Raw genomic sequence first — 55,680 nt, 5'->3', positions numbered from 1 at the left:
ATGTTTTCCAGATCCGCCATACGCACCGCCTCCTCGGCGTTGCGAAGCTCGCTGGGATTCCTTATTTCGTATTCGATCGCGCTCATCGTTCCGTTCCGCCTCAGAAGCCGCTGTTGCTGTCGGCAACATCTTCGATCGTCGATGTCGTCGTCCGGTATTCCTGGATCGCATTGTTGCGCCGCTGCGCGTCGATCGGAGTCATGCCACGGGGCGCCACCAAATCCTCCGGATTGGCTATCTGGGCGGCCAGGTTGTTCTGCGAGGCGCAGCCGAAATTATAGTAATTCTGGTTGGTCAAATCGTTCGAGATGTCCTTCGGCCACTGACCGCATTGCGTGGTGATCGCGGTGGTGCCGGTAAAACTCAGCCGGATCGGCGCCGCATCGCCCGCGCCGGCGGCGGCATAGGAAGTGTTGACGATCTTCGAGCTTGCGATCCCTCGCGACGCCAGCTCGGCACGGACCTGATTGCGCAGCTGATAGGCTGCTGCCGCATTGGGCGAACCTTGCGGCGACAGCACGTAAACCGGGCCTGAGGCGCGCGAGATGTAGTTTGCGGCAAAGCCGCGGATGAGATCGCGCTGGGCGATGGTCAGGCGGCGATCGGTCGAGGCGACGGGTATATCCACCGTCTGCTCCGCCTCCGTAACGATGATCGGGTGGCGGGCGCGGTAGTCATCCGGAATGCCGCCGGTCGTCAGTTGGTCGTGCGGGCCGGCGCATCCGGAAAGGACGGCCACCGAAATGGCGGCTGCGGCCAAAAGCGCCTTCGAGATTCCGAGGTGGGGTGTCGTCGAATTCATATGGGCCATCGCCTGATCTCTGTTTTCTGCCAATGCTGCCGATCGTGCCCCGCTCATTTGTAGATGAACCCGATCGAGCCGTGGAACTGCGCGTCGGCGACGGGCGCCTCGCTGCGGCCATAGACCTTGTTGACACGGTTGAGGAAGAAGGTTGCGCCATCGTTTTCGGGGCTGAAATTGTCGTCCGGCCGGTTGAGCTGATTGCGCGCCACCGGACGTACCAGATAGGGCGTTGCGATGATGACGAGCTCGGTTTCCTGACGCTCGAAACCTTTCTGGCGGAAGAGCGTCCCGAGCAGTGGGATCTTCGAGACGCCTGGTGTGCCGCCCATCGTCTGAGAAACGTTGTCGCGGATAAGACCGGCGAGCGCGATCGAACCGCCCGAGGGCAGCTCCACCGAAGTCTCCGCCGAACGGCGCTGATAGGTGGCGTTGCCGCTGCCGGCCACCGGTTCGGAGACATTGGTCTTGATCTGCAGGCTGATGCGTCCCGATGACAGCACGACCGGTTTGAAGGCGAGGTTGATACCGTAGTTAAACGGCGTGACGGTGACGTTGCCGTTGCTGTCGGTCGTCGAATAAAGTTGCTGACCGCCGGAATTGAAGGTCGCGGCCTGGCCCGATATCGCCGTCAGCGTCGGCTCGGCGAGCGTCTTGACGACCTTGGCCTGCTCCAGCGCGTTGAGGTAGGTCGAAATATCGTATTTGCCGATCGAGCTCTTGAAGAGCGCCGCCAGACCGCCGCCAACCGTCGATGTGGCACTGTCGGTGCCGGGACTGCCGAGTTGGGCGACCGTCATGCCGGAGGAATTGGAAACCAGATTGTCGAAGCCGAGTTGCTTCAGCACCTCGCGGCGGACCTCGGCGATCGTCACCTTGAGGGTGACCTGGTCCTCGCCCTCAATCTGCAGGAGGTTGACGACCTGCGAAGTCTGGCGGCCTTCGGCAAATAGCGCCACCGAACTGTCGCCGCCGGTGCCGGATGCCGTCTCAGTTCTGGTCGTCGCCTCCCCACCCTTCAGGAAGACCTGCGCCAGATCGGCCGCCTGCGTGGCATCCTGCGGCGTGCGCACCGTGCCGGTCAGCACGATGTTGTCGGAGACGATTTCGACATTGATGTTGGAGTCGGGAATGAAGCGGCGGAGATTGACCTCGAGGCCGGAGACGTCGCGCTCGATCTCGATATCGAGATTGACGATCTCCTGTCCGCCGGCTCCGAAGACGAAGATATTGGTCTGGCCGACCTTCTTGCCGAACAGGTAGATGCGCCGCGAGGTGCGGGTCACAGCATCGGCCATGGTCGGATCGGAGACGAGGATATCATGCGCGTCCTCCGGCAGATCGACGACGACGGCCTTGTTGAGGCCGAGCTTCAGCCGGCGATGGGCATTGGAGCCGGTCTGCGAGATCCGGACCAGGCTATCGGAATCGGCGCGCGCCTCGCCTGCGCCGAGAACCGGAACGAAAGAGGCGGGCACTATACCGGAGACTCCGATTGCCAGCGAAAGGCAACCTGTCAGGAGAGGTCCGGCGCGCCGCGTTGAATTGCCCATTTGCACGTCCTTTTACTCCGCCTTCGATGCTGCGCTGGCATCCGTGACGATGGCGCCCGACTTGATGACCTGAATGATCGCACTGCCGTTGTCGCCGCTCAGGAGATAGTCGGCTGCACTTGTATCCTGCTCCTGCGCATCGGCGACTGAGCGCAGCGCGAGCGACAGCCGGTCCGCCATCTGCTGGGCGACAGCCAGAACCTTCGTTTGATCAGGGGTGAGCTCGAGTGTTGCGGTCGTGCCGACCACCGATTTCGAGCCATCGTCCTTTTCCTGGATCTGCTGGTCGATGGCGAGAACGCGGACATTGCTCAGCACGGTTTCGGTAATGAGCTTGTCGGCTTCGGTACCCTTGCGGACCATGATGACGTCGACGCGGTCGTTCGGCAGGATGAAACCACCGGCGCCGGTTGCCACCGATATCTCGGTCGCCACGGCGCGCTTGCCGGCCGGCAATAGCGAGGAAAGGATGCGGCTGCTGGAATCGGCGACCTTTTCCGGCCGGATCGGTTCGCCTTCGAAGATCGGAAGACGCACGACGGCGCCCTGCAGATCCTTGATCGCATCCGGCTTGTCGGCTTCGGTGATGAGGCCCGGGACGACGCCGCCCTGCGGCCAGGCCATCCAGTGCACCAACTTGTCGTCCAGCCTTGCGCCGACCGGCAGATTGGCGCTCGAGACGAGGATGTTGACGGTAGGCTCCTTCTCGACGACCGAGCGGACCTGGGTGACGACACCGCCACTGCCCGCCATGCGCATTGCCAGGAGGCCGGCGAGGCCGGCTGCCACCACGGCGACAGCTAGGATTATAAGGCGAGCCGGTTTCATCGATCATTCCTCAGGGCACGATATGTTCGCCCTGTAGAATGCTCAGCAATTGGTATAATTATGGTTAATGGAACGCTTACATTTTAAGTTAACGGGCATTTAAAATGCCGTTATTTCAGGCTTTCCAGCGCGGCGAGGAACAGCGGCGAGGAAGGAAAGGCCATGAAGCCGCCGATCGCGATCGCGATGCCGTAGGGGATCTTCTTGGCGTGGAGGACCGAGTTCGGCAGGGGTAGGCCGATTGCGAGGATGCTGTCTGATTGTGCTCGCACCAGCAGGATCAACAAGGTGACGAGGCCACCGATCATGGCAACGTCGGTCATCAGGAACGCAAGGGATTGATTGAGACCGAACCAGAGCGCGGTGGCGCTCAACAGCTTGGCGTCGCCGCCGCCCATCACATTGAAGGCAAATAGGGCGAAACAGGCGCTAAAGACAATGGCGGCAGCGGCAACATGCATGCCGATCGCCTCCAGGCCCAGGCCTGAGAGCGGCGCGAGTACGAGGAAAGAGGCGGTCAGGATCAGGGAAATACGGTTCGGGATCGTCATGGTGAACAGATCCGAGAAAGCCGCCATAGCGAGGCAGAGTGGCAGTATCACGAAGACAGCGTCTGCGATCATGCGTATACCCGATCATAACGAGATGCAAAAAGGCTCACGGCCGTTCAGCCTGTGAGCCCGCTCGGATAGTTCGGCCGGAGCAAATCCGGCCGGCATTGTGCGGATGCCGCTAGGCGGTCGCTGGCTCAGCCGCCACTCGCGGTGACGGAGCTGTCCATCTTGGTGCTCAGGCCGTTAAACGTATTGCCGATCTTGCCGCCGAGGCTCGTTGCGCCGGTGATGAGCGCTACGGAAATGAGGGCGGCAATCAGGCCGTATTCGATTGCGGTCGCGCCGGATTCGTCCTTCAGAAAACGGCTAAAAAGCTTGGTCATGGTAACTCCTAACTCCAGTTGATGTTCAGCACGTCCGCCAACTGTTTGCCGTTGATCGGATGACTTCAACCTAGCGAATGGCCGTTTCCATCGGCTTAAGGAAAAGAGTTAACGACATGTGAACGAGACAACAGGCCTTTGTAGAGTCAGTATTTTCTTACGCGCTTACCTCAATATTTAACAATATTCCGGGAATAATCGCTGCATTCATCCGGAAATAGCACAAATTCCGTCTCCAACCGAAGCGTGCGTCGCCCGGAGACCGTGCCAGATCGGAGCGTTACGCTTCATCCTGGAACAGAGCGGCAGACTTAAGGCTTCGTTCACCATTTTTTTCCATTCTATGTGCATATTGCGCTGTGATCGTGAAAGAGGACCAAATGTCATCGAGCGGCAAAACCATTTTCTTTGCCGGCATGATCGCCGTTTTCGGTATTTCGGGAGTTTCCGCGGCCGCAGACGATGACATGCTGCGCGTCTATATGGATCACGCGCGCGTATTGAAGCTCGACCGCCCCGTCAGCAAGGTGATCGTCGGCAATGCCAAGGTCGCCGATGCGACCGTCGCCGACGCCAAGACCATCGTGCTGACAGGACGCAGCTTCGGCACCACCAATCTGGTCCTTCTCGATGCCGACGGCAATGCGATCCTCGACGAGCGCATCCTGGTGTCGATCGACGAGGGCAATACGGTGCGCGTCTACCGACAGACCGAGCGCTCCGTGCTGTCCTGCACGCCGAACTGCGAGCAGCATGCGCAGCAAGCGGCCACCACGACCGCCTCACCCTGAGTACTATCTGGGAGCTTCCTCGACCATTCGTTAAAATCGTCGTGTCAGGTTGAAACGGAAAATCAACGAACAGACCGTAGTCTGACGAGTGGAAAATATCGCTCGGGTCCAGGCAATGACGGCAATTGATCAGCAGACGGATAAGCGGCGCGCCTTCGCCCCGTTCCGTTTCTCACGGTTTCGCGCTCTCGCCCGTTCGCGCGACGGCGCAGCGGCGATCGAATTCGCGCTGCTCGCCATTCCCTATTTCCTGGTGATTTTCGCAATCCTCGAAACTTTCGTCGCCTTCGCCGCCGAAGAACTCGTCTCCAACGGCGTTGATACGATGAGCCGCCGGATGCGAACCGGGCAGATCACCTATAATCTCGGCCGCACGACAGATATGAACCAGGCGCAATTCCGCCAGGCTTTCTGCGATGAGATCTCGATCCTGGTCCGCTGCTCGGCGAGCGAAGTCGCCACACCGAGCAAGCTCTACCTGGACGTACAGACGTTCAGTACCTTCTCGGCCATTCCGACGACGATCCCCAAGCTTTCCACCGACAAATATGCCGATATCAACACGGCGGCCTTCAAATATGCGCCGGGCGGCGCCGGCACGATCAACATGATGCGCGCCTATTACCGCTGGGAAATCATCACGGACCTGGTCCGGCCCTATATCACCACGATACGCCCCTCCGACGGTTCGATGCCGAGCCAATATCTGATCGTCGCAACCGCGGCCTTCCAGAACGAGCAGTATCCATAATGGCGTTGCGCAACCCGTTCACCAGATTGGTCCTGACGGCGCGGCGACTGGCCCGAGACCGCAAGGGCGCCGGAGCGATCGAATTCGCGATCCTCTTTCCCGTATTGATCATGCTCTATATCGGCGCTTTCGAGATTACGATCGGCCTCAGCGTCAGCAAGCGCGCGACACGCGCCGCAGGAACGGTGGCCGATCTCGTCACCCAGCAGCAATCCGTCACGAAGAGCGCGCTCGCGCAGATGCCATCGGTCGCAACGGCGATCTTCGTACCCTACAACTCGACGTCGCTAACGCTGAAGATCACCGGCATTACCATCGATGCCAGCGCCAATGCGAAGGTGCTCTGGTCCTGGGCGCAGGACGGGACGGTGCCCTATGCCAAGAACGCCACGGTGAGCAACGTGCCGTCTGATATGAAGACGGCGAACAGTTTCCTGGTCCGGACCGAGCTCAGCATCCCCTATACGATGTTCCTGTTCGCGCCGAACTTCATGCCGGACGGCATGCGCACGATCACCATCAGCCGCAGTTATTTCTACCGCCAGCGGCAAGGCGACTCGATCCCCTGCGGCGACTGCTGACGGCCCTTCCCACTTCTCGAATTTGCCAAGCCGGCCGCAGCATTATATGGCTGGATTTCAGCCGCCTCCGACATTCCAGAGGCCGGCGATCGGCTCTCTCGGGTGTAAAATGGCGCGTGCCTTTCTTTTCGTTCTGGATTCCTTCGGCGTTGGCGGAGCGCCGGATGCGTCGGCCTATGGCGACGAGGGCGCCGATACGCTCGGCCATATCGCCGAGTTCTGCGCAGCCGGAGCCGGGGACCGCGCCGGATTGCGCGAAGGGCCGCTTTCCCTGCCCAACATGTCGGAACTCGGGCTGATGCACATTGCGCGATCGGCGTCAGGCCGGTTCCCGGCCGGCATGCAGGTCCCAGAAAAGGTCTACGGCATTTATGGCGCCGCCACCGAAATCTCACGCGGCAAGGACACGCCATCAGGCCATTGGGAGATCGCGGGAACACCTGTCAGTTTCGATTGGGGTTATTTCCCGATCGAGGGCGACGCCTTTCCTCAAGAATTCATCGACGCATTGTGCAGGGAGGCTGGCGTGTCCGGCATTCTCGGCAACTGCCATGCCTCGGGAACAGAGATCATCGCCCGGCTGGGCGAGGAACATGTCCGCACCGGCAAGCCGATCTGCTATACTTCCTCGGATTCGGTCTTCCAGGTCGCTGCGCACGAGGTGCATTTCGGCCTCGATCGTCTGCTCGCCTTCTGCCGTTTGGCCAGGGGGCTGCTCGATCCCTACAATATCGGCCGCGTCATCGCCCGGCCCTTCATCGGCCAGTCTGCCGCTACCTTCCAGCGCACCGGAAACCGGCGCGACTTTTCCGTGCTGCCGCCGGAGCCGACGCTGCTCGACCGGCTTATCGAGCACGGACGACACGTGCACGCGGTGGGAAAGATCGGCGATATCTTCGCTCATCAGGGTATCTCGCGGGTCATCAAGGCGAACGGCAACGAGGCGCTGATGGATGCGTCGCTTTCGGCGATTGACGAGGCTGAGGACGGCGATCTCGTCTTCACCAATTTCGTCGATTTCGACATGATCTACGGCCATCGCCGCGACGTGCCGGGTTATGCCGCCGCCCTCGAGGCCTTCGATGCGCGCTTGCCCGAGGTCCACAAAAAATTGAAGCCCGGCGATCTCGTCGTGCTCACCGCCGATCATGGCTGCGATCCGACCTGGCGCGGCACGGACCATACGCGCGAGCGCGTGCCTGTCATCGCCTATGGTCCCGGCATCCGGTCGCGTTCGATCGGCGTGCGCCGCAGCTATGCCGATATCGGCGAGAGCATCGCTCGGCATCTCGGCATCCCGACCGGGCCGCACGGAAGGAGTTTTCTGTGACATCGCATTTGAAGAAGGTCGAACTGCACTGCCATTTGGAGGGTGCGGCCCCTCCAGCTCTGACCGCGGCGCAGGCGCAGAAATATGGCGTCGACATTAGCGCTGAACTTCGCGACGGAGCCTATGTCTGGCATGATTTCGCAAGCTTCCTCGAATGTTACGACAAGGTTTCCGAGGTCTACAGGACCGAGGAGGACTATGCGCTTCTGACCGAAACCTATCTCGACGAACTCGCCGGCATCCATACGATCTACAGCGAACTCATCGTCTCGCCCGATCACGGCAAGCGCATCGGCCTGGGGGCCGACGCCTATATTGCGGGTATCTGCGAAGGCATCCGGCGAGCCAGGGAAAAGAGCGGCATCGAGGCCCGGCTGATCGTCACCGGCGAGCGGCATTTCGGTCCGGAGAGCGTGATTGGTGCTGCCGAATATGCGGCAAAGGCCGCCAATCCTTTGATTACCGGCTTCAACCTTGCCGGCGAGGAGCGCATGGGGCGCGTCGCCGATTATGCCCGCGCCTTCGATATCGCCCGCGATGCCGGCCTCGGACTGACCATCCATGCCGGCGAGGTCTGCGGCGCCTTCAGCGTCGCCGACGCGCTCGATGCGGTGCGCCCCTCGCGCATCGGTCATGGGGTGCGCGCCATCGAGGATCTCGATCTGGTGAAGCGGCTTGCCGATCTCGGCACCGTGCTCGAGATCTGCCCGGGCTCCAATATCGCGCTCGGGGTCTTTCCCGATTTTGCTTCCCATCCGCTGCGCCGGCTGAAGGAAGCAGGCGTGGGGGTGACGATCAGCTCGGACGATCCGCCTTTCTTCCATACCTCGCTTAAGCAGGAATACGAATTTGCCGCAGGGGTTTTCGGTTTCAGCGACGCCGAGATCGACGCGATGACACGCACTGCGATCGAGGCGGCCTTCGTCGACGAGCAGACGCGCAAGGTCTTGCTTGCCCGGCTTTGAGGGTAGAGGTTGGGGAAGATCGGCGCAAATTGACCACCACTCTTGCGGTCGGGCCGATTTCCGTGAAAGAAACATTCGATAGAAAGAATGAAAGGCTTCCCCATGGACGGCGTCACGGTCATCGATCATCCGCTTGTGCAGCACAAGCTCACCATCATGCGGCGCAAGGAGACATCGACGGGAAGTTTCCGGCGTTTGCTGCGCGAAATCTCGACACTGCTCTGCTACGAGGTGACCCGCGATCTCGAACTGACAATGGAAACGATCGAGACACCGCTGCAGACGATGGAGTCGCCGATCCTCGAAGGCAAGAAGCTGGTCTTCGCCTCGATCCTGCGCGCCGGCAACGGATTGCTCGAAGGCATGCTCGATCTCGTGCCATCCGCGCGCGTCTCGCATATCGGCGTCTATCGCGACCACGAGACGCTGCAGCCGGTCGAATATTACTTCAAGGCGCCGGAGGACGTGGCCGAGCGACTGATCATCGTCGTCGACCCGATGCTTGCAACCGGCAATTCCTCGATCGCGGCGATCGACAAGCTCAAGGAGCGCGGCGCCCACAATATCCGCTTCCTCTGCCTGCTTGCCGCGCCGGAAGGCATCCGCAACTTCCGTGCGGCGCATCCCGATGTTCCGGTTTTCACCGCATCGATCGACAGTCATCTCAACGAGAAGGGCTATATCGTGCCCGGTCTCGGCGATGCCGGCGACCGCATGTACGGCACCAAGTAATTTCAGCTTTCCTTTACCAAATCGAAAGACTTTACGGCCCGGTGGTTCGCTCCGGGCCTTTCGGCGTCGATATTAGCAACTTATCAGCACTTGAGGTTTAGGAGGTCTGAAGCATGAGGCCCCGCATGAAGCGGGGTTTATACAGGAAGGATTTCTGTTTCATGCTCGTGCGTACCGTCCTATTCGCCAGCATCGCCGCGGTGCTCGCCACACAGGTGCCTTCCTTCTTCGGAGGCACCAGCCAGCAGCCTGCTGACGCTCTCTCCGCCAATTATGTATCGACCGAAACCGACCAACCGGCCGCACCGGAGCCCGTCTACGGCAGCAATGCGATCCGCCTGCAGGCCGATGCACAGGGCCACTATACCGGCAGCTTCAAGATCAACGGCAAGCCGGTGCAAGGTCTGATCGATACCGGCGCCACCTATGTGGCGCTCAACGAGACGCTCGCCCGCCGACTGGGCTTCACCGCCAACCAGCTCGATTTCCGCTACGGGGTGAACACTGCGAACGGCCAGACGAAGGCCGCGCATGTGACACTCGACCGGGTCGAAATCGGCGGCATTCGCGTCCGCGATGTCGAAGCCTTCGTCCTGAGGGACGATGCGCTGACGACGACGCTGGTCGGCATGAGTTTCCTGCAGAAGCTCGCCTCCTATTCCGTCGCCGACGGTTCGCTCAGCCTCAAGCAGTAAACTGCGTCAAACAAGGCCTGCAATCACCGGCGTCGTCTCCGGCTTGTCGTCAGTAATGCGGTAGTGCATGGCAAGCGCCGCAGCCGCCCTCTCCGCCGCGGCTTCGTCAGCGGCATGAACGAGAGCGATCGGTTCGCCCGCGGTCACACGGGTGCCAAGCGGCAGGAGTTCGGAAAAGCCGACGCGATGGTCGATCCGATCCGACGGATGGCGTCTTCCGCCGCCGAGATCGATGACGCTAACGCCGATACCGCGCGCATCGCAGGCGGCAAGCCAGCCGGACCGGGCGGCCGGAACGGGTTTTTCCACAGGCGCCCTGGCCAGGTGTCGGTCGGGATTTTCGATGAGGTCGGACGGGCCGCCGAGCATCGATACCATACGCGCGAAGACTTCAGCCGCCTTTCCCGATGACAAGGCCTGACGCGCCATCCCCTCGGCTTCGTCAGGCGAAGCGGCGATGCCTGATTTCACCAGCATCTCGGCGGCGAAGGCGAGAACGACGATATCAAGCCGCGTGTCTCTTTTCCTGCCTGCCAGGAAATCCAGGCAGTTGCGCATCTCGACGGCATTGCCGGCACTATCGGCAAGCGGCTGGTTCATGTCGGTGATCAGGGCCGAGGTTTTCACGCCTGCGCCATTGGCCACCTCGACCAGCGATTGCGCCAGGATCTCCGCCTGGCCGCGGTCAGCCATGAAAGCGCCGTTGCCAACCTTGACGTCAAGCACCAGCGTCTCGAGCCCGGCCGCAATTTTCTTCGAGAGGATAGAGGCGGTGATGAGGGGAATGGAATCGACGGTGGCGGTCACATCGCGCACGGCATAGAGCCTGCCGTCGGCGGGCGCCAAGGTGCCGGTCTGGCCGATGATAGCGCATCCCGCCTCCTTCACGACCTTGTGGAACAGGTCGGCGTCCGGAGTGATCCTATAGCCGGGAATGGATTCAAGCTTATCCAGCGTGCCGCCGGTGTGGCCGAGACCGCGTCCGGAGATCATCGGAACGGCGAGGCCGCAGGCGGCGGCGATCGGCGCCAGCATCAGCGAAACATTGTCGCCGACGCCGCCGGTCGAATGTTTGTCGGCGATCGGACGGTCGATATCGGCCCATTGCAGCCTGTCCCCGGAATCGGCCATCGCCAGCGTCAAGGCCACGATTTCGGCCCGCGACATGCCCTTGAACCAGACGGCCATGGCGAATGCGCCGATCTGGCCTTCCGACAATCGACCGGCAGCGAGTGCCGCGATGAAGGACCTGATATCGGCGGCGTCAAGTTCGTCGCCATCGCGCTTACGCCGAATGATCTCCTGCGGAATCATTTCAGTAGCTCGACGCCGCAGCTGATGCTGACTGTGTTCCGCTTAGAACCGCCAGGATATCGTCAAGCAGGTCGGAAGCGCCGAAGCGGAACGTCGACGGCATCGGCCAGTCCGGTGTCATGATGGTTTCGGCAAGGCTCAGATAGAGTGCGGCATCGGCCACCGAGCCGATACCGCCTGCCGGCTTGAAGCCGACCTTGCGGCCGCTTTCGCGGATAGCGCGGATCATGATGTCGGCGGCTTCGAGCGTCGCGTTGACGGCGACCTTGCCGGTGGAGGTCTTGATGAAATCGGCGCCGGCTTCAATGGCGAGTTCGGAGGCACGGCGGATCAATGCCGCATCCTTCAGCTCGCCAGTCTCGATGATGACCTTCAGAAGAACGGGGCCGGCGCATTCGGCGCGCACGGCCTTGACCATGTCGGTCACCGCCTTCTCGTTCCCGGCGAGCAGCTTGCGGTAGGGAATGACCAGATCGATCTCATCGGCTCCATCGGCAATCGCCTCGCGTGCTTCAGCAGCGACATCGGCCACTTCCATATCGCCAGAGGGGAGGTTGACGACGGTCGCGATACGCACGGCATGGCCGGTGCCAAGGATATTGCGGGCCTGAGCGACGAACCGCGGCCAGATGCAGATCGCAGCACTGTTGCCGTAGGGCGTCTGCGCGCGGGTGCAGAGCGCGTCGATCTGCGCCTCGGTGCAATCATCCTTCAAATTGGTGAGGTCGAGAAGAGAAAGGGCGACAGCCGCCGTTTCCCGGTTGGAATAGCTATTCATCTTCGCTTCCTCTAGAGCATGATGCCGAAAAGTGTGCGCGGTTTTCGGACGACATCATGCTCTAACTATATAATTTAGAACAGGATTCAGATTTTAGGCCGACCCGGCCTAAAATCATCCTGTTCTAGCCGCAATCATGTCTTTCAGTATCGCGGCGAGACGGGCGCCGCCGATGGGCGCCATGTCCTTGGTTTCTTCATGGCTAAGCTCATTGCCGGTCATGCCTGCCCCATAGTTGGTGATAACGGAGGCGGCGGCAACCCTCAGGCCCAGCATTCTTGCGATGATCACCTCGGGCACCGTCGACATGCCGACGGCATCGGCGCCAAGGATGCGCGCCATGCGGATTTCCGCCGGAGTTTCAAAGCTTGGACCGGAGAACCACATATAGACACCCTGCGCCAGCTCGATTTTAAGCTTTGCCGCTGCCCTCTGCATCGCCGCGGCAAGTCCGGCGTCATAGGCATTGGTCATGCCGACGAAACGATGATCGCTTTCCTCACCGATCAGCGGGTTCATGCCGGAATAGTTGATATGGTCGGTGATCTGCATCACCGAACCGGGCGGCATGTCGTCACGCAGCGATCCGGCCGAATTGGTCAGGATCAGCACTTCGACGCCGAGCGCCTTCAGCACCTCGATCGGCAGGCGCATGGCGTTGGCATCGCCCTTCTCGTAATAATGCACGCGGCCGGAGAGCATGACGACAGGCACGCCGCCGAGGCGGCCGGCGACGACTTCGCCTGCATGGCCGGAGACAGCGCTGACGGGAAAGCCCGGCAGGTCGCGATAGGGAACACGGACGGCGCCGTCCAGCTCACCGACGAGGGAGCCGAGACCCGAGCCGAGCACGATGCCGTGGCGCGGCTTGATGCCGCCGAGCAGTGCGGCGAGCAGGCTGACCGTCGCCTTCATCCGAGTTCAGTCTCGAAGCTGAAGGGAAGAAGCTCTTCCATAGTCATGGTCTTCTTCACGCCTGCTTCATCGCAGAGGTAGATCTTCGTCTCCTTGGAGGCGAATTCGGAGATCTTCTGGCGGCAGCCGCCGCAGGGCGGGCAGAGCGGCAGCTTCTCGGCAATGACAGCCATTTCGACGATCTTCTTCGCGCCGCCCATGATCATGGCGCTGATCGCCGTCGGCTCGGCGCACCATCCTTGCGGAAAGGAGAGGTTTTCGATGTTGGCGCCGGTATAGACCTTGCCGTCCTCGGCGCGGATCGCCGCGCCGACCGGAAATTTCGAATAGGGCGCATGGGCAAAGGCCATGGCGCCGCGGGCGGCTTCGAACAGATCGTGAGACATATCAACGCTCCTTCGTATAAGGTACGCCACCGGCTTTTGGCGGAGTCGCGACGCCGATGAAGCCAGCAAGCAGGACGCAGGTCAGGACATAGGGCAGCGCCTGGAAAACCTGAACCGGCACTTCGCCGATCAGCGGCACCTGCTTTCCCTGCATGAAATTTGCCAGCGCATCGAGGAAGCCGAAGAGCAAGCAGGCAAACATGACGGGTACAGGCTTCCACTTGGCGAAGACGAGAGCTGCGAGCGCGATGTAGCCCTTGCCGGCCGACATGTCCTTGATGAAGGCGGCGGACTGGGCGATTGCCAGATAGGTGCCGGCGAAGCCGCAGAGAATGCCCGCACACATGACGGCGCGGTAACGCAGCCAGGCGACCGAGATGCCGGCCGTATCGACCGCACCCGGGTTTTCGCCGACGGCGCGCAGCCGCAGGCCGAAACGTGTGCGGTAAAGCACCCACCAGGAAAACGGCACGGCGAGGAAGGCGAGATAGGTGAGGACATTGTTGCCAGATATGACGTTGGCATAGATCGGGCCGATGATCGGTATGTCGCGAGCAGTATCGGCGCCCGGCAGGATGATCGGTGCGAAGCGCGACTCCGGCGACAGCTGCGGCGTGCGCCCGCCCTGGCCAAACCAGGCCTGCCCAAGCACGATGGTGATGCCGGCGATGAAGAAGTTGATCGCGACACCCGAGACGATCTGGTTGCCACGGTTGGTGATCGAGGCGAAGCCATGCACCAGGCTCAGCGCCACCGAACAGAGGATGCCGGCACCGAGCCCGAGCCAGGCCGAATCGGTGAGATAGGCAACGCAGGCCGCGGCAAAGGCCGAGCCCAGCATCTTGCCCTCAAGGCCGATATCGAAGATGCCGGCGCGCTCCGAAAACAGACCGGCAAGGGCAGTGAAGATCAGCGGGATCGACAGGCGGATGGTCGAGCTCAGAACGCTGATGAAGATGTCATAATAATCCATCGCCCGCTCCTTAACCGCGCTTGAACTGTTGGTAGAGGCGCACCATTGCCGGCCGGAACATGTATTCCAGCGCGCCGGCAAAGAGGATCACCAGACCCTGGATGACGAGGATCATCTCGCGGGTGATGTTCGGCATTTCGAAGGAAATCCAGTCACCGCCCTGGTAGAGAATGCCGAAGAGAATCGCTGCCATGATGATGCCGAGCGGATGGTTGCGTCCCATCAGCGAGACGGCAATGCCGACGAAGCCGGCACCACCGACGAATTCCACCTGCAGGCGGGCCGACGAACCCATGACGGGGTTCAGCGCCATCATGCCGGCAAGCGCTCCGGAGAGCAGCATGGCGATGATCACGGTGCGGGCATAGGGGATGCCGGCATAGGCCGCCGCCGTCGGGCTGACGCCCAGCGTGCGCATCTCGAAACCGAGCTTGGTGCGCCAGACGAGCAACCAGACGAGGTAGCTGACAACGAGCGCAATGATGAAGGAGACGTTGAACGGGGCAGCCCCCAGCTTGGCGCCGAACAGCTGCATGACCCAACCGAGCTTCGGCAATTGGCCGCCTTCGAGGAAGGTGCGGGTTTCCGGCGCCATCTTGCCGGGCACGATCAGCACATGCACCAGGAGATACACCATCAGTGTCGCGCCGATATAATTGAACATGATCGTCGTAATGACGATGTGGCTGCCGCGTTTTGCCTGCAGGAAGGCCGGGATGAAGGCCCAGGCCGCACCAAACAGGCCGGCGCCAACGACGGCGATCGGCATCGTCACATACCATGGCACGTAACGATCGAGCGCCAGCGCCACCAGCGCGCAGCCGAGGCCGCCGACATAGGCCTGGCCTTCGGAGCCGATGTTGAAGAGGCCGGAATGGATCGCCACCGCGACGGAGAGGCCGGTGAAGATGAAGCTCGTCGCGTAATACAGCGTGAAGCCGATGCCTTCGCCATTGCCGAGCGCGCCCTGGATCAGCAGCGACAGCGCATCGAGCGGGCTTTCCCCGATTATCCAGACGACGAAGCCGGAGATCAGGAAGGCGACGACGAGGTTCAAAATCGGGATGAGGCCGTAATTGATCCAGTTTGGTAGTGGAACGGAAGCAGTGCTCATAAAGGCCTCACGCGGCAATGCCGGCCATCATCAGGCCGAGGGTCTGTTCACCGGCATCGGGCGTCTTCTCGCCGACGATATGGCCGGCAAACATGACAAGGATACGGTCTGAAAGGGAGCGGATTTCATCGAGTTCGACGGAGACGAGCAGGATCGCCTTGCCCGCGTCACGCATTTCGATAATCCGGCGGTGGATGAATTCGATGGCGCCGATATCGACGCCGCGTGTCGGCTGGCCAATGATCAGCATCTTCGGATCGCGTTCGATCTCACGGGCAACGACGATCTTCTGCTGGTTGCCGCCGGAGAAATTCGCCGTCTTCAGCCGCGGGTTCGGCGGGCGGATATCGTATTTTTCGATCTTTTCCATTGCATCCTTGCGGATCGCATCGAGATCGAGCAGCGGGCCTTTGCTGTAAGCCGGGCGGCGATGGTAGCCGAGCACGGAATTTTCATATTCCTCGAATTTCAGCACCAGGCCCATATGGTGGCGATCCTCGGGAATATGAGCGAGGCCGAGATCACGCAGGCGGGCGGGATCGGCCTTGTCGATCGTCTGACCGTCGAGAAGAATTTCACCGGAGGTCGGCTTGCGGATGCCGGCAATCGCCTCCAGCAATTCGGACTGGCCATTACCGGCGACACCGGCGATGCCGACGATCTCACCGGCGCGCACGTCGAAGGAGACGTTGTCGACCATGGTGACGCCGCGATTATCCTTGACCGTGAGGTTGCGGACGGACAGCACGGCGGCTTGCGGGTTCGCCTCGCCCTTCCGCACGCGCAGCAGCACGCGGCGGCCGACCATCAGCTCGGCGAGTTCCTCCACCGTCGTCTCCGACGTCTTGCGGGTCGCGACCATTTCGCCGCGGCGCATGACCGAGACCGTATCGGTGATTGCCATGATCTCGCGCAGCTTGTGGGTGATGAGGATGATGGTCTTGCCCTGATCGCGCAGCACCTTGAGGATGCGGAAAAGGTGATCGGCCTCGGCCGGGGTCAACACGCCTGTGGGCTCGTCGAGGATCAGGATCTCGGCGCCGCGATACATGGCTTTCAGGATCTCGACACGCTGCTGCAGGCCGACCGGGAGTTCCTCGATCAGCGTGTCGGGATCGACCTCCAGGCCATATTCCGTTTCCAGTCGCTTGAGCTCGGCGCGGGCCGAGGCAACACCCTTGGCCAGCAACATGCCGCCTTCGGCGCCAAGCATGATGTTCTCGAGCACCGTGAAATTGTCGACCAGCATGAAATGCTGGTGCACCATGCCGATGCCGGTGGCGATCGCCGCCTGGCTGTCACGGATGGTGACGGGATTGCCGTTGACGCGGATCTCGCCGCTGTCGGCATGGTAGAAACCATAGATGATCGACATCAAGGTCGATTTGCCGGCGCCGTTTTCGCCGATGATGCCGTGGATCGTCCCCTTGGCAACGGTGAGGTTGATGTCCTTGTTGGCGTGGACGGCACCGAATTTCTTGTCGATGCCGACAAGCTCGATAGCGGGCTTATCTGTCACTGCAGACTCCAAATAAGAAAAGGGCGTATGGCGAAAGTCCCCTCCGCCATACGCCCGATCTCAATCGTCGATCACATTCGGGCGAGGATCACTTCGGGCAAGCGTTGTCCGAGGTGTAATCGTGAACCTTGATGGTTCCCGCGATGATGTCGGCCTTGGCCTTGTCGACGGCAGCCTGCATTTCCGGCGTGATCAGAGACTTGTTGTGCTCATCGATCGCCGCGCCAACACCGTCTTCCTTGACGCCGAGCGCCTGGACGCCACCGGTGAACTTGTCGTTCTTGGTGTCGTTATAAGCATTGTAGACGGCGAGGTCGACGCGCTTGACCATCGAGGTCAGGACCGAGCCCGGATGCAGGTAGTTCTGGTTGGAGTCGACGCCGATCGACAGCTTCTTGTTGTCGGCGGCCGTCTGCAGAACGCCGAGACCGGTGGCACCAGCTGCCGCGTAAACGACGTCAGCGCCCTGGTCGATCTGGTTCTTGGTGAGCTCACCGCCGCGGACCGGGTCGTTCCAGGCAGCGCCCGTGGTGCCGGTCATGTTCTGGAAGACTTCGATATCGGCCTTGACGGAGCGTGCGCCCTGCTCGTAGCCGCATTCGAACTTGCGGATCAGCGGAATGTCCATGCCGCCGACGAAGCCTACCTTGCCTGACTTCGACGCCATGCCGGCGAGAACGCCGACGAGGTAGGAGCCTTCTTCTTCCTTGTAGACAACCGAGCGGACGTTCGGCTTGTCGACGACGGAGTCAACGATGATGAACTTGGTATCCGGGAATTCGGCTGCAACCTTCTCGATGGCCGAAGTCCAGGCGAAGGAAACAGCAACCACCGGATTGAAACCGCGGCTTGCGAAATTGCGGATGGCCTGTTCGCCCTGGGTGTCGCCCGTCGGCTCGAAGTCGCGATAGGCAATGCCCGTCTCGGCCTTGAACTTCTCGGCACCGTTATAGGCCGCCTCGTTAAAGGACTTATCGAACTTCCCGCCGGTGCCGTAAACCAGCGCCGGCTTGACATCGGCGGCAAGCGCCGTCGTCGACACGGCAGCCACGGCAAAGAGAGTGAGAAGGGATTTTTTCATTGTGCAGCCCTGTTGTTGCTATTCGTTAGGGGTCCTCCCGCAAGCCCTTTCCGGGCATGTCTGCGGAACCACCGACCTCCCCCCGGAGGCCTGGCTGCGCGCATCCTTGCATGGCTCACGGAAAAATTCACCAGAAATTTTTCAGCTGGTAAAGATTTGCAGCGATTGCCGAAAATCAGCTCTTCGGGGCTGATTTTTGGACATTCCTTGCATCAGAATGCGGATTTTCTAGCCAATCCGACGGCAGATACCGAGGTCGAAGAGCTGGCGATGCCCAACGGGATTTCCCGCCGGATCGTGCCGGTAAAACCACCTTGCTATGCGGTGAAGCGACCGGCCACCGGCGGCTTCTTGTAGCCGATCATCCACAGAAGCAGCGCGATCACCAGGAAAACGGCAAAGGCCGGCTGGAGCATCAGCCACTGGAAGATCAAGGTGTAGAAACGCGGGTGGATATAATAGGAAAGGGAGGATTGCAGCGACGTAAGGGTTGTCGGACTCACATCCTGCCAGGCATCGGAGATCGGCGTCATCACCACGGAGGACGCCGCAACCGACTGGATCGAATCGATGGTCCCGGCAATAACCGCCGCCGCAAGCGCGACAAGACTCGCCAGACGCAACAGGAAACGCATCAATTCCTCCGACGCTCGATATGCCGGACAATTCCGGCCGGCCGCGCCATTCTCCACCTTAGAGAATTACACACGTCGATGAGGTGAAGCACAATGGAGTGGCCGAGGCGAGTTTTATCGGAAGAAGTCAAAAAACTGTTAGATTTCGGTTGATCGACAAAAATTCATCGGTATATATCGCGCCGTTCCGACGATTTGCTCCTATCCGGGCGCGAACGCCAAAAAAGGACAGGTGGCCGAGTGGTTTAAGGCGCACGCCTGGAACGCGTGTGTACGTGAAAGCGTACCGTGGGTTCGAATCCCACCCTGTCCGCCATATCCCTCATTTTCAATATTGATTCAAACCGTATCGAGAGCGGGACGCGGAAGCGTTGTGGCGGCACGCTTCGCTGGAACAAGCCGGTCGTCCGCATATTCTCAAGGGCGCTGAAGCAAGGCGCGTCCAATCGGCTTCGGATTCTCGCTGCGCAACACGAGAGATGTCGTCACGGCCCCAAAACGCGCGATCGTGTCAACGATCGTTTCCAGCTCTCCCGGCGACGGAACCAGCACCTTCAAAAGGAAACAGTCCTCTCCGGTGAGGCGCAATACTTCCATGACCTGCGGCATCTCCGCGAACTGTTTCAGGCAGGCTTTGATATGCTCATGCGTCGTGCGCAGGCGAAGCACAGCCGTCATTCCAATTCCCAAAGCGGTGGGGTCGATACGGGCGGAGTAACCGACAATGATGCCGCGGTCTTCCAGCCGCTTGACCCGTTCCGATGCTGCCGGCTGAGAGAGCCCGACCCTTCGACCGAGTTCGGAAATCGCAATGCGGCCATTTTCCTGCATCGCTTCGATAATGGCGATATCGGTTGGATCGAGCAGTACCCGATTGTTTTCCTGAAAAGCCATGGGATCACCTTGAAATCATCGGAGAGAGACGCGGTTTTCCGATGATCATTCATTCCGAAGCAAATGAAAATGTATCATTTTCACCTGCACGGACGATCAGAGGAAAAGACATGAAGGACATCATCATATTGCCGGGGATTGGCGGTTCGGGCGAGGCTCATTGGCAAACACGCTGGGAAAAGTCGAACCCGGAAATGCGACGTTTTCAACCAGCCGATTGGGAAAAACCCGATCTGGCGGACTGGATTTCAGCCCTGGAGCGCGCCGTCGGCGCATCGGCAACCCCTCCCCTGCTGGTCGCCCACAGCCTTGCCTGTCTGCTGGTCGCTCATTGGCAGCAGGCTTCTTCGCTTGCCGTTGCCGGAGCATTTCTTGTGGCGGTCCCGGATCCGCAGTCCGCGTCATTCCCTGAGGAGGCGGCCGGATTCGCCGATCCGCCGCCGCAAAAGATACGCTTCCCCACTCTGATCATCGCAAGCGCCGATGATCCTTTCGGCACGCTCGACCATGCCCATGCGCGAGCGGATCTGTGGGGCAGCGGTCTTGTCGCGATCGGTCCTTTTGGCCATATCAACGGGCAAAGCGGCCTTGAGGACTGGGGCCAGGGAAAGGCCTTGCTGACGGCGTTTTCCGCCGGATTGGCAAAATCTGATCGGCCTTGATCTTGTTTTCGAGTTCACGATCAAATGGCCCAAACAGGCCTTGCCTGTGCTGGACGTGTCGGGACGGAGCAACGAAATGCCCCGCTCGCAAGCGTGCGTTCGTCTCATCGAACCCGTCGCTCCGGCGGCGCGGCGAGGTTCAAAGCGCCGAAAGATTCCTGATTTTTTACCATGCGGCTTCACCGCGTCTTTGCACGTTTGGGTTTACCGTCTGACAAAATCAAAAACAGAGGTAAAACAGGTGGAAGAACTTTCGGTAAAGTCGAAGATCATCAAATCCGTCTATTTCAGCCAGGACGACGGGCGGCTCAGGATTTGTTTCAAGAATGGCGAGGAGCGTCTGTTCGAAGGCGTTCCCTCCTCGGAAGCGCATGCGATGACGGTGGCGCCGTCTCCCGGCCATTATTATCTCGACCGGATCAGAACCCGGTTTCGCAGACTGGCAGCCTGAAAATTCGAGCGGTAGCGCCCGGTACGCATTGCGGGGCTGCGCGAGATCGGGACGAGGCCGGTGGATATTAACCGGTTGTTAGCCCTCGATATCATCTGGGTTGGATCGCCCTTGCCGGAAAGCGCCAACGTGTCGGCGCTGCCGGCCTGTTCAAGGTCGGCCAGCCGGGAGGCTCGGCGGCGGACCCCAGCCAGGAAGTCGAGCCTCCCCGTCACGGGTGCTCGTTGTGTGCGTGATGACGAAGCGCATGAGCGGCTCGCGGACGCCGCCATGCTCTGCTTGTCTGATTGAAATGACCCCGGGCCGGTTGCGACCTAATCGTCCCCCGAACTAACGAATTGGGGCTAATCCTGTGAAAAACCCGAATTGTCGCATCCGGACTCGACAATGCTTTATTAGCATGATTGCATAAATCGGGATAAAGACGGGGGTAATGATGTTCGAGAATCTGCTTGAGATGCAGGAGCGTGGCGCACGGGACCGTGCGCGTGGCCGCAGTCTGGCCGACAATCCGATGTCGAAGCCGGATATCCTGCCGATCACCGATTTTCAGGAATGGTACTCGATGTTCGACGCCTGGCGCTTCGGTTGGTCGATCGAGGATGCGATGGCGGGGCACATCAATATGCCCCGGGATGGCGGCACATTGGCCCAGACCTACACCAGAACGGTCTGATCGATCCTGTCCTCGGCGCCGAAGAATTTCAGGTAGCGCTCGACCTCGGCCGGTTCGCCGGTCGCCTTCTGTGGATTGTCGGAGAGCTTCACCGCCGGCCGGCCGTTGGCGTCGCTGACCTTGCAAACGACGGAGATCGGGTTGAGGCCGGAGATCTCGATCGGCGCGCAGCCGGAAAAATCGTTCGTCAGGTTGGTGCCCCAGCCGAAGCTCATGCGCACGCGGCCTTCAAAATGCCGGTAGGTATCGATGATGGCGTCGACATCGAGGCCGTCAGAGAAGATCAGCAGCTTCTGGCGCGGATCGCGGCCCATCTTCTTCCACCAGTCGATAATCTTCTCGCCGCCTTCGATCGGCGGGGCACTGTCCGGGCGGAAACCGGTCCAGTCGGCGACCCATTCCGGCGCATCGCGCAGGAAGGCGGCGGTGCCAAAGGCATCGGGCAGCACGATCAGAAGGTTGCCGCCATAGAGCTTGTTCCAGTCGCGCAGGATCTTGTAGGGCGCGTTGCGCAACTGCTCGTCGGTTTCGGCAAGGGCGGCGGCCACCATCGGCAGCTCGTGAGCATTGGTGCCGACCGCCTCGAGATCGGAATCCATAGCCAGCAATACGTTGCTGGTACCGGCAAAAGCAGGCCCGATGCCTTCCTTCAGTGCCTCGACGCACCAGCGCTGCCAGAGGAAACTGTGACGGCGGCGGGTGCCGAAATCGGAGATCCGTAAGCCCGGCAATTCCTTCAGCCGCTCGACCTTCGACCACATCTTCGCCTTGGCCCTGGCATAGAGCACATCGAGGGTGAAGGGACCGAGCGCCTTCATCGCCGAGCGCGACCGCAGCTCGTTGACGATGGCGAGCGCGGGGATTTCCCACATGGTGGTTTCCTTCCACGATCCGTGGAAATCCAGCACATATTGGCCGTCCTTCTTCGACAGCTCGTATTCGGGCAACTGGAAATTGGAAAGCCAGGCGAGGAATTCCGGTTCGAAAATCTGGGCGCGACCATAGAAGCTGTTACCCGCAAGCCAGATCATCTCCTTCTTGGAGAGTCTCAGCGTGCGGGCATGATCGAGCTGCTCGCGCAATTCGCCTTCATCGAGCTCCTCGGCGAGACGCACCCGTTTGGTGCGGTTAATCAGGGTGAAGGACGCGTTCACGTCAGGATAGAGCTTCCAGATCATCTGCAGCATCAGGAGCTTATAGAAGTCGGTATCGATCAGGCTGCGGATGATCGGATCGAGTTTCCAGGCGTGATTGTAGACGCGTCTTGCGATATCAGTCCTGGCCATGAAATTCCTGCCCCTGTCCACTCCGGTCAGGTGCTGCCAAATTCCCGGGTATTGCCAAGTTCCGGGCCAGCGCACGAAACCGGCTCGTGTGCCTTCTTATCGAAAAATCGGCGGCTAAAGTCCAGACAAAACAATAAACGTCCCGCCGCAGTGTCACGGCGGGACGTGAACATGGTTTTGCTCACGATTATCGGGCCGGCGTTGCGGGCGCCACATTCGGAGCGGCCGGCGTGGTGTTCGGCGTTTCGGTTGGAACGGCAGTGCCGTTCTGTAGCGCCGGCGCGGCGGGCGGAGCAGGCTGCTGCGACTGAAGCTGCTGGCCTGGCTGCTGCGGCGCCACCTCGTTCGCTTCGCGCTTTCCCCAAATCTCGACCGGTATCCAAACAACGAAGGCAAGCACCAGCGCGACGATCAATACGGTCAGAATGCGATAACCCGTGCGTCCCTGCCTTGCCTTCACCGGCGGGATCAGCTCTTCCTTGTGAAGCTTGCCATCGGACTTTTCCCAGCGTGTTTCCGTCTGATGCGCCATCATCGTCTCCTTCCGCTGTCTTAACCGGCCTTGCCGGCCGCAAGAATTTCCGCAAAGGAAACGGGTGGCTGTCTGGAAGGTTCCGAAAGCTCAATAGCCGGCGGCGCGGTCGACCACGAATTGCAGCGGCTCGCCGCGCTCGAAACGGGCAATCTGCGTCTCGACATGACGGAACAGCGCATTTTCTTCGGACACCGCCGCGTCGTGCGGCGTGAGGAAGACGTTCTGCAAGTCCCACAATGGGCTGTCTGATGCAAGCGGCTCCGCCTCGAAGACATCGAGGGATGCGCCGCCGAGGGTGCCGTCACGGATGGCGGAAACGATATCGGCCTCGACCTGGCTCTTGCCGCGGCCGGCATTGATGAAGACCGCTTGCCCAAGCGCGCCGTTGCGGCGCAGCTTCGCAAACAGCCCGGCGTCATAGAAGCCTGACGTTTCAGGCGTCAGCGGCAGCAGGCCGACGAGGATGTCGGTCCTTGCGAGGAAGTTGTCCAACTCGCTGGCATCGAAAGTTTCGACGCCGTCGATCTGTTTGCGGCTGCGCGACCAGCCGATAACGTTAAAACCCATCACCCTCAGCTTGGCGACCGCGTCCTGCCCGAGAATGCCGAGGCCCATGACGCCGACCGTCACCTCAGCCGCCTCCGGCGCGATCAGCTTGGCCCATTCACGTTGCCGCTGGTGGTTGTCATGGGCGTATTGCCCGCGCAGATGCATCAGGCATTGCATGACAACCCATTCACTCATGCGGGTCGTCAGGCTGCGATCGACGAAGCGAACGATCGGGATCTCGGGCAGGCCGGCCATGCCGATGATGTGGTCGACGCCGGCGCCTCCCGAAAAGATTACCTTGAGGTTCGGCGCCCGCGCGAAAAGGTCGGCATCCGGTTTCCAGAGAAGCGCGTATTCGACCGCGCGGAGATCGCGGGCCTGATGGCCCGGATCGGCGAGATTGATGCTGCCCCGGTCGGCAAACGCCGTCTTCAGCACGCGGGCGACGCCTTCGGGATTGAACTTGATATCGACGAGAACGGGAGGACGGGCGGACATGATCTTCTTTACTGCTGCACGGCGAGCGTCGGCACCGCCTCGATGTTGAAAGCGGCCGCCATCAGCGCCCTGGTGTAATCATTCTTCGGCGCGCGGAAGATTTCCGAGGATGGTCCCTGCTCCACCACCTTGCCGAACCGCATGACGATGACGTCGTTGGCGAGCGCCTTCACCACCTTCAGATCGTGGCTGATGAAGAGATAGGCGAGGTCGTGCTTCTTCTGCAGATCGCGAAGGAGATCGACCACCTGAGCCTGGACGCTCATGTCGAGCGCGGAGGTCGGCTCGTCGAGCATGACGAAGCGCGGTTTCAGCACCATGGCCCGGGCGATGGCGATGCGCTGGCGCTGGCCGCCGGAGAATTCGTGCGGATAACGCCAGCGGGTCAGGGGATCCAGACCCACCTCCTCCAGCGCCCAGCAGACGCGCTGGTCGCGTTCTTCTGATGTCAGGGAGCGCTCATGCACCTTCAGCCCTTCGGCGACGATATCGCCGACCGACATGCGCGGGCTGAGCGATCCGTAGGGATCCTGGAAGACGACCTGCAGCTGGTTGCGCAGCGGCCGCATCTCACTGAACGAATAGCCGGCTATATCCTTGCCGACGAAGGCGATCCGTCCTTCTGAGGAAATCAGCCGGGTGAGCGCCAGGCCGAGCGTGGTCTTGCCGGAGCCGGACTCGCCGACGACGCCGAGCGTCTGGCCGGCGCGCAGCGAAAGGTCGATACCGTCGACCGCCTTGACGTGATCGACGACGCGGCGCATCAGCCCTGATTTGATCGGGAACCAGACACGGATATCCGACCCTTCCATCACCATCGGTTTCGAGGGATCGGCCAGCGGTGGTTCGCCCCGCGGCTCGGAGGCGAGAAGGTGCCGGGTATATTCATGCTTCGGATTGGCGAAGACGTCCTCGACCGTGCCGGTTTCGACGATCTTGCCCTTGGTCATGACGCAGACGCGATCGGCGAATTTGCGCACGATGCCGAGATCATGGGTGATGAACAGCATCGACATGCCGTGGACGGCCTTCAACTGCCGGAGCAATTCGAGGATCTGCGCCTGCACGGTGACGTCGAGGGCGGTGGTCGGCTCGTCGGCGATCAGCAATTCCGGCCGGTTGGCGAGCGCCATGGCGATCATGACGCGCTGGCGCTGGCCGCCTGACAGTTCGTGCGGATAGGCCTTCAATCGCTTCTCCGGCTCGCGGATACCGACCTGGTTCAGCAATTCCAGAACGCGCTGGCGCGCCGGCTGGCCGGTGAGGCCCTGGTGCAAGGCCAGGATCTCGGCGATCTGCTTCTCGATCGTATGAAGCGGATTGAGCGAGGTCATCGGCTCCTGGAAGATCATGGTGATGTCGTTGCCGCGCACTTCCCGCAGTGCCCGCTCCGACTCCTTCAGGAGGTCCTTGCCCTTGAAGAGGATTTCGCCCGAGGGATGGCTTGCGGACGGATAAGGCAAAAGCCGCAGAATCGAGTTGGCCGAGACCGACTTGCCGGAGCCGGACTCGCCGACGAGCGCCACGACTTCGCCTTTAGCGATATCGAAGGAGATATGATCGACGGCGAGCGAGGTCTCGCCGCCCTGATGAAAGGCAACCGAGAGATCGCGGACGGAAAGCAGCGGTTCTGGCATATCACTCATTGAAACGTCTTCCTCGGATCGAAGGCATCGCGCACGGCTTCGCCGATGAAGATCAGCAGGGAAAGCATGATCGACATGGCAAAGAAGGCCGTCAGCCCGAGCCATGGCGCCTGCAAATTGGTCTTGCCCTGCGCGATCATCTCGCCGAGCGAGGGGGAGCCCGGCGGCATGCCGAAGCCGAGGAAATCGAGCGACGTCAGCGTGGTGATCGAGCCAGAGAGGATGAAGGGCAAGAAGGTCAGCGTCGCGACCATGGCGTTCGGCAGCAGATGGCGCCACATGATGGTGCGATTGTTGACGCCAAGCGCGCGGGCGGCGCGGACATATTCGAAATTGCGGGCGCGCAGGAATTCGGCGCGCACGATGCCGACGAAGCCGACCCAGGAGAAGAGCAGCATGATGCCGAGCAGCACGAAGAAACCGGGCGGCAGGAGTGCGGCGATGATCAGCAGGATGTAGAGCACCGGCATCGACGACCAGATCTCGATAAAGCGCTGTAACAGCAGATCGGTCCAGCCGCCAAAATAACCCTGCACAGCACCTGCCGTCACGCCGATGATCGCCGAGCAAATGGTCAGCACCAGGCCGAAGAGCACCGATATGCGGAAGCCGTAGATGACGCGCGCCAGCACGTCGCGCGCCTGGTCGTCAGTGCCGAGCCAGTTGAGATTGCCGAGGGTGCAATCCGGATCGTTCACCCCTTGCGGGTAGCCGGCACAGCGCTCCTCCTTCGTCATCAGCCAGAAGGGGGCCGTGGGCGCCGAATGCGGAATGTTGGAATTGACCGAGCGGTAGGAATAGCGGATCGGCGGCCAGATCATCCAGCCATTGGCATTGATCTCGTCGGCAATGACCGAGGAACGATAGTCGGTTTCGGCCAGGAAGCCGCCGAATTTCTCCTCGGGATAGTCGATGAGGACCGGAAACAGGACCTCGCCCTTGTAGGAGGCGATGATCGGCCGGTCGTTGGCGATGAACTCGGCAAACAGGCTGAGGACGAACAGCAGCATGAACAACCACAGCGACCAGTAACCGCGGCCGTTCGCCCGGAAATTATGCCAGCGGCGGATATTGGTCGGCGAGAGCAGGCCCTTGCGCGGCGGCTTGACGGGTGTTGCGACGGCAGGATTTGCGGCGGCGTCCATCAGACATCCCTCCGCTCGAAATCGATGCGCGGATCGATCCAGGTGTAGATCAGGTCGGAAACCAGGCTGACGACGAGGCCGAGCAGCGAGAAGATGTAGAGCGTGGCGAAGACGATCGGGTAATCCCGGTTGATGACCGAGAGATAGCCGAGACGGCCGAGGCCATCCAGCGAGAAGATGTTTTCGATCAGCAGCGAGCCGGTGAAGAAAGCGGAAATAAAGGCGCCGGGAAAACCGGCAATGATGATCAGCATGGCGTTGCGAAAGACATGGCCATAGAGCACCTGCCGCTGGTTCAGGCCCTTGGCGCGGGCGGTGACGACATATTGCTTCTTGATCTCCTCGATGAAGGAATTCTTGGTCAAAAGCGTCGTCGTCGCAAAGGCCGACAGGGAAAGCGAGATCAGCGGCAAGGTGAGGTGCCAGAAATAGTCGAGCGGCTTCTGCCACCAGGCCAGCTGGTCGAAATTGTCGGAGACCAGGCCGCGCAGCGGAAACCAGTCGTAGAAGGAGCCGCCAGCAAACAGCACGATCAGGAGAATGCCGAAGAGGAAGCTCGGGACAGCATAGCCGACGACGATGACGCCCGACGTCCAGACATCGAAGGTCGATCCATCCTTGATCGCTTTGCGGATGCCGAGCGGGATGGAGATGGCATAGGAGAAGATCAGGATCCAGATGCCGAGCGAGATCGACACCGGCAGCTTTTCTTTGACGAGTTCGAGCACGGAGGTGTTGCGGAAGAAACTCTCGCCGAAATCGAAGCGGATGTAATTCCACATCATCTCGCCGAAACGCGTCAGTGGCGGCTTGTCGAAGCCGAATTGCTTTTCAAGCTTGGCGATCAGTTCCGGATCGAGCCCCTGGGCACCGCGATATTTCGAGCCTTCGTCGCTGCCGCCGCCGCTGAGGAGATCGCCGCCGCCGGACAGGCGCTGGTCGGCACTGTCGGCCTGACCGGTCAATTGGGCGATCACCTGCTCGACAGGACCGCCGGGGGCGAACTGAATGACGGTGAAGGAAATCGCCATAATGCCGACGATGGTCGGGATCATCAGAAGCAGGCGGCGAAGGATATAGGCGCCCATCAGCCTTCAGCCTCCGGGAATGTTCTTCTTGTCTGCCTGCCGTCCAGTCTCATGCCGCTCAATCCGCCAGCCTTCCCTTGCCGGCCCTGCCGGCTTGTCGTGATTCGCTCGCGCCATTTGGAGCCGAGGGCCCCTGCATTGCAAGCCCGCTCATTTTGCCGAGGTGGACCACCAGGCATCAGGGAAGCCAAGGCTGTACGCCGGAAACTCGGCCGGATGCGTGACCGTGTTCCAATAGGTGATGTTATAGGTATCACGGTAGAACAGCGGGATGACGTAGTGATTTGCAAGCAAGACCCGGTCCATCGCCTTGATCGCTGCGACCTGTTCATCGCGGTTCGGCGCGAAGATGATCATGCGAATGAGCTCATCAACGGCGGGGTTGGCTATGCCGGCATAATTGCGAGAACCCTGTTGGTTGACGGAACCGGATCCCCAATAGTCGGCTTGTTCGTTGCCCGGATTCATGGTCTCCGCCCAGACATTCCAGATCATATCGAAGTCGAAGCTGCGCTCGCGATTGACAGCTTGCGAGGCGTCGACTGTTCGCACCCGCGCATCGATACCGATTTTCCTGAGATTGTTTGCATATGGCACCGCCCAGCGCTCCAGCATGGGGCTCGACAACAGGATCTCGAAACTCATCGGCTGGCCAGTCTTGGTATTGACCATCCGGTTGCCCTTGAGCTCCCAGCCGGCTTCTTTCAGAAGTGCAATCGCCTTGCGGAGGTTGTCGCGACTCTTCTGCGGATCGCCGCCGACAGGGTTGGTATAGGGCGTCGTGAAGACTTCGGGCGGAACCTTATCCTTCATGCCCAGCAGAATTTCCAGTTCTCTACCCTGTGGAAGGCCGGAGGAGGCGAGCTCGGTATTCCAGAAATAACTGTCGATGCGTTTGTAACTGTTAAAGGCAACGGTGCGATTCAACTCTTCGAAATCGAAGCCGTAGTTCAGGGCCTCGCGAATTCGCTCGTCCTTAAACAGGTCACGACGCATGTTGGGCACCAGCGCTTGTAGGATACCGGTGGCGCGTAGCGGGTTAGCAACCTCTTCCTTCTTGACGCGTCCTTCCTTCACCGCGGGAAAATCATACCCTGTCGCCCACCGGGCAGCCGTTGTCTCCTGCCAGTAGTCACTATTACCAGCGCGAAACGCTTCGAACTCGACATCCCGATCACCGAAATAGGTGTAGATGATGTTGCGGAAATTGTTCTGGCCGACATTTACATTGAGGTCCTTGCCCCAATAGTCGTCACGTAATTCATAGCGGATTGTCGCGCCGGGCGAGAAGGAAGCAATCTTGTAAGGTCCCGAACCCATCACGGGCTCGAGCGTCGTCTTTGAGATATCGCGTGGCTTGCCGTCCGGTCCCTGCCCCTCCCACCAATGTTTCGGCACGACCACCAACTGGCCGAGAATATTCGGGAGCTCCCGGTTGTTCTTTTCGTCGAAGGTGAAGGTGACGTCGCGATCGCCGGTCTTTTCGGCTTTCACCACGTGGCGGTAATAGTTCGCCGTGAGGGGGTTTAATTCCTTCGTCTTATCCAGACTGAAGATGACGTCCTCGGGTATTACCGGCTGACCATCCGCCCATTTCGCTTCCTTGCGCAGGCGGAAAGTCGCGCTCGATACGTCTGCGGGAAAAGACAGTCCCTCGGCAAGCAGACCGTAGGAGACGAGGAGCTCGTCGTCGGCGGGCTTCATCAGCGTGTCGTAAACGAGCGTCAAGCCCACCGCCGCCTGACCTTTGGCAAGCAATGGGTTGAAGGTGTCGAAGGCGCCGCTTGCGGAGAGGCGCAGGTCTCCGCCTTTCGGTGCATCGGGATTGACGTAGTCGAAATGCGTAAAGCCCGGCTTGTACTTCATCTCGCTGATGACCGAGCTTCCGATCTGAAAGGGCTGGTCCTGACCCGTTGCCGGCATCGGCGCCAGGGCACCCGCAAGCGACAGAAACAAACCGATCTTCGACCACAGAACCGCCATTCACGCTTTCCCCTGATTATTGATGGGTTCGACAATACGAAAAATACGGGCGAAAAACAGGAGAGAGTTTGGTTTTTGCCGGGCGCGCGAAATTTCGAGCATCGGGTCCGTGTCGGAGTGTCGCCTCCTCGGGCCGCCTTCACAGCATGCGGCGATCCGTCACCGCCTCCCTCGATGGCGGCTGGCCAAAACATTGATTCACCAAAATCGCTTTTCACGATAGATTCGATCGCAAATCACTTCGGCAGCGGCTCAAGGGAACAGTATGGCTTTCGGCTTCGCTCAGGCTTTCAGGACAATCAGCAAACTGACGCTTGCCGGCGCAATCGGCGCAAGCCTTGCCGCCGGCGACGTCGGCGCGGAGCAGAAGACGCCGAGCCCGGGCAGCGCCAAGGGGCAGTTCGGCGCCGTCAGCCTGCCGACGCAGGGACCGGCGCAGCCGATCGGCTTTTACGCGAAGGGCTGCATGACGGGTGCGGTGGCGCTGCCGACCGACGGGCCGACCTGGGAGGCGATGCGGCTTTCGCGCAATCGCCGCTGGGGCAATCCGGCGATGATCGCGCTACTCGAACGTCTTTCGCAGGATGGGGTCAAATATGCCGGGTGGCCGGGCATTCTCGTCGGCGACATTGCGCAACCGCGCGGCGGGCCGATGTTCAACGGTCATGCCTCGCATCAGATTGGCCTCGATGCCGACGTCTGGTTTACGCCGATGCCCGGGCGCCGCATGACGGCCGAGGAGCGCGAGAATCTACCCTTCACCACCATGCTGCAAAAGGACAAGTTCCTGACCGTCGACCCCAAGGTATGGACGCAATCGCGGGCGCGGCTGCTGATGCTGGCGGCAAGCTATCCCGAGGTCGAGCGTATTTTCGTCAATCCGGCGATCAAGAAGAAGATGTGCGACACCTGGACGGGCGACCGCACCAATCTTGGCAAGCTCCGGCCGGAATACGGCCATGACTCGCATTTCCACATCCGCATCAAGTGCCCGCCCGGTGCTGCGGGCTGCACACCGCAGGCCTCTGTCGCCGCCGGCGACGGCTGTGACAAGTCGCTCGCCTGGTGGTTCACGCCGGCGCCCTGGGCACCGCCGAAGCCGCCGAAGCCCGGCGCCAAGCCGCCGAAGCCGCCGCGCGAGATGATGGTTTCCGATCTGCCCAAGGCGTGTGCCGCCGTGCTCGATGCTGCTTCCGTCGCCTCGATGCAGGCTGCGACCTATGGCGGACCTTCCGCCGCAAGCGCGCTCACCACCGCGCCGGCAGCAGCACCTGCCGCCGACGCCGACGGCGCTTTGCCCGATGTCGGCCCGGTTCCGAACGACAAGCCGGCGATACAATGAGTAAGGCCCGGGGTGCGTTGTCTTTCAAATCGCAAACTCTTGGTATAGAAGCCATCAAATCGATTGAATTGCTCGGGCGGAGGGGTTTATGGCCGGCGGCAAATGCCTTGCATTGATTGCGCATGACCAGAAGAAGGATGACATGGCGGATTTCGCCCGCGCCAACAGGGACATTCTCTCCCGCTGGAAGATCGTCGCCACCGGCACGACAGGTGGACGCGTGCTCGACGCCGCCCCCGATCTCGACGTCACCAGGCTGAAAAGCGGGCCGCTCGGCGGCGACCAGCAGATCGGCGCGCTGATTTCGACCGGCGAGGTCGACGCCCTGATCTTCTTCGTCGACCCCTTGACGCCAATGCCGCACGATGTCGACGTGAAGGCATTGATGCGGCTGGCGATCGTCTATGATATTCCGATGGCGCTCAACCACGCGACCGCTATAAAACTTCTTCCCACACTCGAAGCCTGATCAGCACGGAACCGGCCATGCCAAAACCGAACAACAGCACCGCTCCGCTGCCTTTCCCGATCCTGATCGGCGATATCGGCGGCACCAATGCCCGCTTCTCCATCCTGACTGATGCCTATGCCGAGCCGAAGCAGTTTCCGAACGTGCGCACGGCGGATTTCGCCACGATCGACGAAGCGATCCAGAAAGGCGTGCTCGACAAGACGGCCGTGCAGCCGCGTTCGGCGATCCTCGCCGTCGCCGGCCCGATCAACGACGACGAGATCCCGCTGACCAATTGCGACTGGGTGGTGCGGCCAAAGACGATGATCGAGGGCCTCGGCATGGAGGACGTGCTCGTCGTCAACGATTTCGAGGCGCAGGCGCTGGCAATCGCCGCTCTTTCGGATGAAAACCGCGAACGCATCGGCGACGCTACCGGCGACATGATCGCCTCCCGCGTCGTGCTCGGACCTGGCACCGGCCTCGGCGTCGGCGGGCTCGTGCATGCCCAGCATAGCTGGATCCCGGTTCCCGGCGAAGGCGGCCATGTCGATCTCGGACCGCGCAGCAAGCGCGACTATGATATCTTTCCGCATATAGAGACGATCGAAGGCCGTGTTTCGGCCGAGCAGATCCTCTGCGGCCGCGGCCTTGTCAACCTCTACCATGCCATCTGCATTGTCGACGGCATCCAGCCGACGATGAAGGATCCCGCCGATATCACCTCTCACGCGCTTGCCGGCAGCGACAAGGCGGCCATAGAGACCGTCTCGCTGTTTGCCACCTATCTCGGCCGCGTGGCGGGCGACATGGCGATGGTGTTCATGGCGCGCGGCGGCGTCTATCTCTCCGGCGGCATCTCGCAGAAAATCATCCCGGCGCTGAAAAAGCCGGAATTCCGCATCGCCTTCGAGGACAAGGCGCCGCATACGGCATTGCTCCGGACTATCCCGACCTATGTGGTGACGCATCCCTTAGCAGCGCTTGCCGGGCTTTCCTCCTATGCGCGCATGCCGGCGAATTTCGGCGTCTCGACGGAAGGCCGCCGCTGGCGGCGCTAGCCCGGCGCGCAAAGTAAATGGAGCGTCCCTGGCGCGTCCTATCCGGACGCGCGGCGCTCTAGCCAAACCGGTCCCAACTCTTTATAGACCCCGGCAAAAGTGCGTGTCGCCCTCGCGAGGCGCTTGGTCCGAGACAGGAAATCCTATTTGGAAGCGGCGGAAAGCAGAACGCAGAGCGTCAGCAGCGATACCGTAACCGGTATCCTGAAGCGCATCATCGCTGAAAACGGCCGAGACCATCTCTGGGGCTATGTCTTTGCGATTGCCTGCCTCATCGTGGTGGCGCTTTCGACGGCGTTTACCGCCTGGATCATGCGGGCGATCATCGACGAGGCCTTCGCCAATCGGCGCGCCGACGTCGTCTGGATCATCTGTCTTTCGATCTTCATCGCCTTCGTGCTACGCGGTTTTGCGAGCTACGGCCAGGCGGTGGCGCTTTCCAGGGTCGGCAACGATATCGTCGCCCGCTACCAGCGCCGGCTCTATGCGCATCTGATGACGCTTTCGGTCGGCTTCTTCAGCGAGGCGCGCTCGGCCCATATCGCCGCGCAGGTGAGCCAGAACGTCAGCGGCATCCGCGACGTGCTCAACCTGACGATCACCTCGACGGTACGCGATCTGCTGACCTTCGTTTCGCTGCTCGCCGTGATGATCCTGCAGGATCCGCTGCTCAGCCTTGCCGTGTTCATCATGGCGCCGCCGCTGCTTTACGCGCTGCGCTATGTTTCGAAGCGGCTGCGCTCGGCGACCCGCGAGGCCGTGCATCTGAACAGCCATGTCCTCGGCGCCATGCAGGAGACGATCCAGGGAATCGCCATCGTGAAGGCCTTCACGATGGAAGAAGAACTGGAGCGCAAGGTCAACAAACTCATCAAGGGCGCCGAAAGCCGGGCGAACCGGATTGCCCGGCTTTCCGAACGCACCTCTCCGCTGACGGAAAGTTTCGCGGGCTTTGCCGTCGCCAGCGTGCTTGCCTATGCCGCCTACCGCTCGATCTACTTTAATGTGCCACCCGGCGCCTTTTTCTCCTTCGTCACGGCGCTGCTGCTTGCCTATGACCCGGCTCGACGGCTTGCCCGCCTGCAGGTGCAGATGGAGCGCGCCGTCGTCAATGCGCGGATGATCTACGAGTTGCTCGACATGGAGCCGCGCCAGCGCGACCTGCCAGATGCCGGGCCGCTGACCGTGACGCAGGCGAGGATCGAATTCCGCAACGTTTCCTTCGCCTATGGCAACGAAAGCGTGCTCAGCGGCGTGAGCTTCATCGCCGAGGGCGGGTCGACCACCGCACTGGTCGGTCCCTCGGGTGCCGGCAAATCCACCGTCATCAGCCTCATTCCGCGTTTCTACGATCCGCGCGAAGGCGAAATTCTGATCGACGGGCAGGACATCGCCCACATCACCAAGAAGTCGCTGCGCCAGCAACTCGCCTATGTCTCGCAGCAACCCTACCTGTTCGAGGGCACGATCCGCGACAATATCCGCTACGGCCGGCCGGAGGCGACCGATGCCGAAGTGGAAGAGGCGGCCAGGCTTGCCTATGCGCATGATTTCATCTCGGCACAGCCGCAGGGTTACGAGACGCCGGTCGGCGAAAACGGCGTGACGCTTTCGGGCGGCCAGCGCCAGCGCCTGTCGATCGCACGCGCCCTGGTGCGCAACGCGCCGATCCTGCTTCTCGACGAGGCGACCTCCGCCCTCGACACCGAATCCGAAGCCGCCGTGCAGAAGGCGCTCGACGAAGCGATGACCGGACGCACCGTCGTCGTCATCGCCCATCGGCTCTCGACCGTGGTGCGCGCCGACAAGATCGTCGTCATGCAGCAGGGCCGCGTCGTCGAGGAAGGCAATCACGAGACGCTTGCGAAGGTCAGCGACGGTCTTTACGCTCGCCTCAACAACCTGCAGAGGCCCTCGGCCTCCGATTCATACTGACCTGGTGAGACTGACATGAGCGATGCTGCGATGAAACTGGTGGTGGTTGGCGCAGCAGGACGCATGGGGCAGACGCTGATCCGGCTCATCCATTCCATCGACGGCGTGACGCTGCATGCCGCGGTCGAGCGCACCGGTTCGCCCTTCGTCGGCAAGGATGCCGGCGAGATCGCCGGTCTCGGCCCGACCGGCGTCATCATCGGCGACGATCCGCTCAACGCCTTTCTCGATGCCGAAGGCGTGCTCGACTTCACCTCGCCCGCTGCAACAGTGGAATTCTCAGGCCTCGCCGCGCAGGCTCGCATCGTCCATGTCGTTGGAACGACGGGCTGTTTACCCGATGACAACGCCAGGATCGCCGCGGCAGCCCGCCATGCCCGCATCGTCAAATCAGGCAATATGAGCCTCGGGGTCAATCTGCTCAGCGTGCTCGCAGAGCAGGCAGCGCGTGCGCTTGATCCTGATGACTGGGATATCGAGATCCTGGAAATGCACCACAAGCACAAGGTGGATGCGCCTTCCGGCACCGCCCTTCTCTTCGGCGAGGCCGCGGCAAAGGGGCGCGGCATCGATCTGGCCTCGAAGTCGGTCCGGGTGCGCGACGGCCATACCGGCGCCCGTGAAGCCGGCACCATCGGTTTTGCGACGCTGCGCGGCGGCTCCGTCATCGGCGAGCATTCCGTGCTTTTCGCGGGAGAAGGCGAAATCGTCACCTTGTCGCACAGCGCGGCCGACCGCTCGATCTTTGCGCGCGGCGCCATCAAGGCGGCGCTCTGGGCGCGCGACAAGAAGCCGGGTCTCTATTCCATGCTCGACGTGCTCGGGCTTTCTTCCTCATAACGATACTACGGAGGCATATTCATGAGCGGTACCCTCGTCCTCGTTCGCCACGGCCAGAGTGACTGGAACCTGAAGAATCTCTTCACCGGCTGGAAGGATCCCGATCTGACCGAGCTCGGCATCCAGGAAGCCAATGCCGGCGGTACGGCGCTTGCCGAATACGGGATCAAATTCGACGTCGCCTACACCTCGGTGCTGGTGCGTGCGCAGCACACGCTGAAACTCATCCTCGACAAGGTCGGCCAGCCCGATCTCCAGACGATCCGCGACCAGGCGCTGAACGAGCGCGACTATGGCGATCTCTCCGGCCTCAACAAGGACGATGCCCGCGCCAAATGGGGCGAAGAACAGGTGCACATCTGGCGCCGTTCCTATGACGTGCCGCCTCCCGGCGGCGAAAGCCTGCGCGACACCGGCGCCCGCGTCTGGCCCTACTACCTCACCGAGATCCTGCCGCGCGTGCTCAGGGGCGAGAAGGTGCTGGTGGCCGCACACGGCAATTCGCTGCGCTCGCTGGTGATGGTGCTCGACAAGCTGAACAAAGAAGGCGTGCTCGCCCTCAACCTCGCGACCGGCGTGCCGATGGTCTACAAGCTGAAGGCGGATTCCACCGTCGCTTCAAAGGAAGTGCTCGGCGACATGTCTGGCGCGCATTGATCTCAGCTGATCTTTCCCCGCTTCGGCGGGGAAAGGCGCTCAGTTCTCGATGGTGAACTGCACCCGGTCGGCCGCGAAACGGCTGATCGAATATTGCACCGGCACGCCGTCGAGATCGGTATTCATTGCCTTGGCGATCAGAAGGATGGCACCGGGAGTGAGTTCGAGATCGGCCATATCGGCTGCGCTCGCATGAGCGGCCGTCACCTCGGTCGTCGCCCGGACATAATCCGGCAGGCCGAGTTCGGCGAAAGCCTTGGTGATCGATTCCCCCGCCCGGTACGCCTCGCCGATACCGGCGAAGCGTTCGGCCGGAAACCAGCTCGTCGCCCTTGAAACCGGCCGCTTGTCCGCCTGGCGCAATGTTTCCAGGCGGATCACTGGCTCACCCTGCTTCAGGCCCAGCCAGCGGGCGACCTCTGCATTCGCTTCCTCTTTCGCCTCATCGAGCAGAAGGCCGCGCATTTCACGCGCCTGATCGCCAATGCCGGCGGTAAAGCGCGTGCGCCTTGTGATCGGGAAATTCAGCCGCTCCTTGCGTTCGATCAGCGTGCCGCGACCTTGTACCGCACGGACGATCCCCTCCTGCGCCAGCGCCGCCAGCGCACTGCGCACCGTATGCCGGTTGACGCCGAATTGCACCGCCAACATGGTTTCCGGCGGTACCATGCCCGTTTCGTCATAGGCTCCGTTGCTGATCGCCACGCGAATCCGATCGGCGATCTGGCGCCAGAGCGCCACGCCGGTTTGCCTTTGCACCTGCTTCAATCCCGCCATTCCACCCCTGCCCGCCATTTCTCGCCTTCTGCATAATTCGATCCTGAAAACGATCCCGATTTCAGGATCGAATTATGCAGCAATTCAAAGTGCTACAGCGTCCTTTGCGCGTCTGAAAAGACGCGCGGCGCTGTAGATGTCACACGCTTGTCACGACATCGATTTAGAGCTAAATGTATCTTGTATGGTTGTCTATATCAATAGACATTTTAAGGGAAGCGGCGATGATACCAGCGGACAGGAAAGACGCTGCGTCACAGACGGCATCTGGGCGGAAACGCGCCGCCGATCTGCTGGCGCGTGCGGAACGCAGCGAACTCACAGCGGTCTTCGATGCGCTGCCGCAAAAGCCTGTGGCCCATCAGGTGCGCGGACCGGAGACCGGGCTGGTGATGGTGCGCGGACGCATCGGCGGCGGCGGCGCTCCCTTCAATCTGGGCGAAGTGACCGTGACGCGGGCCACCGTCCGGCTCGACTCCGGCTCGGTCGGCCATGCGCAGGCGCTCGGCACCGACCGCGAGAAGGCCCAGCTTGCGGCGATCTTCGACGCGCTCTGGCAGGAGGACGCGACGAAGGATTTTGTCGAACAGGCACTGCTTTTGCCGATCGCCGAACGGATCGCCGATGCCGAACGCCGCAAGACGGACGAGACGGCGGCGACACGCGTCGATTTCTTCACCATGGTGCGGGGAGACAACTGATGGGCCTGAAGACAGAAGCTCTGACCGGCGGCTTTGCCGAGCCGGTCTTCCATGCCCAGAGCGTCTTCAAGATGCTGATGGACGGCATGGCCCGCCCCGGCACGATCCAGACCGTTCAGCCCGATGTCGCTCCGCCGGCACCGCTCGGCATCGCCGCCGGCACGATCGCGCTGACGCTTTGCGACCACGACACACCCGTCTGGCTTTCCCAGGGACTGGCGAGATCCGCCGTGCCGGAATGGCTCGGCTTCCATACCGGCGCGCCGTTGACCACCGAAAAGGCCGAGGCGCGTTTTGCCTTCACCGAGGCCGGCACCGCACTTTCCTCCTTCGGCCTCTTTGCATCAGGCACGCAGGAATATCCCGACCGCTCGACGACCGTTGTCATCGAACTCGCCGAACTCGAGGGCGGCCGCAGGCTGGCCCTGATGGGTCCGGGCATCCAGAGCGTGACGGAGATCGCGCCCATCGGCCTGCCGGAGACCTTCCTGCGGCTCTGGACCGAGAACCGTGCGCTCTTTCCGCGCGGCGTCGACATCGTGCTGACGGCGGGCAAGCGTTTCCTCTGCCTGCCGCGCACCACCAAGATCACAGCAACGGAGATCTGAGCTCATGTATGTTGCCGTCAAGGGTGGCGAGGCCGCCATCGCCAATGCCCACCGCCTGCTGGCCGACCGCCGCCGCGGCGACCGTTCGCTGCCGGCGATCGGCATCGAACAGATCGTGGCGCAGCTGGCGCTCGCCGTCGATCGCGTCATGGCCGAGGCCTCGCTTTTCGACCGCACGCTCGCAGCACTTGCCATCCGCCAATCACGCGGCGACATGATCGAGGCGATCTTCCTGCTGCGCGCCTACCGCACGACGCTACCGCGTTTCGGCTATTCCAGGCCGCTCGACACGGCTGATATGACGATCGAACGCCGCATCTCGGCGACCTACAAGGATCTGCCGGGCGGCCAGCTCCTCGGCCCGACCTTCGACTATACCCACCGGCTGCTCGATCCCACACTGCTTTCGGACGAGGCAGTCGAGACGCCCGCTCAGCGTGCAGCCGAGACCGGCCGCGTCATGCGCGTCTCCGAAATCCTCGGCGAAGCGGGCCTGATCGAGGCCGATGGCGACATGCCGGAAGATCATGAGATCGGCGATCTGACCCGCGAGCCGATGGAATTCCCGATGACCCGCGATCTGCGCCTACAGGCGCTTGCCCGTAGCGACGAGGGCTTCCTGCTGGCGCTCGGTTATTCCACCCAGCGCGGCTACGGCCGTAACCACCCCTTCACCGGTGAAATCCGCATCGGCGACGTCGAGGTGGAATTCGACGTGCCGGAACTCGGTTTCGCCGTCTCGCTCGGCACGATCCAGATCACCGAATGCCAGATGGTCAACCAGTTCAAGGGTTCGGCCAAGGCGCCGCCGCAATTCACCCGCGGCTACGGCCTGGTCTTCGGCCAGAGCGAGCGCAAGGCGATGGCGATGTCGCTGGTCGACCGGGCGCTTCGCGCCGAAGAGCTCGGCGAGGATATCACCGCGCCGGCACAGGACGAGGAATTCGTCATCTCGCACTCCGACAACGTCCAGGCGACGGGCTTCGTCGAGCACCTGAAGCTTCCGCATTATGTGGATTTCCAGGCCGAACTCGATCTCGTCCGCCGCATGCGCCGCGAATTCGAAGCCGCCCGCAACGGTGGCGAAGACATGAAGGAAGCCGCCGAATGACCGATCTGGCCAGCTACAACTTCGCCTATCTCGACGAACAGACCAAACGCATGATCCGCCGGGCCATCCTGAAGGCAATCGCCATTCCCGGCTACCAGGTGCCCTTCGCCTCGCGCGAAATGCCGATGCCCTACGGCTGGGGCACCGGCGGGGTGCAGGTGACGGCCTCGATCATCGGACCTGATGACGTGCTGAAGGTCATCGACCAGGGCGCCGACGATACGACCAACGCCGTTTCCATCCGCGCCTTCTTCCAGAAGGTCGCCAATGTCGCGGTGACGACGCATACCAAGGATGCGACGATCATCCAGACGCGCCACCGCATTCCCGAAGAAAAGCTCGGGGTCGGGCAGGTGCTCGTCTACCAGGTGCCGATCCCCGAGCCGCTGCGCTTCCTCGAGCCGCGTGAGACCGAGACGCGCAAGATGCACGCGCTCGAAGAATACGGTCTCATGCATGTGAAGCTCTACGAGGATATCGCCCATAACGGCCGCATCTCGCGGACTTACGCCTATCCGGTGAAGGTCCACGGCCGCTATGTCATGGACCCGTCGCCGACGCCGAAATTCGACAATCCGAAGATGCACATGTCGGACGCGCTGCAGCTCTTCGGCGCCGGACGCGAGAAGCGCATCTATGCGGTTCCGCCCTATACCGACGTCGTCAGCCTGGATTTCGAGGACTATCCCTTCGATATCCAACGTTTCGATAAACCCTGCGCCCTTTGCGGTGCGGAGGATGTCTATCTCGACGAAGTGGTTCTCGACGACAAGGGCGGGCGGATGTTCGTCTGCTCCGACACCGATCATTGCGAAGACCGCCGCGCGCACGGACATGCCGGCGAGATGCTGGCCCGGGAGGCTGCAGAATGAGCGATACCCCGCTTCTCAAAGTCCATGACGTTTCGAAATTCTACGGCAACCGTATCGGCTGCCGCGACGTCTCCTTCGAGCTCTGGCCCGGCGAAGTGCTTGCCATCGTCGGCGAGTCCGGCTCCGGCAAGACGACGCTGCTCAACTGCCTCTCCACCCGGCTGCTGCCCAGCACCGGCAGCGTCGAATATCACATGCGCGACGGCAGCTACCGCGACCTCTACCGCATGAACGAGGCCGAGCGGCGCTTCCTGATGCGCACCGATTGGGGCTTCGTACACCAGAATCCGGCCGATGGCCTGCGCATGACCGTCTCGGCCGGCGCCAATGTCGGCGAACGGCTGATGGCGATCGGCGACCGGCACTACGGCAAGATCCGCGCTTCGGCGATCGACTGGCTCGAACGCGTCGAGATCGACGCCGACCGCATCGACGATCAGCCGCGCGCCTTTTCCCGCGGCATGCGCCAGCGCCTGCAGATCGCCCGCAACCTCGTCACCGGGCCGCGCCTCGTCTTCATGGACGAGCCGACCGGCGGCCTCGACGTCTCGGTGCAGGCGCGCCTGCTCGATCTGGTCCGCGGCCTCGTCAACGATCTCGGTCTCTCGGCCATCATCGTCACCCACGACCTCGCCGTCGCCCGCCTGCTCTCGCACCGGATGATGGTGATGAAGGACGGCTACGTCATCGAACACGGGCTTACCGACCGCGTGCTCGACGATCCGCGCGAACCCTACACGCAGTTGCTCGTCTCCTCGATCCTGCAGGTCTGAGCGCTACTGCATAATTCCTTAAATCGGAATCGATTTTAGGTAAAATTATGCAGCAATTCAGCACGCCATTGCGCGTCCTTTCAGACACGCGGCGAAACCAAGGAAGAAGAAATCATGGCAACGCCCCTCGTCGTTTCCGAAGTCTCGAAGAGCTTCACCATGCATCTGCGCGACGGCATCAAGCTACCTGTCGTATCCGATGTCGCCTTCTCGGTCGCATCGGGCGAATGCGTCGTGCTCGGTGGCCCATCGGGCATCGGCAAGAGCTCGCTGCTCAAGATGATCTACGGCAATTATGCCGTCGACACCGGCCAGATCCTCATCCGTCACAATGACCGCATCGTCGATCTCGCCTCCGCCGATCCGCGCACCGTGCTCAACGTCCGCCGCGATACGCTCGGCTATGTCAGCCAGTTCCTGCGCACCGTGCCGCGCGTCGCGGCGATCGACGTGGTTGCCGAACCGCTGGTGGCACGCGGCGAGGACGCCGTCACGGCGCGGGAAAAGGCGGGCGCCCTGCTTGCCAGGCTCAATCTGCCGGAAACGCTCTGGCAGCTTCCGCCCGCCACCTTCTCCGGCGGCGAGCAGCAACGCGTCAACATCGCGCGCGGCTTCATCACCGAGCATACGATCCTGCTTCTCGACGAACCCACAGCCTCGCTCGATGCCAGGAACCGTGCCGTCGTCGTCGGCATGATCGCGGAAAAGAAGAAGGCGGGGGTGGCCCTTCTCGGCATCTTCCACGACGAAGAGGTGCGCGAAGCCGTCGCCGACCGCATCCTCGACGTCCAGCAATTCTCACCCAGAAAGATCGCTGCATGAGCCGCAAGCTGGATATCGAGCCCTATTTTCATGAGACGGCGTCCGTCAGCGATTCCACCTTCGGGCGCTATACGGAGGTCTCTGAACGCTGCCGCATCAGCGAGGCCACGTTCGGCGACTATTCCTACATCATGCAGGACGGCTCCGTCTGGTGTGCGACGATCGGCAAGTTCGTCAATATCGCCGCCGCCGTGCGTATCAACGCCACCAACCATCCGACCTGGCGCGCGACGCTGCATCATTTCACCTATCGCGCCGCCGACTACTGGCCGGATGGCGACATGGAGACGGACTTCTTCGCCTGGCGGCGCGCAAACCGCGTGACGATCGGCAACGACGTCTGGATCGGCCACGGGGCGACCATTCTGCCGGGCGTCAACATCGGCAACGGCGCGGTGATCGGAGCCGGCGCCGTCGTCTCGAAGGACGTCGCGCCCTATACGATCGTCGGCGGCGTGCCGGCAAAGCTCATCCGCGAGCGCTTTCCAGGAGAGGTCGGCGAACGGATGGACAGGCTTTCCTGGTGGGACTGGGAGCACGACCGGCTACGCCAGGCGCTCTCCGATTTCCGCAACCTGAGCGCGCAAGATTTCCTATCCCGTTACGGCGGTTAAACCCCCGATATAGGGGCGGAGAATTGTGACAGGACTTACACAAATATGACATGTGAGGTTCATCAAGCGGGACTAATGCGATGCTGACCAAGGCCTGGATCGCAAGGGAAGAGCATGATGTTCGAGCTGAAGAATGTCACACGTCGTTTCGGAAAAAAGCTCGCCGTCGATTCCGTCACGCTCGCCATTCCTCAGGGCCAGATGGTGGGTGTCATCGGCCGCTCCGGTGCCGGCAAGTCGACGCTGCTACGCATGATCAACCGCCTTCAGGAGCCGAGCTCCGGCTCCATTCATTTCGCCGGTGTCGAGGTCTCCGGGCTTCGCGGCCAGGCGTTGCGCAACTGGCAGCGCGACTGCGCGATGATCTTCCAGCAGTTCAACCTGGTCCCGCGCCTCGACGTCCTCACCAATGTCATGCTCGGCCGCCTCAATCATCGCTCGACGCTTATGAGCCTGCTCAACATCTTCACCCGCGAGGAACGCGTGCATGCCATCGCGGCACTCGAACGCCTCGGCATCGAGCAGACGGCGTTGCAGGCAGCCGGAACGCTTTCCGGCGGCCAGCAGCAGCGCGTGGCGATCGCCCGCGCGCTGATGCAGAACCCGAAGATGGTTCTCGCCGACGAGCCGATCGCCTCGCTCGATCCGCTGAACGCCAAGATCGTCATGGATGCGCTGCGCGATATCAACGAGCGCGAGGGCATCACCGTCATCACCAACCTTCACACGCTCGACACCGCCCGCAACTATTGTGAGCGCATCGTCGGCATGGCCGGTGGCCGCGTCGTCTTCGACGGCAAGCCCTCGGAGCTGACGGCCGAAGCGGTGAAGGAAATCTACGGGACGGACAAGGACGGCGCCGGCATCGACGAAACGGTGACCTCGACATCGATCAATATCGCCCCCGAGCGGGCAGACCATCAATCCGCCGGCACACAGCCGCTGGCGCTGGCCGGCCTCTGAGAGAGGCAGCCGCGATCGAGCGCCCGCGTCAAGGGCACACTTCTTCGTAACGGGAAGGCCGGGGACACCGGTCAATAGGAGAGAACATGTTGAAGAAAGCACTCTTTGCGGCAACGGCGCTCTTCGCGCTCGCCGGCGCTGCCCACGCTGCAGACCTCAAGGAATTCCGCATCGGCATCCTCGGCGGCGAAAACGAAACCGACCGCCTGCGCAACTATGCCTGCCTTGCCGACCATCTGAAGCAGGAATTCGGCTTCGAGAAGGTTTCGCTCTTCCCGGCCGCCGACTATGACGGCGTGATCCAGGGCCTGCTCGGCGGCACGCTCGACTTCGCCGAACTCGGCGCCTCCGGCTACGCCGCCGTCTATATCAAGGATTCGAAGGCTGTCACGCCGATCCTGACGACGCAGCAGAAGGACGGCTCGACGGGTTATTACTCGATCGGCCTTGCTCTGAAGTCCTCCGGCATCAAGTCCATCAAGGACGCCAAGGGCAAGAAGCTCGGCTACGCCGATCCGGATTCCACGTCCGGCTACCTCGTTCCGCTGACGCAGATCCCGAAGGACACGGGCATGCCGAACGACAAGTTCTTCGCCTCGACCCAGTTCAACGGCGGTCACGAGAACAACCTTCTCGCTGCCTATGACGGCAAGGTCGACATTGCCGTCGACGATAGCTCGGGCATCGGCGACTTCAAGGACGGCTACACCTCCGGTACCTTCCGCAAGGAAGTCGACAAGGGCGCCGTCGATCCGAACAAGCTGGTCGAAGTATGGCGTTCGCCGCTGATCCCGAACGGCCCGCTCGTCGTTCGCAATGCTCTGGGCGAAGAGTGGCAGACGAAGCTTGCAGCCTTCTTCACGGCTCTGCCGGAGAAGGATCACAAGTGCTTCGCCGCTGTCGAAGGCGGCGACTACAAGGGCTACGCGCCCGTGAAGCACGACTTCTACAACGCCGTCGTCGACGTCCGCAAAGCTGCCATCGGCGGCTGATCGAGCCGTTTCGAATGAGGGCGGCCGGCAACGGCCGCCCTCTATCTTTTGACTACGGCACCGCGCGTCTTAGACGCGCAAAGGACGCTGTAGCACTTTGAATTGCTGCGTAATTCTATCCTCAACTCGATTCCGATTTGAGGATAGAATTATGAAGTAGGCGAGGCGTTGATGACTATTGCCGATACACAGCCGCAGATGCAGAGCACCAAGGAGATCGGCACCGCCTGGGACCGGATGGTCGCCAAGCGCCGCTTCTATACCGTCCTCGGCCTGGTTATCCTTATTGCGGCTTTCGTCAGCTCCGTCCGCTTCGCCGACGAGAGCAATGCCGGCCATTTCTTCGACCGTCTGCCGCATCTCTTCGACTTCCTGAGCTGGCTCATCCCCAGGGATTGGCACGACGTCTGGCGCGCGCTGTTTGATATAGCGAGCGTCAACGACAAGGGCGGCGAGGAATTCAATTTCGACAGGGGCCGTGTCTACGTCTGGGGCGCCTTCTACATTCCCGAATATTTCGAGCTGATGATCGTCACGATCAACGTCGCGCTGATCTCGACGATCATCGCCTTCGTCTTTGCCGTCCCATTGAGCTTCTTTGCCGCGCGCAACCTGACGAATTCATGGCCGTTGCGCATCTTCACCAAGCGGCTGATGGAGTTCCTGCGCGCCTTCCCTGAAATCGTCATAGCCGGGCTGTTTTCGGCGATCCTGTCGATCGGGCCGGTCGCCGCCATCATCGCCATCACCCTGCACACGATCGGCGCGCTCGGCAAACTCTTCTACGAAGTGGCCGAAAATATCGACATGAAGCCCCACGAGGGTATGAAAGCCGTCGGCGCCAACTGGTGGGAACGCGTGCGCTTTGCCGCCCTGCCGCAAGTGCTGCCGAATTTCACCTCCTATGCGCTGCTGCGCCTTGAGATCAACGTGCGCGCCTCGACCATCATCGGCGCCGTCGGCGGCGGCGGCATCGGCGAGGAACTGAAGCTCTCGATTTCGCGCGGCTTCGGCGCCAAGACGGTAGCGCTCGTTCTGCTGCTGTTCGTGACGATCGTCGCCGTCGACCAGTTCTCCGCATGGCTGCGCCGCCGCCTCGTCGGCGAGCACGCCTTCCTCCTGCAACATTGAGGCCGCCATGACGGTGATCGACGCAAACCGCATGCATGAGATAGAAACGCGCTATCCGGAATATTTCCACCGGTCGTTCCGCCAGCGTTTCGGCGGGCTGATGATCCTCATCGCGACACTGCTCTACAGCCTCTATGCCGTGTGGTTCTTCGACCTGCCCAAGCTTTTTGCCGAAGCCCATTGGGAGCGCGTCGGCATCTATCTCAGCCAATGGGTGAGCTACGACGTTCAACCGGAATTCCGCATTGGGGATGACGGCTCGATCGACATCCGTTATCCGCGTTTCTCGCCGCTCGGCGACAATCCGCACCCGGACTGGCTGGTCAACAATCCCGACGGCAGCATCACCGTTTCGATCAGCGGCACCGGCCGCAGCGTCACCGTCTCCAAGAACGCGACGATCGTCACCGCGCATGGCGTCAGCGTCCCGGTGGAAGTTTCGAGCGGCGCGCCGAAAGTCGTCGGACCGGTGCCCGGCTGGATGACAGTCTATGATGACAACGTGCTGGCGGATCTCGGCTTTGCCGGCAATGTCAGCATATCAGTCGACCGGGTGAAGATCCGCAAACGTTTCATCGGCTGGGCGAATTTCATCTTCGACACGCAATCATCCTTCTTCGACAAGCCGGTCGGCGAGGTCGTCAGCCTCATCGTCTCCGGCCCGCGCATCAAGCCCGACCAATCCAACCTGTCGCTCGCCTTCGACGATATCTGGAACAACAGCGAATGGCAGCACGGCGACGTCTGGACCAAGCTTTTCCAGACGATCGTCATGGCGTTCCTCGGAACGATACTCGGCTCGCTTACCGCCTTTCCGCTCGCCTTCCTGGCAGCGCGCAACATCACGCCGAACCGCCTGCTGAACCAGATCCTGAAGCGCTTCTTCGATTTCTTGCGCTCGGTCGATATGCTGATCTGGGCGCTGTTCCTGACGCGCGCCTTCGGCCCCGGCCCGCTCGCCGGCAGCGGTGCAATCTTCCTCACCGAGACCGGCCCGCTCGGCAAGCTCTATTCCGAAGGCCTCGAGAATATCGACAACAAGCCGCGGGAAGGCATCAAATCAACAGGCGCTCAGACCGTGCTCGTTCATCGTTATGGCATTATGCCGCAGATCGTTCCCGTCTTCGTCAGCCAGACGCTCTACCAATGGGAATCGAACGTGCGCGGCGCGACCATTATCGGCGCTGTCGGCGCCGGCGGCATCGGCCTCAAGCTGTGGGAGGCCATGCGCACCAACGCCAACTGGGAAAACGTCGCCTACATGGTCATTCTGATCCTGATCGTCGTCTTCATTTTCGACACCGCCTCGAACGCGCTGCGCCACCGGCTGATGGGCACGAAAGCCCACTGACCCATCCATCAAAGCAGTGGCGGCGCTGCCGCCATCATCATTCTGTCACGGAAATCTTTTAGCCGGGAGCCTGCTTGCGGTTCGCCGCCAAATCACTGCACAGTGCCCTCCCCGTTTGGACGATCTCCAGGATAAAAGCCTTGCGCTACGCTCTCTACTTCTCGCCGCCGAAGGATGATCCCTTGACCGGCGCGGCCTCGCTTTGGCTCGGCCGCAATGCTTTCACCGGCGAGACCTACCCTGCACCGGAATATGAGCAGCTGGGTGCGCCTGAACAGTTCGAGCTGACCGCCGACCCGCGCCGTTACGGCTTTCACGCCACGATCAAGGCGCCCTTTTCCCTCGCCTCCTCGGTCACCGAGAAGGATCTCATGACCGTTGCCGAGGACTTTGCCCAGCGCACGCAAGCCTTCGAGATTCCTGAGCTCGTGCTCGGCCAGCTCGGCCGTTTTTTTGCCCTCGTTCCCGGTTCACTTCATCAACCTCTTCAGGATTTCGCCGCGAAAGTGGTAAGGTCCTTCGAACCGTTCCGCGCAACGCTTTCCGAGGCCGATATGGCGCGGCGCAATCCGGAGAAGCTCAGCGACAGCCAGCGCGCCCATCTGCAGCGCTGGGGTTATCCTTACGTCATGGAGGATTTCGGCTTTCACATGACGCTGAGCGGCCAAGTGCCCGAGACACGTGCTCAGGTGATGAAAGCGATCCTGACAGAGCGTTTTGCCGATTTCATCGGCCGGCCGCTTTCGATTTCCGGCCTTGCCGTCTTCATCGAGGAGACGCGCGGTGCCCCATTCAAAGTTCATTCCTGGCTGCCGCTTGCCGGCGCCAAAAGCTGAAAGACCTGACGACATGAGCAAAGAGACCGTGTTTTCCAACGCCCGCATCGTCCTCGAGGATGACATCCTCTCAGGCTCGATCCTCATCCGCGACGGCAAGATTGCCGACATCTCCGAGGGCAACTCGGTAGCCGGCGAAAATTTCGAAGGCGACTACGTCATTCCAGGCCTTGTCGAGCTGCACACCGATCATCTCGAAGGCCATTATCAGCCGCGTCCCGGTATTCGCTGGAACAAGACCGCCGCAGTCCAGGCGCATGACGCCCAGATCGTCACGTCAGGCATCACCACGGTATTCGACTGCCTGCGCATGGGTGCGGACGAGGACGGCGGTTTCGAACATGGCGAGATGCGCGAGATGGCGGACGCCATCCAGTCGGCGGAGAAGGAAGGCAGGCTGCGCGCCGAGCACCTCATCCACCTGCGCTGCGAGGTCTCGGCCGACAACGTGCTCGAACATTTTGCCGATTTCGAAAACGACCGGCATGTGCGGCTCGTCTCGCTGATGGATCATGCGCCCGGCCAGCGTCAGTTCCAGACGATGGACCAATATATCTTCTACTACCAGAAGAAGCGCGGCCTGAGCGACGAGGCGTTCGCGCGTTTCGTCGCCAAGCGTCAGGCAGAATCGGCGCGCAATTCGACGCCGCATCGCAACGCCATCGCCAAGGTCTGCGCCGAGCGCGGCATCACCGTGGCAAGCCATGACGACGCGACGCTCTCCCATGTCGACGAGGCGATCGACAACGGCGTGCGCCTGGCCGAGTTCCCGACCAGCTTCGACGCCGCACGGGCGTCGCACGAACATGGCATGAGCGTGCTGATGGGCGCGCCGAACATCGTGCGCGGCAAGTCGCATTCCGGCAATATCGCCGCCCGCGACCTTGCCGAGATGGGCGTGCTCGACGTGCTTTCCTCCGACTACGTACCGCTCAGCCTGCTGCATGCGCCCTTCATCCTCGCCGACGAGGTGGAGAGCATCAGCCTGCCGAAGGCGATCGCCATGGTGACGTCGACGCCCGCCCGCACCGTCAGCCTCGACGATCGCGGCCGGATCGCAACCGGGCTGCGCGCCGATCTTGTCCGCGTCCATCGTTCGCACGGCGTGCCGGTGACACGCTCCGTCTGGCGCCAAGGACGCCGTGTCGCATGATGCCGCACGAACCCCACGCAGGAGCTGGTGCCGAGCGCGGCATCATGGTGGTTGTCGTCGGTCCGAGCGGTGCTGGCAAGGACACGCTGATGAACCTCGCCGCCCGGCGTTTTGCCGGCCGTGAGAACGTGCATTTCGTCCGCCGCGTCATCACCCGCCACCGCGATGCCGGCGGCGAGGACCATCTTTCCGTCTCCCTCCAAGGGTTTGCCGCCATGGAGCAATCAGGCTCCTTCGCCGTCTGGTGGGAAGCGCACGGCCTGAAATACGGTATTCCCGCCGAGGTCTCGGTGGCGCTGTCCAGAGGCCATGTCGTTGTCGCCAACGGCTCGCGCTCGGCGCTTCACCGCTTCCAGGCCGCCTTCCCGCGGCTGAAGGTCATCAACGTCACCGCCCGCCCCGAGGTGCTCGCCGGCCGGCTGGAGGCGCGCGGACGCGAGACGCATGAAGATATCATGGCCCGGCTCGCCCGCGGACCGCTGACGGTGCGCGGCGAATATGACGTGGTGGAGCTCGACAATAGCGGCTCGCTCGAAGAGGCCGAGCAGAAGATGATCGAGATCCTGGACGGATTGCTGACCAAGGCGCACTGACCAGGCTCGAGGGAAAAGGCATGCGCGCCATCAAAGTGGTCGACGACGATCCCTCTTGGCCACTGCTGTTTGCCGAGATCAGCACCGAGATCTCGATCCTGCTCGGTGACCGCCTGCTTTCCATCGATCATCTCGGCAGCACATCAGTGCCTGGATTGGCAGCCAAGCCGAAGATCGACCTTGATGCCGTGATGATATCCGACGAGTTCCTGCCGACGGCGATCGAGGTGGTGCGCGCTGCCGATTTCGTCTTCCACGGCGATACCGGAGAGCAACGATGGGCTTTCACCCGCGATCATCAAGCTTATGGCATCAGGCTCTATCTTTGCGGACCCGATAATCGCGGACATCGGGAGCGCATTCTGTTTCGCGATTATCTCAGGGTTCACCCCGAGAGAGCCAAGGCTTATGCCGAGTTGAAACGCCGGCTGGCCGCAGAGGCAGGCGGCGATTGGGATTTTTACACCGCCGGAAAAACCACGTTCGTCAGCGAGACGCTGCGGTTGGCAGACTTGAGGACGTGGAGTGCGCAGCCGCACTCCGCGCCCGATTAATCGCCGTCACCCCGTCCCGATACGATCTCGCGCTTGCCGACGTGGTTGGCTGGGCCGACGAGACCTTCCTTTTCCATGCGTTCTACCAGTGAGGCGGCGCGGTTGTAGCCGATGCCGAGGCGGCGCTGGATGTAGGACGTCGAGCACTTCTTGTCGCGCATGACGACCTTGACCGCCTGCTCGTAGAGTTCATTGCCATCTTCCGAGGCCATGGCGCTCTTGTCGAAGACGGCGCCGGCTTCTTCCTCTTCCGTCTCTTCCTCCTCGTCGGCGGTGACGGTGTCGAGATATTCCGGGCGGCCCTGGGTTTTCAGATGGGCGACAACCTTTTCCACTTCGACATCCGAGACGAAAGGACCGTGGACGCGGGAAATCCGCCCGCCGCCCTGCATATGCAGCATATCTCCCTGACCGAGCAGCTGCTCGGCGCCCTGTTCGCCGAGAATGGTGCGGCTGTCGATCTTCGAGGTCACCTGGAAGGAGATACGGGTCGGGAAGTTTGCCTTGATCGTGCCGGTGATGACGTCGACCGACGGACGCTGTGTCGCCATGATCAGATGGATGCCGGCGGCGCGGGCCATCTGGGCGAGGCGCTGGATTGCCCCTTCGATGTCCTTGCCGGCGACCATCATCAGGTCGGCCATCTCGTCGACGATGACGACGATATAGGGCATCGGCGTCAGGTCCAGCGCCTGGCTTTCCTCGATCGGAACACCGGTGCCCTTATCGAAGCCGACCTGGACCATGACATGGATGGTCTCGCCCTTTTCGCGGGCCTGTGCCATGCGGTCGTTATAGCCATCGATATTGCGCACGCCGAGGCGCGACATCTTGCGATAGCGCTCCTCCATTTCGCGCACGGCCCATTTCAGCGCCATGACCGCCTTCTTCGGATCGGTGACGACGGGCGTCAGCAGATGCGGGATGCCGTCATAGACTGACAGTTCGAGCATCTTCGGGTCGACCATGATCAGGCGGCACTGTTCCGGCGTCATGCGGTAGAGCAGCGACAGGATCATCGTGTTGATGGCGACCGACTTGCCGGAGCCGGTGGTGCCGGCCACGAGCAGATGCGGCATCTTGGCGAGCTCGGCGATGACAGGCTCGCCGCCGATGGTTTTGCCGAGGCCGAGCGCCAGCTTGTAACCGCTCTTCTCGAAATCCTGGCTCTCGATCATCTCGCGGAAATAGACGGTTTCACGTGTCACATTCGGCAATTCGATGCCGATGACGTTGCGGCCGGGGACGACGGCCACGCGGGCCGAAAGCGCCGACATCGAGCGGGCGATATCATCGGCAAGGCCGATGACCCGCGACGATTTCACGCCCGGCGCCGGCTCGAATTCATAGAGGGTGACGACAGGACCGGGACGGACATGGATGATTTCGCCCTTGATGCCGAAATCTTCCAGCACGCTTTCCAGAAGCCCTGCATTCTGTTCCAGCGTCTCCTGCGACATGATCTCGCCGAGGCGTTCCGGCGGTTCCTGCAGCAGGGCACGCGGCGGGAATTCATAGCCGGATGCGTCGATCCTTTCGGGCCGCGCGGCCAGGCGCGGCGACGGCAGGACCGCGGCGACAGGCGGCGTGCGCTGCGGCGCCGGTGCTGCCTGAGGGGCTGATGCAATTTGAGGGGCTGGCGCGACCTGAGAGGTTGGCGCCGCCTGAGGTACGGGCGCGACCGGTGCCTCGACAGCGATGCGCCTGGGCCTTTCCAGGGACGGGGCGGCCGGAGGGCGCACAGCGACCTTTGCGGAGATCGCAGCGGGCTGCGGGACCGGGCGGGAGGTGACGGGAGCAGGGGCCGACCGGCCGGGGCGCCATTCCATGATCCGGAACAGCGACGTGATCGATTCGGGCGAGGTCTCGGTCTTCGGGAACGATATCAAGGGCGGTGCGCGAACCGGCTCGGCCTCTTCGAAGGCCATGACTTCCCAAAAGGCGAAATCCGAAATGGAGGAAAGCTCGGCGCTGGCGCGGAAAGCCGGCGCGCCGGGCTCGTCAGGCAAAGGTGACTGCTGCAGTTCGACCCTATGCGGTGCTACGGAAATTTCGTCCGGCTCTGGCAGATAGATATCGAAGGGCACGTCGACGGCAACCGGCTCTATCCGTATCGCCTGCTGTCCAATCTGCGAATCATCGCGAACGGGCTCATTCGGCGCGCGCCGCCTGCTGATCAGCGTTTCCGGCGTGCGGGTGAAACGGACATTCGGCGCGAGGGAAAAGTTACTCTGCCAGATGGGTGCCGCCGGCTTCTCCCCTGGGTTTTCCGCCGGAAGGTCCGTTTCAATCTCGCTGGAAAAATCTCCGGCATCCGTCAAATTGGTTCTGGGAAAACGCATGCGTCCGCTACTCACTCATGCTTTGCAAATTACGACCCTACCGGGATAGAAAAGGAAGGTTAATAAGTTCCTTCCTGCCGTATCGTTCCGATACGATCCCCTGGGATAAATCGCTGCACTTTCAATGAGTTCTGGCAGTGAGAAAAATCTTTGCCAATTTTGGGGAGCCGCTCTAAAGCGCGTCGCAATCTTTTGGATTCGCTCCTGGCGCTTTAGAGCCTTCCTGGTCAGATTGCAGCATTCTGTTGGCTCAAACGGAATCGGATGCTCGACCGGCCGGCGCGCGTCGTAGCCCAGGTCTACGGCCCAGGTGGCCGGTCGAGCAGGCGGCCCGTTTCAGCCAAGCCGAAGGGCCGGGCATAGGCTTTATTTCCACGCATGTCGTTGTCGCAAAACCGCTGTCCTTTTGCGCGACGTGCTTTAGTGCGCCTCGTCCCAATTGGTGGCGGCGCGTGCATCGACCCTCAGCGGTACACGCATTTCCAGTGCCGGCATGGTGGCGTTTTCCATGACCGAGACGATGACCGGCATCGCCTTTTCGACATCCTCGTCCTCGACCTCGAAGATGAGTTCGTCGTGCACCTGCAGCAGCATGCGGACGCGATCGGCAAGGCCGACTTCAACAAGCGCCGGCTCTATCTTGATCATCGCCCGGCGGATGACGTCGGCAGCCGAGCCCTGGATCGGCGCGTTGATCGCCGCACGCTCGTTGAAGGCACGCACGGATGGATTGGACGAGCGGATGTCGGGATAGTTGATGCGGCGACCGAAGATCGTTTCGACATAACCCTTGTCGCGCGCCATGGCCTTTCGGCTTTCCATATAGTCGCGGATGCCGGGGAAACGCTCGAAATACTTCTTGATATAGTCGCCGGCTTCCGAACGCTCGATCGAAAGCTGATTGGCAAGGCCGAAGGCCGAAATGCCGTAGATGATGCCGAAATTGATTGCCTTGGCGCGGCGGCGCACCTCGCCCGGCATGCCTTCCACCGGCACGCCGAACATTTCCGAAGCCGTCATGGCGTGGATGTCGACGCCATCTTCGAAGGCCTTGGTCAGCTGCGGGATCTCGGCCACATGGGCAAGCACGCGCAGTTCGATCTGGCTGTAGTCGGCAGAGATCAGCTTGTGGCCGGGCGTCGAGATGAAGGCGGTGCGGATCTTGCGGCCTTCTGCGGTGCGCACCGGAATATTCTGCAGGTTCGGCTCGGAGGAGGACAGACGCCCCGTGGTCGTCGAAGCCAGCGAGTAGGAGGTGTGGACCCGCTTTGTCTCGGGGTGAACGTAACCTGGAAGCGCGTCGGTATAGGTGGATTTCAGCTTGGTGACCTGGCGCCAGTCGACGATCTTGCGCGGCAATTCGAAACCGGCGGCGGCCAGATCCTCGAGCACCTGCGCGGAGGTGGACCATTGGCCTGTCTTCGTCTTGCTGCCGCCGGAAAGGCCCATCTTGCCGAACAGGATATCGCCCAGCTGCTTCGGCGAGCCGATGTTGAAACGTTCGCCGGCCAGCACGTAGATCTCGTCCTCCAGCCTTGCTGCACCCTGGGCCAGCTCGCCGGAGAGCCGCGACAGGATCTGCCGGTCAACGGTGATGCCGCGCGCTTCCATACGCGCAAGCACGGGCAATAGCGGCCGCTCCAGCCGTTCATAGACGCTGGTCAGCCCTGATGCCGCCAGCCGGGGCTTCAGCACCAGCCAGAGGCGCAGCGTCACGTCGGCATCTTCGGCGGCATAGTGGGTGGCGCGGTCGATATCGACCAGATCGAAGGTGACGTTCGCCTTGCCGCTGCCCGCCACGTCCTTGTACGGGATCGGTGTATGGCCGAGGAATTTTTCCGAGAGCGGATCCATGCCATGCGCGCCGGTGCCGGCGTCGAGCACGTAGGAGATCAGCATGGTGTCGTCGAAACTCCTGGTCTCGATGCCGTAGCGCTTCAACAGCAGGTAGTCATATTTCAGGTTCTGGGCGACCTTGAGAACCGATTCGTCCTCCAGCAATGCCTTCAGCCGCGGCAGGGCATCGCCAATCGGGATCTGGTTGTCGGCAAGGCCGCCGCCGAGCAGATCGCCGACGCCGTTCTTATGGACAAGCGGCACATAGGCGGCGCGGATCTTCGTGCCGGTGGGATCGGCCGTATTGTCGGCGATCGCCAGTGAAAAGCCGACAAGTTCGGCCTGCATCGCATCCAGCGACGTGGTCTCGGTATCGAAAGCAACGAGGCCGGTAGCGCGCGCATCGGCGATCCAGCGGTCGAGCGTCGCCAGGTCGCGGATCGTGACATAGGCCGAATGATCGAAGGGCAGCGTCGCAAAGGCATCGGCCCGCGCCTTGGCAAGATCGGCGGGCGAAAAGGCGCCTTCGGCCGCGTTCTTCGCCTTCGCGCGCGGCGGCACCGGCACGGATTCGCCCGAAACGTCGGGGATGCCGCCGGCAACAGTCTCGGGCTCCGCCGCGTCGAGATCCGGGCCGCGGGCCGTCTCGCCCCATTCGATGCGGACGGTCGCCGGTTCGATGGCGCTCGCATCGCAATCGCAGGCCTCGGCGACGCGGCGCGTCAGCGTGGTGAATTCCATCGTCTTCAGGAAGCCGATCAGCTTCGGGCCGTTCTGCGGTTCCAGCACCAGCGCGTCGAGATCGAGATCGAGCGGCACATCGGTGCGCAGCCGCACGAGGTCGCGCGAGAGCCTGGCCATGTCGATATTGGCGAGGATCGTCTCGCGGCGCTTGACCTGCTTAATCTCGGTGGCGCGTTCGAGCAGCGTGTCGAGATCGCCGTACTCCTCAAGCAGCTGGGCGGCGGTTTTCGGGCCGATGCCCGGAATGCCGGGAACGTTGTCGACGGAATCACCGGTCATCGCCTGCAGGTCGATCATCTTTTCCGGCGGCACGCCCCATTTCTCGATGACATCGGGAATGCCGATCTGCTTGTCCTTCATGCTGTCATACATATGGACATTGGGGCTGACGAGCTGCATCAGATCCTTGTCGGAGGAGACGATGGTGACATCGGCGCCGGTTGCCTCGGCCTGGCGGGCATAGGTGGCGATAATGTCGTCGGCTTCGAAGCCTTCGGTCTCGATGCAGGGCAGATTGAAGGCGCGGGT

General features: G+C 61.6%; 57 protein-coding genes and 1 tRNA gene (2 of these 58 cut by a window edge). 32 read left to right on the top strand and 26 right to left on the bottom strand.

The window, feature by feature from the left end:
* From U5G49_RS23030 to U5G49_RS23005, 6 genes are all read right to left on the bottom strand, one after another.
* A protein-coding gene (locus tag U5G49_RS23030; RefSeq protein WP_047617511.1) for an AAA family ATPase crosses the window boundary here: on the bottom strand, positions 1 to 86 show its beginning. 1,192 nt of this gene lie to the left of the window's left edge; the window shows 86 of its 1,278 coding nt (coding positions 1-86); its start codon is at positions 84 to 86; the stop codon falls past the left edge of the window.
* 14 nt (positions 87 to 100) lie between these two features.
* Positions 101 to 859, bottom strand: coding sequence for a CpaD family pilus assembly protein (locus tag U5G49_RS23025; protein ID WP_018244344.1), 759 nt, complete (start codon positions 857 to 859; stop codon positions 101 to 103).
* Positions 856 to 2,355: a type II and III secretion system protein family protein gene (locus tag U5G49_RS23020; protein ID WP_032981355.1), complete on the bottom strand. Its 1,500-nt coding sequence runs from the start codon at positions 2,353 to 2,355 to the stop codon at positions 856 to 858. The genes U5G49_RS23025 and U5G49_RS23020 overlap by 4 nt, the downstream gene beginning before the upstream one ends.
* A 12-nt stretch (positions 2,356 to 2,367) precedes the next feature.
* Positions 2,368 to 3,183, bottom strand: a complete 816-nt coding sequence (cpaB, locus tag U5G49_RS23015) for a Flp pilus assembly protein CpaB (protein ID WP_193446458.1) — start codon at positions 3,181 to 3,183, stop codon at positions 2,368 to 2,370.
* 110 nt (positions 3,184 to 3,293) lie between these two features.
* Positions 3,294 to 3,806 carry an A24 family peptidase gene (locus U5G49_RS23010; protein ID WP_047617518.1) on the bottom strand — a complete coding sequence of 171 codons (513 nt, stop codon included), beginning with the start codon at positions 3,804 to 3,806 and terminating at the stop codon, positions 3,294 to 3,296.
* A gap of 125 nt (positions 3,807 to 3,931) precedes the next feature.
* Positions 3,932 to 4,120, bottom strand: a complete 189-nt coding sequence (locus tag U5G49_RS23005; protein WP_003555874.1) for a Flp family type IVb pilin — start codon at positions 4,118 to 4,120, stop codon at positions 3,932 to 3,934.
* Positions 4,121 to 4,500: 380 nt separating this feature from the next.
* On the opposite strand from U5G49_RS23005, the gene U5G49_RS23000 reads away from it, so the two are divergent.
* The 7 genes from U5G49_RS23000 (at position 4,501) to U5G49_RS22970 (ending at position 9,965) form a co-directional block, all read left to right on the top strand.
* On the top strand, positions 4,501 to 4,911 hold the full coding sequence (locus tag U5G49_RS23000) for a pilus assembly protein N-terminal domain-containing protein (protein WP_027682168.1): 411 nt from the start codon (positions 4,501 to 4,503) through the stop codon (positions 4,909 to 4,911).
* Positions 4,912 to 5,026: 115 nt separating this feature from the next.
* Entirely contained in the window at positions 5,027 to 5,662 is a 636-nt protein-coding gene (locus U5G49_RS22995; protein WP_047617523.1) for a TadE/TadG family type IV pilus assembly protein, read from the top strand.
* Positions 5,662 to 6,243: a TadE/TadG family type IV pilus assembly protein gene (locus U5G49_RS22990; RefSeq protein WP_047617525.1), complete on the top strand. Its 582-nt coding sequence runs from the start codon at positions 5,662 to 5,664 to the stop codon at positions 6,241 to 6,243. The genes U5G49_RS22995 and U5G49_RS22990 overlap by 1 nt, the downstream gene beginning before the upstream one ends.
* Before the next feature lie 109 nt (positions 6,244 to 6,352).
* On the top strand, positions 6,353 to 7,573 hold the full coding sequence (locus U5G49_RS22985) for a phosphopentomutase (protein ID WP_193446459.1): 1,221 nt from the start codon (positions 6,353 to 6,355) through the stop codon (positions 7,571 to 7,573).
* A complete protein-coding gene (locus U5G49_RS22980) occupies positions 7,570 to 8,538 on the top strand; it encodes an adenosine deaminase (RefSeq protein ID WP_131630976.1) in 969 nt (322 codons plus the stop codon). The genes U5G49_RS22985 and U5G49_RS22980 overlap by 4 nt, the downstream gene beginning before the upstream one ends.
* A gap of 102 nt (positions 8,539 to 8,640) precedes the next feature.
* On the top strand, positions 8,641 to 9,270 hold the full coding sequence (gene upp / locus U5G49_RS22975) for a uracil phosphoribosyltransferase (RefSeq protein ID WP_012759721.1): 630 nt from the start codon (positions 8,641 to 8,643) through the stop codon (positions 9,268 to 9,270).
* Between the two features lie 125 nt (positions 9,271 to 9,395).
* On the top strand, positions 9,396 to 9,965 hold the full coding sequence (locus U5G49_RS22970) for a TIGR02281 family clan AA aspartic protease (protein WP_018244334.1): 570 nt from the start codon (positions 9,396 to 9,398) through the stop codon (positions 9,963 to 9,965).
* Between the two features lie 6 nt (positions 9,966 to 9,971).
* Here U5G49_RS22970 and deoA read toward each other — a convergent pair whose 3' ends face one another.
* The 9 genes from deoA to U5G49_RS22925 all read right to left on the bottom strand — a co-directional run bounded on the left by deoA (position 9,972) and on the right by U5G49_RS22925 (position 18,680).
* Complete coding sequence (gene deoA, locus U5G49_RS22965; protein WP_193446460.1) at positions 9,972 to 11,279, bottom strand: thymidine phosphorylase; 1,308 nt, start codon at positions 11,277 to 11,279, stop codon at positions 9,972 to 9,974.
* A 1-nt stretch (position 11,280) separates the two neighbouring features.
* Positions 11,281 to 12,057, bottom strand: coding sequence for a deoxyribose-phosphate aldolase (deoC, locus tag U5G49_RS22960; protein ID WP_193446461.1), 777 nt, complete (start codon positions 12,055 to 12,057; stop codon positions 11,281 to 11,283).
* A gap of 114 nt (positions 12,058 to 12,171) precedes the next feature.
* Positions 12,172 to 12,972: a purine-nucleoside phosphorylase gene (locus U5G49_RS22955; protein WP_193446462.1), complete on the bottom strand. Its 801-nt coding sequence runs from the start codon at positions 12,970 to 12,972 to the stop codon at positions 12,172 to 12,174.
* The gene (locus tag U5G49_RS22950) at positions 12,969 to 13,358 is read right to left on the bottom strand and encodes a cytidine deaminase (RefSeq protein WP_003555864.1); all 390 of its coding nucleotides are present in this window, start codon (positions 13,356 to 13,358) and stop codon (positions 12,969 to 12,971) included. The genes U5G49_RS22955 and U5G49_RS22950 overlap by 4 nt, the downstream gene beginning before the upstream one ends.
* 1 nt (position 13,359) lies before the next feature.
* The gene (locus tag U5G49_RS22945; RefSeq protein ID WP_028731816.1) at positions 13,360 to 14,331 is read right to left on the bottom strand and encodes an ABC transporter permease; all 972 of its coding nucleotides are present in this window, start codon (positions 14,329 to 14,331) and stop codon (positions 13,360 to 13,362) included.
* A 10-nt stretch (positions 14,332 to 14,341) separates the two neighbouring features.
* Positions 14,342 to 15,445, bottom strand: coding sequence for an ABC transporter permease (locus tag U5G49_RS22940; RefSeq protein ID WP_112905691.1), 1,104 nt, complete (start codon positions 15,443 to 15,445; stop codon positions 14,342 to 14,344).
* A 7-nt stretch (positions 15,446 to 15,452) separates the two neighbouring features.
* Complete coding sequence (locus U5G49_RS22935) at positions 15,453 to 16,964, bottom strand: ABC transporter ATP-binding protein (RefSeq protein ID WP_193446463.1); 1,512 nt, start codon at positions 16,962 to 16,964, stop codon at positions 15,453 to 15,455.
* 88 nt (positions 16,965 to 17,052) lie between these two features.
* Positions 17,053 to 18,045, bottom strand: coding sequence for a BMP family lipoprotein (locus tag U5G49_RS22930; RefSeq protein WP_018244326.1), 993 nt, complete (start codon positions 18,043 to 18,045; stop codon positions 17,053 to 17,055).
* A gap of 317 nt (positions 18,046 to 18,362) precedes the next feature.
* Complete coding sequence (locus U5G49_RS22925) at positions 18,363 to 18,680, bottom strand: hypothetical protein (RefSeq protein ID WP_003544459.1); 318 nt, start codon at positions 18,678 to 18,680, stop codon at positions 18,363 to 18,365.
* 226 nt (positions 18,681 to 18,906) lie between these two features.
* On the opposite strand from U5G49_RS22925, the gene U5G49_RS22920 reads away from it, so the two are divergent.
* A tRNA-Ser gene (locus tag U5G49_RS22920) sits at positions 18,907 to 18,996 on the top strand.
* Between the two features lie 101 nt (positions 18,997 to 19,097).
* On the opposite strand, the gene U5G49_RS22915 is transcribed toward U5G49_RS22920, so the two are convergent.
* Positions 19,098 to 19,574 carry an Lrp/AsnC family transcriptional regulator gene (locus U5G49_RS22915; RefSeq protein WP_018447980.1) on the bottom strand — a complete coding sequence of 159 codons (477 nt, stop codon included), beginning with the start codon at positions 19,572 to 19,574 and terminating at the stop codon, positions 19,098 to 19,100.
* A gap of 41 nt (positions 19,575 to 19,615) precedes the next feature.
* Here U5G49_RS22915 and U5G49_RS22910 point away from each other — a divergent pair, with 41 nt between their 5' ends.
* From U5G49_RS22910 to U5G49_RS22900, 3 genes are all read left to right on the top strand, one after another.
* Positions 19,616 to 20,236: an RBBP9/YdeN family alpha/beta hydrolase gene (locus U5G49_RS22910; protein WP_193446464.1), complete on the top strand. Its 621-nt coding sequence runs from the start codon at positions 19,616 to 19,618 to the stop codon at positions 20,234 to 20,236.
* A gap of 241 nt (positions 20,237 to 20,477) precedes the next feature.
* Positions 20,478 to 20,687, top strand: coding sequence for a KTSC domain-containing protein (locus U5G49_RS22905; RefSeq protein WP_003589248.1), 210 nt, complete (start codon positions 20,478 to 20,480; stop codon positions 20,685 to 20,687).
* A 436-nt stretch (positions 20,688 to 21,123) separates the two neighbouring features.
* On the top strand, positions 21,124 to 21,363 hold the full coding sequence (locus tag U5G49_RS22900; protein WP_018244322.1) for a CrpP-related protein: 240 nt from the start codon (positions 21,124 to 21,126) through the stop codon (positions 21,361 to 21,363).
* On the opposite strand, the gene pncB is transcribed toward U5G49_RS22900, so the two are convergent.
* From pncB to U5G49_RS22865, 7 genes are all read right to left on the bottom strand, one after another.
* A complete protein-coding gene (pncB, locus tag U5G49_RS22895) occupies positions 21,345 to 22,649 on the bottom strand; it encodes a nicotinate phosphoribosyltransferase (RefSeq protein ID WP_011650004.1) in 1,305 nt (434 codons plus the stop codon). The genes U5G49_RS22900 and pncB overlap by 19 nt on opposite strands.
* Positions 22,650 to 22,836: 187 nt before the next feature.
* Positions 22,837 to 23,184 (bottom strand): hypothetical protein, encoded by a 348-nt coding sequence (locus tag U5G49_RS22890; protein ID WP_026230918.1) that lies wholly within the window; start codon positions 23,182 to 23,184, stop codon positions 22,837 to 22,839.
* A gap of 87 nt (positions 23,185 to 23,271) precedes the next feature.
* Positions 23,272 to 24,231, bottom strand: a complete 960-nt coding sequence (locus U5G49_RS22885) for a 2-hydroxyacid dehydrogenase (RefSeq protein ID WP_168318910.1) — start codon at positions 24,229 to 24,231, stop codon at positions 23,272 to 23,274.
* Between the two features lie 8 nt (positions 24,232 to 24,239).
* On the bottom strand, positions 24,240 to 25,877 hold the full coding sequence (locus U5G49_RS22880; RefSeq protein ID WP_193446465.1) for an ABC transporter ATP-binding protein: 1,638 nt from the start codon (positions 25,875 to 25,877) through the stop codon (positions 24,240 to 24,242).
* A complete protein-coding gene (locus tag U5G49_RS22875; protein WP_018447985.1) occupies positions 25,874 to 27,022 on the bottom strand; it encodes an ABC transporter permease in 1,149 nt (382 codons plus the stop codon). Before U5G49_RS22875 ends, U5G49_RS22880 begins: the two co-directional genes overlap by 4 nt.
* The gene (locus U5G49_RS22870) at positions 27,022 to 28,110 is read right to left on the bottom strand and encodes a microcin C ABC transporter permease YejB (protein ID WP_018244316.1); all 1,089 of its coding nucleotides are present in this window, start codon (positions 28,108 to 28,110) and stop codon (positions 27,022 to 27,024) included. The genes U5G49_RS22875 and U5G49_RS22870 overlap by 1 nt, the downstream gene beginning before the upstream one ends.
* A gap of 150 nt (positions 28,111 to 28,260) precedes the next feature.
* Positions 28,261 to 30,093 carry an extracellular solute-binding protein gene (locus U5G49_RS22865; RefSeq protein ID WP_130718552.1) on the bottom strand — a complete coding sequence of 611 codons (1,833 nt, stop codon included), beginning with the start codon at positions 30,091 to 30,093 and terminating at the stop codon, positions 28,261 to 28,263.
* 265 nt (positions 30,094 to 30,358) lie between these two features.
* On the opposite strand from U5G49_RS22865, the gene mepA reads away from it, so the two are divergent.
* From mepA to U5G49_RS22835, 6 genes are all read left to right on the top strand, one after another.
* Positions 30,359 to 31,435, top strand: coding sequence for a penicillin-insensitive murein endopeptidase (gene mepA, locus U5G49_RS22860; protein ID WP_193446466.1), 1,077 nt, complete (start codon positions 30,359 to 30,361; stop codon positions 31,433 to 31,435).
* An 88-nt stretch (positions 31,436 to 31,523) separates the two neighbouring features.
* Positions 31,524 to 31,904 (top strand): methylglyoxal synthase, encoded by a 381-nt coding sequence (locus U5G49_RS22855; RefSeq protein ID WP_003583482.1) that lies wholly within the window; start codon positions 31,524 to 31,526, stop codon positions 31,902 to 31,904.
* A 17-nt stretch (positions 31,905 to 31,921) separates the two neighbouring features.
* Entirely contained in the window at positions 31,922 to 32,947 is a 1,026-nt protein-coding gene (locus U5G49_RS22850) for a glucokinase (RefSeq protein WP_193446467.1), read from the top strand.
* A 147-nt stretch (positions 32,948 to 33,094) separates the two neighbouring features.
* Positions 33,095 to 34,882 (top strand): ABC transporter ATP-binding protein, encoded by a 1,788-nt coding sequence (locus U5G49_RS22845; RefSeq protein WP_193446468.1) that lies wholly within the window; start codon positions 33,095 to 33,097, stop codon positions 34,880 to 34,882.
* Positions 34,883 to 34,897: 15 nt separating this feature from the next.
* The gene (dapB, locus tag U5G49_RS22840; RefSeq protein WP_193446469.1) at positions 34,898 to 35,722 is read left to right on the top strand and encodes a 4-hydroxy-tetrahydrodipicolinate reductase; all 825 of its coding nucleotides are present in this window, start codon (positions 34,898 to 34,900) and stop codon (positions 35,720 to 35,722) included.
* Positions 35,723 to 35,743: 21 nt separating this feature from the next.
* Positions 35,744 to 36,379, top strand: coding sequence for a 2,3-bisphosphoglycerate-dependent phosphoglycerate mutase (locus U5G49_RS22835; RefSeq protein WP_028731826.1), 636 nt, complete (start codon positions 35,744 to 35,746; stop codon positions 36,377 to 36,379).
* A 39-nt stretch (positions 36,380 to 36,418) separates the two neighbouring features.
* Here U5G49_RS22835 and phnF read toward each other — a convergent pair whose 3' ends face one another.
* A complete protein-coding gene (gene phnF / locus U5G49_RS22830; protein ID WP_193446521.1) occupies positions 36,419 to 37,156 on the bottom strand; it encodes a phosphonate metabolism transcriptional regulator PhnF in 738 nt (245 codons plus the stop codon).
* Between the two features lie 224 nt (positions 37,157 to 37,380).
* On the opposite strand from phnF, the gene phnG reads away from it, so the two are divergent.
* The 15 genes from phnG (at position 37,381) to U5G49_RS22755 (ending at position 50,230) form a co-directional block, all read left to right on the top strand.
* The gene (phnG, locus tag U5G49_RS22825; RefSeq protein WP_193446470.1) at positions 37,381 to 37,857 is read left to right on the top strand and encodes a phosphonate C-P lyase system protein PhnG; all 477 of its coding nucleotides are present in this window, start codon (positions 37,381 to 37,383) and stop codon (positions 37,855 to 37,857) included.
* Positions 37,857 to 38,465, top strand: coding sequence for a phosphonate C-P lyase system protein PhnH (gene phnH / locus U5G49_RS22820; protein WP_193446471.1), 609 nt, complete (start codon positions 37,857 to 37,859; stop codon positions 38,463 to 38,465). The genes phnG and phnH overlap by 1 nt, the downstream gene beginning before the upstream one ends.
* Before the next feature lie 4 nt (positions 38,466 to 38,469).
* A complete protein-coding gene (locus U5G49_RS22815; RefSeq protein WP_193446472.1) occupies positions 38,470 to 39,576 on the top strand; it encodes a carbon-phosphorus lyase complex subunit PhnI in 1,107 nt (368 codons plus the stop codon).
* Entirely contained in the window at positions 39,573 to 40,448 is an 876-nt protein-coding gene (locus U5G49_RS22810; protein WP_003544415.1) for an alpha-D-ribose 1-methylphosphonate 5-phosphate C-P-lyase PhnJ, read from the top strand. The genes U5G49_RS22815 and U5G49_RS22810 overlap by 4 nt, the downstream gene beginning before the upstream one ends.
* The gene (phnK, locus tag U5G49_RS22805) at positions 40,445 to 41,221 is read left to right on the top strand and encodes a phosphonate C-P lyase system protein PhnK (RefSeq protein WP_193446473.1); all 777 of its coding nucleotides are present in this window, start codon (positions 40,445 to 40,447) and stop codon (positions 41,219 to 41,221) included. The genes U5G49_RS22810 and phnK overlap by 4 nt, the downstream gene beginning before the upstream one ends.
* 114 nt (positions 41,222 to 41,335) lie before the next feature.
* A complete protein-coding gene (phnL, locus tag U5G49_RS22800; RefSeq protein WP_026230920.1) occupies positions 41,336 to 42,043 on the top strand; it encodes a phosphonate C-P lyase system protein PhnL in 708 nt (235 codons plus the stop codon).
* Positions 42,040 to 42,657: a DapH/DapD/GlmU-related protein gene (locus tag U5G49_RS22795; RefSeq protein WP_193446474.1), complete on the top strand. Its 618-nt coding sequence runs from the start codon at positions 42,040 to 42,042 to the stop codon at positions 42,655 to 42,657. The genes phnL and U5G49_RS22795 overlap by 4 nt, the downstream gene beginning before the upstream one ends.
* 117 nt (positions 42,658 to 42,774) lie before the next feature.
* Positions 42,775 to 43,620 (top strand): phosphonate ABC transporter ATP-binding protein, encoded by an 846-nt coding sequence (gene phnC / locus U5G49_RS22790; RefSeq protein WP_018447998.1) that lies wholly within the window; start codon positions 42,775 to 42,777, stop codon positions 43,618 to 43,620.
* A gap of 86 nt (positions 43,621 to 43,706) precedes the next feature.
* Positions 43,707 to 44,612, top strand: a complete 906-nt coding sequence (gene phnD / locus U5G49_RS22785; protein WP_018244301.1) for a phosphonate ABC transporter substrate-binding protein — start codon at positions 43,707 to 43,709, stop codon at positions 44,610 to 44,612.
* Between the two features lie 171 nt (positions 44,613 to 44,783).
* A complete protein-coding gene (gene phnE / locus U5G49_RS22780) occupies positions 44,784 to 45,743 on the top strand; it encodes a phosphonate ABC transporter, permease protein PhnE (protein ID WP_018447999.1) in 960 nt (319 codons plus the stop codon).
* Between the two features lie 7 nt (positions 45,744 to 45,750).
* A complete protein-coding gene (gene phnE, locus U5G49_RS22775) occupies positions 45,751 to 47,094 on the top strand; it encodes a phosphonate ABC transporter, permease protein PhnE (protein WP_193446475.1) in 1,344 nt (447 codons plus the stop codon).
* Positions 47,095 to 47,234: 140 nt separating this feature from the next.
* On the top strand, positions 47,235 to 47,930 hold the full coding sequence (locus tag U5G49_RS22770) for a DUF1045 domain-containing protein (protein WP_047617581.1): 696 nt from the start codon (positions 47,235 to 47,237) through the stop codon (positions 47,928 to 47,930).
* Between the two features lie 13 nt (positions 47,931 to 47,943).
* A complete protein-coding gene (locus U5G49_RS22765) occupies positions 47,944 to 49,083 on the top strand; it encodes an alpha-D-ribose 1-methylphosphonate 5-triphosphate diphosphatase (RefSeq protein ID WP_018448002.1) in 1,140 nt (379 codons plus the stop codon).
* A complete protein-coding gene (gene phnN / locus U5G49_RS22760; protein WP_018244296.1) occupies positions 49,080 to 49,676 on the top strand; it encodes a phosphonate metabolism protein/1,5-bisphosphokinase (PRPP-forming) PhnN in 597 nt (198 codons plus the stop codon). The genes U5G49_RS22765 and phnN overlap by 4 nt, the downstream gene beginning before the upstream one ends.
* A 20-nt stretch (positions 49,677 to 49,696) precedes the next feature.
* The gene (locus tag U5G49_RS22755; protein WP_193446476.1) at positions 49,697 to 50,230 is read left to right on the top strand and encodes a GrpB family protein; all 534 of its coding nucleotides are present in this window, start codon (positions 49,697 to 49,699) and stop codon (positions 50,228 to 50,230) included.
* Here U5G49_RS22755 and U5G49_RS22750 read toward each other — a convergent pair.
* The gene (locus U5G49_RS22750; protein ID WP_193446477.1) at positions 50,227 to 52,572 is read right to left on the bottom strand and encodes a DNA translocase FtsK; all 2,346 of its coding nucleotides are present in this window, start codon (positions 52,570 to 52,572) and stop codon (positions 50,227 to 50,229) included. The two genes, U5G49_RS22755 and U5G49_RS22750, sit on opposite strands and share 4 nt — an antisense overlap.
* 420 nt (positions 52,573 to 52,992) lie before the next feature.
* A protein-coding gene (gene polA / locus U5G49_RS22745; protein WP_193446478.1) for a DNA polymerase I crosses the window boundary here: on the bottom strand, positions 52,993 to 55,680 show its 3' portion. Its footprint extends 312 nt past the window's final position; 2,688 of the gene's 3,000 nt are visible here — the last part of the coding sequence; its start codon lies beyond the right edge, outside the window; its stop codon occupies positions 52,993 to 52,995.

The organism is Rhizobium indigoferae (assembly GCF_034554815.1).
GTDB lineage: Bacteria > Pseudomonadota > Alphaproteobacteria > Rhizobiales > Rhizobiaceae > Rhizobium > Rhizobium leguminosarum.
This window is presented reverse-complemented; position numbering and strand designations above follow the sequence as displayed.

What these genes read in the sequence shown, in the direction of transcription:
- U5G49_RS23025 (WP_018244344.1), bottom strand. Translation starts at nt 859, where the DNA reads ATGAGCGGGGCACGATCGGCAGCATTGGCAGAAAACAGAGATCAGGCG.
- U5G49_RS23020 (WP_032981355.1), bottom strand. Translation starts at nt 2,355, where the DNA reads ATGGGCAATTCAACGCGGCGCGCCGGACCTCTCCTGACAGGTTGCCTT.
- cpaB (WP_193446458.1), bottom strand. Translation starts at nt 3,183, where the DNA reads ATGAAACCGGCTCGCCTTATAATCCTAGCTGTCGCCGTGGTGGCAGCC.
- U5G49_RS23010 (WP_047617518.1), bottom strand. Translation starts at nt 3,806, where the DNA reads ATGATCGCAGACGCTGTCTTCGTGATACTGCCACTCTGCCTCGCTATG.
- U5G49_RS23005 (WP_003555874.1), bottom strand. Translation starts at nt 4,120, where the DNA reads ATGACCAAGCTTTTTAGCCGTTTTCTGAAGGACGAATCCGGCGCGACC.
- U5G49_RS23000 (WP_027682168.1), top strand. Translation starts at nt 4,501, where the DNA reads ATGTCATCGAGCGGCAAAACCATTTTCTTTGCCGGCATGATCGCCGTT.
- U5G49_RS22995 (WP_047617523.1), top strand. Translation starts at nt 5,027, where the DNA reads ATGACGGCAATTGATCAGCAGACGGATAAGCGGCGCGCCTTCGCCCCG.
- U5G49_RS22990 (WP_047617525.1), top strand. Translation starts at nt 5,662, where the DNA reads ATGGCGTTGCGCAACCCGTTCACCAGATTGGTCCTGACGGCGCGGCGA.
- U5G49_RS22985 (WP_193446459.1), top strand. Translation starts at nt 6,353, where the DNA reads ATGGCGCGTGCCTTTCTTTTCGTTCTGGATTCCTTCGGCGTTGGCGGA.
- upp (WP_012759721.1), top strand. Translation starts at nt 8,641, where the DNA reads ATGGACGGCGTCACGGTCATCGATCATCCGCTTGTGCAGCACAAGCTC.
- U5G49_RS22970 (WP_018244334.1), top strand. Translation starts at nt 9,396, where the DNA reads ATGAAGCGGGGTTTATACAGGAAGGATTTCTGTTTCATGCTCGTGCGT.
- deoA (WP_193446460.1), bottom strand. Translation starts at nt 11,279, where the DNA reads ATGATTCCGCAGGAGATCATTCGGCGTAAGCGCGATGGCGACGAACTT.
- deoC (WP_193446461.1), bottom strand. Translation starts at nt 12,057, where the DNA reads ATGAATAGCTATTCCAACCGGGAAACGGCGGCTGTCGCCCTTTCTCTT.
- U5G49_RS22955 (WP_193446462.1), bottom strand. Translation starts at nt 12,972, where the DNA reads ATGAAGGCGACGGTCAGCCTGCTCGCCGCACTGCTCGGCGGCATCAAG.
- U5G49_RS22950 (WP_003555864.1), bottom strand. Translation starts at nt 13,358, where the DNA reads ATGTCTCACGATCTGTTCGAAGCCGCCCGCGGCGCCATGGCCTTTGCC.
- U5G49_RS22945 (WP_028731816.1), bottom strand. Translation starts at nt 14,331, where the DNA reads ATGGATTATTATGACATCTTCATCAGCGTTCTGAGCTCGACCATCCGC.
- U5G49_RS22940 (WP_112905691.1), bottom strand. Translation starts at nt 15,445, where the DNA reads ATGAGCACTGCTTCCGTTCCACTACCAAACTGGATCAATTACGGCCTC.
- U5G49_RS22930 (WP_018244326.1), bottom strand. Translation starts at nt 18,045, where the DNA reads ATGAAAAAATCCCTTCTCACTCTCTTTGCCGTGGCTGCCGTGTCGACG.
- U5G49_RS22925 (WP_003544459.1), bottom strand. Translation starts at nt 18,680, where the DNA reads ATGCGTTTCCTGTTGCGTCTGGCGAGTCTTGTCGCGCTTGCGGCGGCG.
- U5G49_RS22915 (WP_018447980.1), bottom strand. Translation starts at nt 19,574, where the DNA reads ATGGCTTTTCAGGAAAACAATCGGGTACTGCTCGATCCAACCGATATC.
- U5G49_RS22910 (WP_193446464.1), top strand. Translation starts at nt 19,616, where the DNA reads ATGATCATTCATTCCGAAGCAAATGAAAATGTATCATTTTCACCTGCA.
- U5G49_RS22900 (WP_018244322.1), top strand. Translation starts at nt 21,124, where the DNA reads ATGTTCGAGAATCTGCTTGAGATGCAGGAGCGTGGCGCACGGGACCGT.
- pncB (WP_011650004.1), bottom strand. Translation starts at nt 22,649, where the DNA reads ATGGCCAGGACTGATATCGCAAGACGCGTCTACAATCACGCCTGGAAA.
- U5G49_RS22890 (WP_026230918.1), bottom strand. Translation starts at nt 23,184, where the DNA reads ATGATGGCGCATCAGACGGAAACACGCTGGGAAAAGTCCGATGGCAAG.
- U5G49_RS22885 (WP_168318910.1), bottom strand. Translation starts at nt 24,231, where the DNA reads ATGTCCGCCCGTCCTCCCGTTCTCGTCGATATCAAGTTCAATCCCGAA.
- U5G49_RS22880 (WP_193446465.1), bottom strand. Translation starts at nt 25,877, where the DNA reads ATGAGTGATATGCCAGAACCGCTGCTTTCCGTCCGCGATCTCTCGGTT.
- U5G49_RS22875 (WP_018447985.1), bottom strand. Translation starts at nt 27,022, where the DNA reads ATGGACGCCGCCGCAAATCCTGCCGTCGCAACACCCGTCAAGCCGCCG.
- U5G49_RS22870 (WP_018244316.1), bottom strand. Translation starts at nt 28,110, where the DNA reads ATGGGCGCCTATATCCTTCGCCGCCTGCTTCTGATGATCCCGACCATC.
- U5G49_RS22865 (WP_130718552.1), bottom strand. Translation starts at nt 30,093, where the DNA reads ATGGCGGTTCTGTGGTCGAAGATCGGTTTGTTTCTGTCGCTTGCGGGT.
- mepA (WP_193446466.1), top strand. Translation starts at nt 30,359, where the DNA reads ATGGCTTTCGGCTTCGCTCAGGCTTTCAGGACAATCAGCAAACTGACG.
- U5G49_RS22855 (WP_003583482.1), top strand. Translation starts at nt 31,524, where the DNA reads ATGGCCGGCGGCAAATGCCTTGCATTGATTGCGCATGACCAGAAGAAG.
- U5G49_RS22850 (WP_193446467.1), top strand. Translation starts at nt 31,922, where the DNA reads ATGCCAAAACCGAACAACAGCACCGCTCCGCTGCCTTTCCCGATCCTG.
- dapB (WP_193446469.1), top strand. Translation starts at nt 34,898, where the DNA reads ATGAGCGATGCTGCGATGAAACTGGTGGTGGTTGGCGCAGCAGGACGC.
- U5G49_RS22835 (WP_028731826.1), top strand. Translation starts at nt 35,744, where the DNA reads ATGAGCGGTACCCTCGTCCTCGTTCGCCACGGCCAGAGTGACTGGAAC.
- phnF (WP_193446521.1), bottom strand. Translation starts at nt 37,156, where the DNA reads ATGGCGGGATTGAAGCAGGTGCAAAGGCAAACCGGCGTGGCGCTCTGG.
- phnG (WP_193446470.1), top strand. Translation starts at nt 37,381, where the DNA reads ATGATACCAGCGGACAGGAAAGACGCTGCGTCACAGACGGCATCTGGG.
- phnH (WP_193446471.1), top strand. Translation starts at nt 37,857, where the DNA reads ATGGGCCTGAAGACAGAAGCTCTGACCGGCGGCTTTGCCGAGCCGGTC.
- U5G49_RS22815 (WP_193446472.1), top strand. Translation starts at nt 38,470, where the DNA reads ATGTATGTTGCCGTCAAGGGTGGCGAGGCCGCCATCGCCAATGCCCAC.
- U5G49_RS22810 (WP_003544415.1), top strand. Translation starts at nt 39,573, where the DNA reads ATGACCGATCTGGCCAGCTACAACTTCGCCTATCTCGACGAACAGACC.
- phnK (WP_193446473.1), top strand. Translation starts at nt 40,445, where the DNA reads ATGAGCGATACCCCGCTTCTCAAAGTCCATGACGTTTCGAAATTCTAC.
- phnL (WP_026230920.1), top strand. Translation starts at nt 41,336, where the DNA reads ATGGCAACGCCCCTCGTCGTTTCCGAAGTCTCGAAGAGCTTCACCATG.
- U5G49_RS22795 (WP_193446474.1), top strand. Translation starts at nt 42,040, where the DNA reads ATGAGCCGCAAGCTGGATATCGAGCCCTATTTTCATGAGACGGCGTCC.
- phnC (WP_018447998.1), top strand. Translation starts at nt 42,775, where the DNA reads ATGTTCGAGCTGAAGAATGTCACACGTCGTTTCGGAAAAAAGCTCGCC.
- phnD (WP_018244301.1), top strand. Translation starts at nt 43,707, where the DNA reads ATGTTGAAGAAAGCACTCTTTGCGGCAACGGCGCTCTTCGCGCTCGCC.
- phnE (WP_018447999.1), top strand. Translation starts at nt 44,784, where the DNA reads ATGACTATTGCCGATACACAGCCGCAGATGCAGAGCACCAAGGAGATC.
- phnE (WP_193446475.1), top strand. Translation starts at nt 45,751, where the DNA reads ATGACGGTGATCGACGCAAACCGCATGCATGAGATAGAAACGCGCTAT.
- U5G49_RS22765 (WP_018448002.1), top strand. Translation starts at nt 47,944, where the DNA reads ATGAGCAAAGAGACCGTGTTTTCCAACGCCCGCATCGTCCTCGAGGAT.
- phnN (WP_018244296.1), top strand. Translation starts at nt 49,080, where the DNA reads ATGATGCCGCACGAACCCCACGCAGGAGCTGGTGCCGAGCGCGGCATC.
- U5G49_RS22755 (WP_193446476.1), top strand. Translation starts at nt 49,697, where the DNA reads ATGCGCGCCATCAAAGTGGTCGACGACGATCCCTCTTGGCCACTGCTG.
- U5G49_RS22750 (WP_193446477.1), bottom strand. Translation starts at nt 52,572, where the DNA reads ATGCGTTTTCCCAGAACCAATTTGACGGATGCCGGAGATTTTTCCAGC.